Below are 56,263 nucleotides of genomic sequence, written 5' to 3' on the forward strand. Positions count from 1 at the left end.
ATGCAGGCTTTAAACATCATTCCAGTACCCAATAATGAACAAGGATATGGAGAGGCGATATGGACAAGAACTTTGTCAAACTTAAAACAGTTGATCAAAGCAGACCAGTTTAAAACTTGGTTGGATGATGCAAAATTTTTGACTCTTAGTGAAGACACGCTAATAATCTCTGTTAAGACCAACTTTGTCAGAGAATGGTTGATTAACAATTATTTTTTAATGATTAAACAAGAAATTGCCAAGATAGATGGGAAAATAAAGAAATTTTCAGTTAAGGTAGACCAAGATATTGAAAAAAAGTGTGAGGTATCTCAATCATATGATAAGGCTGACATTCACCACAATGTATTTTCCAGATTAAATCCTAAATTTACGTTTAAAAATTATGTTGTAGGGGCCAGCAATCATCTTGCATATGAAATCAGTAAAGACATTTCATCCCAAAATATTCCTTATAGTCATAACAGTATATTTTATATCCACTCACATGTTGGGATGGGGAAAACTCACTTGTTGCAATCAATAGCTGAGGAAATGACCAGAAATTCTCCATCTCATAAAGTTGGTTATCTGAGTGCTGAAAAATTCATGCATAATTTTGTTAATGCAGTAAAAAATAACACCCTATTTGAATTAAGAAACAAAATTAATGAGATAGACACTTTCTTAATAGATGACATACAGTTTATATGCGGCAAAGAAAGCACTCAAAAAGAATTTACTTTAACCTTAAATTCAATCATTGAATTTGGAAAAACTATTGTTATTGCTTCAAGTTTGCCTGCTCATATGCTTGACTTAGCTGATGAAAGAACTAAGTCGTTGCTCATTTCCAGTAATACAGTGCACATTAATTCGCCCGATCATCAGTTGCGTCTTGAAATTTTAGAGCACTACAATGCTAACAACACTATAAAATTTAATTCCCAAATTTTAAATTTAATAGCTGAGAAAATTACAACGAATGTAAGGGAGCTAGAAGCTGCTTTGAATAACTTAACAACATATTTATCAATTTCTGGCAAAGAAGCTTCGGTAGAAAACATATGCTTATACATACATAATTATATGAAAAGCTCTTTCAAAAAAATAACCACAGAAAATATAATCAAGAGCGTAGCGAAATTTTACAGGGTTTCTAACGCTGATATACTCTCTAAGAAGAGAACTCAGAAGCTGGTCTTAGCAAGAGAGATTATTGCGTATCTTGCTAAAGAAATTACTTCAGATAGTTTGAAACTTATCGGTGAAAAAATTGGGAATAGAAATCACGCCACTGTTTTGTATTATCTAAACAAATTGCAGCCGTTAATTAATAATGATTCAAATTTAGCCGGGCATATCAATACAATAAAAAGTTCTATTAGTGTATGAAAAATCAATAATCTATAGTACAATACCATCGTATAAAAATTACAAGTAAAACAAATGACCAGCCATAGTAAAGTTAGAGAGTTTTTTCTATCAATAGGTTTGTTGCTGTTAAGTACGGGGTTTTTAGCTGCTGGGTTTGGCTTGATGAACACGGTTTTATCGCTGAAGTTAAAGTTGGCTGGAGGTTCATCGATGTTAATAGGTTTTGTGGCAGCTGTTAACTTTGCCGGTATATTTGTAGGTTCTTTGAGAGCCTCAGCTTTTATCAAGATTGTTGGGTACGTCAATTCATTTTCTGTTTTTGCAGCTATCATGGCTGTTACAACTATGTTACCTGGTGTTCATGAGAATATTTACACACTGTTTAGTTGTAGATTCATACAAGGTTTTTGTCTTGCCGGATTGTATATTATCATAGAAAGTTGGATACTATGTTCTATGTCAGAAGTTTTTAGAGGTAGGGCTTTAGCTATGTATATGATTGTTTCTTATGCTGGATATTCTTTGGGGCAAGCATTTCTATCAGAAGAAATAATCAATTCAATTGTTCCATTCTGTATATCATCCATGTTGGTGATTAGCACGATTATTCCATTGACTGCATTCCCGGTGAAGCCTCCGGTTTTTAGTCAGCATGCTACTATCAAGATTAAAACGGTATATATGGCATCCCCAGCAGGGTTTATTGGCTGTGTAATCTCAGGCATGATGATATCATCGATATACTCGATGTTTCCGATTTATGTAGAAGAAGTAGTGCATAATGCTGAGCAAGTTGCGATTATCGTTGCCGTAGCTCTTTTGGTTGGTGGTGTGTTGGCGCAATATTCTTTGGGAGCACTTTCGGATAAAATAGACAGACGAAAAATGCAAGTAGGTCTTAGTTTTATATTCGGTTGCTTACTGGCCTTATTTATATTGCTTGAGTATAAGAGTCTAATAGATTTTTATGTGTTGGTAGGTATTGGAGCAATTATTGGGATTTTTTCCCTAACGACCTTTCCAATAAGTATGAACCTTGTATGTGACAGCTTAGAGAAATCCGAGATTATCAGAGGTGTGGAATGTTTAGCAATCGCTTATGCATTCGGTTCCATTATGGGGCCGATATATGTGTCATATTTTATGAAAATTTTAGGATCATACGGGTTCATGGCATCATATATGCTACTATCATTGCTTACCTCTATCATTACAATATTGCTACGTGATCATAAGAAGTTGAAAATATAATCTTCCCAATCCTCTTAATTATCAAGTGCGTACTGCTCAAATTTTATTGCGTTTTTTGACGTGCAACAATGGTAACACTTCCTGTAGTATAATTGCAATTGCACTGCAGACGATAAAGCTATCAGCAATATTAAATGTTGGATAATGCCAACCAAAAGCATGTATGTCTATGAAGTCAAAAACTGCTCCAAACAACGCCCTATCAATCATGTTACCAAGTGCTCCCCCAATGATTAATCCCTGAATTACAGGATTATATGCCTTTAGCAACCATAATACAAAGACAATGATAACAATCGCTATAATTATAAAAATATTTGGGCTCCAATTATAGCCACTAAAAAGTCCAAAGCTCACACCTTTGTTCCATACAATGATGAAATTCAGAAAACTTGTTACTTCCAAAGCCCCATTGCTGACAATCATCTGGAGCACAGACTGCTTTGAATATTGATCAATGAAACAAGCAATAAAACAAGTCAGTCCAACGATCGTGTAATTTTTTAAATGTGTGCGCATTCTTTTAAAATATTGACGATTAATTCTTTTGCGTGAGTCTTATTTAAATGCTGAATGTTAGATAAAATGCGTTGAATTTTATTCGTGTTAATGAAGAATGAATTCAAAATCGGCTGATGATTTTTTATTTTGAGTTCCAATGTCTCTGCATAGAACTTGTGCAACAAGTTAATGAATGCTCTAAGCCCATAATTTGTATCTAAATCAAATTGTGCCATATGGTTGAAAATTTCCTCATGACTAGCGAAGCTGTCGTGATTGTTATCTATTAAATTAATGGCCAGGTTAAGATCGCCATCACAGGTGAAGTATAATGTTTTGAGTTGTAGATTAGATTTCTCAGGAAATAAGCTAAGCAATATTGCGCAAAATTCTTCCTGTGTCTTTTTGCGTAATTTGAGTTTTATACACCTAGATATCAATGTAAGTGGCAGACTAGACATTCTCGAGGTGTTCAATAGTATCGTCGTTTCCCCAGTCGGTTCTTCCAAAATTTTTAAAAAAGCATTGCTCGCAGCGATATTCATCATATCAATGTCGTTAATTAATATCACTTTTCGTTTTGCCCTAAGCGCTGTGAAACTTAGCCAACGCTTGATACTTCTGACTTCTTCAACGGTTATAATACTGGAAGATGTGTTTGCAATGCCACCCAGGATAAAGATATCTTCGGAAGATTTTAAGTCTATGTGATGAGAGCCGTGATTTTTAGCGTTTTCGTTATTCAGTATTATACTGGCCAACTGATTTGATAAAAAAGTCTTACCAGAACCACTTTCTCCATATATCAAGAGTGCATGCAGAAGAGTGTTATTGGCTAAGTTTTTTTTTATCAAGTCCATTATTTCGTCATGTTTATATCCAAAATTAATCACGATATATCACCAATGGTCGGGGCAGAGAGATTTGAACTCCCGACCCCCTGGTCCCAAACCAGGTGCGCTACCAGACTGCGCTATGCCCCGAAAAAATCAAAAGAGACCAATTGTACCTTAAAATCTAAAAATTGCCAACAGGTATTTCCAATTTTAATGCAGCTTTTTTTAGCTTCTCATACTTGTTAAATAAATTTGACATTAACTCTTCTTCAATACCACTTGCTCTTGACTTCATATCTTGAACATACCTCAATGTGGTTTTCGCTCTCAGTACCAAAGTATTTAGGTTATCACTCAAATCTGAAGCTAACTTAATAGCCGATCCTTCGGCTGCCTTAAGTTTTCCCAAAGCAACCGAATGGATGTACTGGGCTGCTTTTTCTATTAAATCCAATTTGCTTTGGAAATTAGCACGAGTTTTTTTCTCTACTTCTTCCATCATAGACTTAATTCTAACATCAGAAGTAACAACCAAATCTGTTGCAAGGCCAACTTTTTCCATCAACGCTATTATCCACTTATGAACATCGAATTGATACCACTTATGCCCATTTCTATAATCACTAGCAAATGCATGGTGGAAATTATGCCAATTTTCTCCTAATAACATAAAAAACAACCACCAGATATCTCTCGCTGTGCCATAATAATACTTTTTCGTCCCCATGTTGATGTGTACAACAGAGTTTACGCAAAAAGTAGCCTGTTGCTGTATGGCTCTACCCACTCCCATAAATATAAATGCACTAATTGCATATTGGATGTTCCCACCAATTAAATAACCTAAGGCCAGTGGTACAATTGTGTTCATAAACACTGCTATTTTCCAGTAATGCTTAAATTGCCATAATACAATTTTATTTTTGCCCAACTTAACCAGAGCGAGCCTGTCTATTTTTTTATGAGCTGTATCGGAAAGAATCATCCATCCCATGTGAGACCACAAAAAACCTATAATCTTATTCTTATATTTCAGCGCGGTATGTGGGTCTTTTTCTTCATCGGTATATTTATGATGCAACATGTGATCAGAGGCCCAAGCCAAAATTGGTCCCTGCAACGTACCAGCTGTTAGAAATGCAAAAATAACTTCCACCCAAGGCTTTGTTTTAAAAGCTCCGTGTGACCACAATCTGTGCAGTCCTACGCCTACGGAAATGTTTATCACATAGTATGTTGCAATTATTGATATAATTTCAAATTTCCCAATTCCGTACTTGTTGGTATAAAAGATTGCGATCAACGCTATAATGATGGGGTAGATAACAGTGACGAATAAAGCAGGATAATTTATTGTAAATTTTGTTTTTGTTTCCATTGCTATGCTCACAATACGTTTTTACAGCGCGATTATAACATAAGATGTTGGATTAACAAGCAAATAAAATTATCCACATAAGCGTTGTTAAGTAAGTATAGCTAACAAGGTTGTTTTATGAAATAAAATCGGTATCGATGCAAAAATCATATCGAATGCCTTGGAGTATCGTTTCGTCCTTCTATTGAACCTTGTTAAGTAATGTCGTATAAGGGGATTGACTCAACCAGACATGTTTCAGATTTCGATACAATGTGCTTATCTGCCAATTTATAGTAGCCATATCCTTTTCATAACCATCGCTACATAAAATCTTGGCCTTGTAGCCTTTGCGTTGCAATCTCTGAGCCATTCTAACAAAAACAAATTTGTCACGGCTTTTACTTACTGCAATATCAATAGCTTGATTCCTGTTTCGGTCCACAGCAAGCCATATATAGGCGCGTTTTGTTTTTTTTGATAATAAGTAAATAACTCATCTGCTTCCAATATCTCTATCTCTTTAGCATTATCTGGTATTTCTGTGGTACGAAGCTTTTCTTTTATCGCTTTAGTAAATGATCTAATCCAATGAATTAGCAGTGGGGCACAGACATTTTCTATGCGGGATATGGGAGTGTTTTAAAAGGGATAGGAAAGAAGAAAAGAATGTGATATAAGGAGAGGGAAGGAAAAAAAAGAAAGGGAAAAATGGAGAAAATAGAATGTAAATATTGCAAAGGGAAAGGGGTATCAAAAAATGGATATGCAAGGAAAAAGCAGAGATACAAATGTAAGAGTTGTAATAAAAACTTTACAGAAGGAGATGGTAGGAAGAATTGGAAATATGGTAATAAAGAGAGGAGCATGGTGATAAAGATGTATCTAAATAACTGCGGAATTAGGAGGATAGCTCACATATTAAATATCCCGTTAAGTACAGTATTTTATTGGATCAAACAAGCAGGGAAAGTAGTAGATGAGATGGTGACGAATCAAAAGATAGAGGGAGATAAGAGGCGTATAGAGATATTAGAGATGGATGAGCTATATACATACGTCAAAAAAAAGAGAATAAAACAAGAATATGGACTGCTGTCGATAGGGACAGATTCAAAACTGTTGCGTTTAAAGTAGGTTCAGGTGATAAAGAAAATTACGTAGATTTAGCTCGTGAGCTAGGAGAAAAATACCAAATTCGTTATATGTGTACAGATGGGTATGAGGTCTATTGTCATTATAAAATTGCTCAAATACATCTGCAGACAAAGTCTGAAACTTGTTTGGTTGAGAGCTTCAATTCCTCCTTAAGGGATATGCTTGCTAGATTAAATCGCAAGACTAAACGCTTTAGCAAGTGTTCTGAAATGCTAAGATTATCCCTTGTTTTATTTTTTAACAAAGCTTTAGCTCTTTCTATCTATTTATGAACACTCCCCGGGATATAGCTCTTATTCCCATTCCTTCGGTATAAAGTTTCACAACTTTGATCTTTTTCTCTAATGGATATTTTTCCCTACCATCCCCAATACGAAATGTTCTTCTGCATTCCTTGCATAAATATCTCTGCTTATTTTTGACTATTCCGTCTTTAGCTATCTTCTCACTTCCGCAACTTTTGCACAAAATCATATAAATCTCTATATTCATGAATAACTCACATCATTATAGAGCGTTTTATTGCAAATATCTATATTTAATTAACAATACCTTGTACCCTGTTTGTATCTGGGCAATATACAAACATTTGGTTCTGACGAAAAATTGTGATTTTAAAGGGTGCAAAGTATTCTAGTTTGATTTGAATAAATGCTAGTCTGTGTATTAAAAATGCCCCTGCATAATGATATTCTTTGTAATTTTGGTGTCAGAGCAAAATGGCGATTCTCATTTATCCAGATAAACTAAGGTTTTCATTTTCACTCTTTCTACAAATTCCTAAAAATTTCTATCAGGGACCTTTTAAATAAAATAAATTTTTCTTTATAAATTGGCGATACCTGCTAAAACACTATTTATAAATTTTGCAGTACTAAATGAGTAAGTTAAAAAAAAGAACAGTAAAGAAAAGTGGTGTCGTGAAAAAAGTTCTGCTGGGTATATCAATAATCTTTACTTCTGCGGTTATCACAGCCTTTTTGGGTATATTTTTATTCATCACTTTCATCCAAGACATACCAGACTATAAGGAACTGGCACAATACAAACCAGCTGGCATAACAAGATTATACGACAGTAACGGCAGAATTTTGGACGAGTATGCTAACGAAAAAAGAGTGTATACAAAATATAAAGATATTCCCGAAATTGTGATCAATGCATTCATAGCAGCTGAAGATAAAAATTTTTTTCAGCATCGGGGTATTGACATAATGAGCGTTGCAAGGGCTTCAGCGCAAAATGTCATAAATTTAGCAAGAAACAAGCGGCTTATAGGTGGGTCCACCATCACTCAACAAGTGGTCAAAGGTTTTTTCTTTAATAGCGAGCGCAGTTTAATACGTAAGTTTAAAGAAGCAATATTGGCTTATAGGATTGAAAAAGAATTCAGTAAAGAAGAAATTCTGGAAATCTATCTAAATCAGATATATTTAGGCAATCATTCATACGGAGTCTATGTTGCAGCGCAAAATTATTTTGGCAAAGAACTAAAGCATATCAGTATAGAAGAGGCGGCTTTACTTGCATCTCTTCCCAAAGCACCATCAACTCTTAACCCTTATAAAAATTATAACAGGGCATTAGAGCGTAGAAATTGGGCAATTCACAGGATGGAAGAGGAAGACTTCATATCTGCTGAAGAGGCTGTAAACGCAGTAAAAACGCCTATAAAACTAAGCTATTCTTCTATCAGAAACAATAAGTATGAAGACTACTATACTGATGCAGTTAAAAATGAGTTGGTCAACTTATTTGATGCTAATGATATATATTATCAGGCATATTTGGTGAATACTAATATAGACCTAAAGCTTCAGGAAGCTGCACAAGAGGTGCTAAAAACAGGATTGAGAAATTTCGATAAGAAAAAAGGATGGCGCGGTGCGGTTGCTAAAGTTGATTTGCAGAAGGAAAGCGCTAATGAAGCCCTAAAAAGAATAAATGGCGCAATCTATCACGACAATTATTCTCTGGGTGTGGTAACAAAAATCAATGGAACGGTTCTTGAAATTACATTGGATGATGGCAAGGCCATTCAGTTGGGTAAAGATGCATATGCCTGGGTGACTAACTCAAGCGCTCAATTAGAGCGGCAGGTCAAAAAACTTTTTAAGATAGGTGATGTTCTATTAATTGATGGAGCCTTAACTCAAAAGTATAAAATAGAACAAATACCGGAAGTGAATGGAGCCATTGCCATAATCGAAAATAAATCTGGTAAGGTCCTATCCTTGATTGGCGGTTATGATTTCAGACAAAGCAATTTTAATAGGGCGACTCAAGCATATAGACAACCAGGTTCAGCGTTTAAAACATTCGTATATATGGCTGCGTTTGAGCAAGGTATTTCCCCAAATACCTTGGTGCTTGATGAACCATTGCAGGTAGATTTAGGGTATGGGCTGCCAACCTGGAACCCTAAAAATCACGGAGACAAATACCTTGGTTTGATTACTTTAAGAACGTCTTTTGAAAAATCTCGAAACCTTTCCACATTACGTTTGGTGCTTGGTATTGGATTGGATAAGGTGGCCGATATTGCAGAGAGATATCTGATTTATAATTCGGATATCAAGCCGACATATTCGATGGCCTTAGGTGCATTTGAAACAACTTTGCTAAAAATCACAACTGCTTACGCAAGTATAGCCAATAACGGCATTTTGAAACAGCCAAAATTAATTGATAGCGTATACAATAAAGATGGGGATTTGCTATACTCTCCCAATGACCTGTTTTGTGATGATTGTGACAGCGCAGATTCGCGTCCAGAAATTGGATTTTTGGGTAGAATGGTCATTGATTCTGCATCCAACTACCAAATTTTATCTTTATTAGAAGGTGTTGTTTTGAGGGGGTCAGCGCAAAGAGCGCAAGTATTAAATAGGGTGGTGGCAGGAAAAACTGGCACAACAAATAACAGTTTTGATACGTGGTTTATCGGTATGACTCCCGATATTACGGTTGGTGTGTTTGTTGGGTATGATATCCCCAAAGACATGGGGAAGCATGCTCAAGGATCCAACGTTGCTCTTCCCATCTTTGTTGACTTCTTCCAAAAAGCTAAGTTCATTCCAGATCGTCAATTTGATATACCAGATTCAATTGAAAAAAGGTATATCGACCAAGATACTGGACAAACAATTGAAGGGAATAATTTTGTTCAAGGGCGTAAATACATAAATGAGAGTTTCAAAAAAGATGCCGTTTCTTTTGAAGACAATGAGCTCGGGCGCAATATTGACCAAAACGATGGATTATCTGAGCTCTCTAAAGAATCAGACTCTATATTTGATTTTATGCAAAATTCTTCTGAAGAAGAGAGCGGGGAAGAAGTAGAAAAAGAGCCATTGTAGCGCAAAAAACATTAAGTTTATTGAAAATTTACATTATTCATCTTGTATTTTATTTAAAATTATGGTTCAATCCAGCTTGCTATAAGGCCTTCAAGATTTAACTATGGAGGGATGGCCGAGCGGTCAAAGGCAGCAGACTGTAAATCTGCCCGCGTATGCGTTCGCAGGTTCGAATCCTGCTCCCTCCACCATATTGCTATTTAGCAAATCTCTTGCGTTACTGCCGTAGTGAGCGTACTTACATAGGCCAAATCATGGCAACTCTATATTATGATAGACGACAGATAATTTCGAAAAGAGCTAGGAATACGAGCGATGAGCATAGGGAGTGTTTGTACTCAAGCGTTATGCGATACTGCGAAGTATATACTCCGATAACTTGAAAAATTGGCGTCGTCATACTTCGGACTTCGCATTTCGTTACGTACATATGTACGCGCCTCATGCTCATCGCTTGTATTCCTAGCTCTTTTCCAAGTTCTCTTTCGTCTATAAATTTCATCAACTCTTGATTTACGAGAGGTACACGTTTCTTTTAGATTAACGTGCGGATATTTTTATTGAATTTTTTTAAGTATTAAGCCACAATGGCCTTTTAAATTGTGCTGATGCAAAAATTTTTGAGATTGAATCAAAGTCAAAACAGGTGGCTTTATTACCTATTGTTCCTTACCCTGGGGATCCTATTAACTCTTTCTTTTTATCCTGTCTCTATTTTTCCATTTTGGCTGATTTTAGGTGTCTTTTCTCTATTGATACGGAATTGCCAAAATAATAAAGATTTGTTTTTGTTTGGAGCATTCTTTGGATATGGTTATTTTTTGATCCACCTATATTGGATACCGTTTTCAATATATAAAGTTCCGCTTGGCTTGAGTTGGTTAGTTCCAATTTTATCTGCAATCATTCCCATACCTTTCGCTTTGCTTACAGGGTTTTTTACCATCCTCACAAAAATAGGGCGAAGAAACGGGGTGATTTTTTCTTTTAACTTTGCTTTTTTATGGGTAATATTTGAGTATCTAAGAAGCAACATATTTTTCCCATTTTCTATAGGTTTGTTAGGCTATTCTTCCACATCTTTGCCTTTTTTTGCTCAAACACTTTCGTTATTTGGTGCGTATGGGGCTGGGTTGCTTATTACACTGTTCTCAACGAGTATTTTTTCTGGGAACAGAAAATACATTGCTTTTAATGTTGTAGCTTTTTTGATCATATGTGCTTGGGGTATGATGCGTATTTCTACCCATGAGGTGACGGATGGTGATGACGATATACATATACGGCTTGTTCAGCCTAATGCTCAGCAGCACCATTTCGGTGACCAGAAAAAACAGGAGGCAGCGCTCAATGATCTGTCTAGGCTAACCCTGTCCCCAAATTTTGACAAACAACATTATATCTTTTGGCCTGAGGCTGCGTTTCCATATCCTATACATAAAAATTGGTTGGATATGATGCAACATTTTGTCCCTCCAAATCAGAACGCAGCTTTAATCTTTGGTGCTGACCGCGTTGAATATAACGATCTTAATGAGCGTTTAGATTTTAACTCCCTCGTGGCTGTCGCCAAAAATAGCATGGCGCTTGACTATTATGATAAAAGGGTGTTAGTTCCATTTGGAGAATACGTACCTTATAGGAATACTATCTATTTTATAGAAAAGATTGCGCATTCCGCTGGTATTGGTGACATAGTTAAAGGAAAGAAAAACAACGTGGTTGACCTTGGCAATGGTGTTAAAATTCTGCCGCTTATTTGTTCGGAATCCATCGCTGATAAAAACCGTTTGAAAATTTTGAATTACAAAGAATACAGATTTATTCTTAATGCTACCAATGATTTTTGGTTTGGCAAAAGCCTAGGACCATACCAGCATTTCAACATAAGTGTGGTCCGTGCCATAGAGTATGGCTTGCCTATGATTAGGGTTGCTAATACAGGTGTTTCAGGAGTGGTGGACGTATTTGGAAATGTAATCAAAATTAGTAAGCTTGATGTCGAGTACATAATTGATGTAATCCTTCCACCTAAATTAAAAGCAGCAACTTTGTTTTATCAAATTGACGACTTCATTATGCCTGCCATAGTCGTCTTTTATATCATATTTATTTTATATTTATATGTTTCTAGAAGGAGAACATGAAGAATGAATTGTCCATTTACATACATTGGCCTTTTTGTAAAACAAAATGTCCTTATTGTGATTTTAACAGCCATGAAAACGACTCAATAGACCATGACATATGGCAAGAAGCTTACCTTAGAGAGATAGACTTGTATGGAGAAATGATCGCCAACAAAAAGGTTAAAACAATCTTTTTTGGAGGAGGCACTCCGTCTTTAATGAGGCCGCATACGGTGGATGCGATACTTACTAAAATCGCGTCAAAAACTGATGTTTCAGATGAGGTTGAGATCACGCTTGAGGCTAACCCCAACTCCATAGAAAGGGAAAGTTTTTACTCTTTTAAACAAGCCGGTATTAATCGTGTATCCATAGGTGTGCAAAGCTTTAAAGATGAGAATTTAAAGTTTTTGGGCAGATCACATTCATACCAAGATGCTGTAAAAGCAATAGATATTGCCTGCAGTGTTTTTAGCAACTATTCTTTTGATTTAATTTATGCTTTGCCAAACCAAACCGTCAATGAATGGGAAAAAGAGTTAAGTTTTGCCCTACAATATATTGCCCATCATATTTCCTGTTACCAACTTACAATTGAGAAAGGTACCCAATTTTTTACTGAACATAGGAGAAAGGCATTTTGTCTGCCAAATGAGGAGATTAGTGCCAGTATGTATGAGCTAACCCATAATATTTTAAAAACAAGAGCTATTCATCAATATGAGGTTTCTAACTACGCAAAAGATGGGTTTGAGTGCAAACATAATATGGTATATTGGAAGCTGGGCGATTACATAGGGATTGGCCCTGGGGCTCATGGTAGGTATGAAACGAATGACGTTGTTTATTCATGCATTAACTGTTACAGCCCATCTAAATGGAGAGAAAGCTTAAAAAATGGCAAGCTCCCAATTCAATCAAAAAAAATGGTAACTAATGAGGAGCAGCGAGTAGAAAAACTTGTGATGGGGTTGAGGCTGAACGAGGGAATTAACATCAATACCATTCAAAACAAGCCAGTTGCCGAAAAACTTGTGAATGAGGGGTTTTTAACTTGCAATAAAGATATGCTGGCAACGACTTTAAAAGGGCGGCTTGTTTTAAATGCTATACTAAGTGATATCTTAGGTCCAATCGCATAGCCCCTTTTGTTCCATGCGGCCTTCTTAAGCATCTGTGTAATAGTAGTTGACTTATCAGCTTTTTATATTATATTTGCGGGATAAGAATTGTCATAATTTATTATAGTGTCAAAAAGATTAAATAGGAAATTTGGTATTAGTCGCAGGATAGGAGCGGCTTTGTGGGGCACAAGTAAAGACCCTTATCATAAAAGAAATTATCCTCCTGGGATGCATGGTGCTTCCGGATACAAAAAAACTACAGAGTTCGGTACTCAGCTTTTGGCTAAGCAGAAGCTTAAAAAATACTATGGTGACATAACTGAAAAGCAGTTTAGATCAATATATAAAGAAGCCAATAGAAGGAAAGGAGATACTGGAGAGAATCTTATTGCTTTGTTAGAATCTAGATTAGATGCTTTTATATACCGTTCTAAATTTGTGACCACTATGTTTGCGGCAAGGCAGTTTGTTACACACAAACATGTGAAAGTCAATGGGAAAACGGTTAACATTCCAAGTTATAGATTGAAGCCAGAAGATGTAGTAGAAGTTAGAGATAAGTCTAAAAAACTTTTGGTGGTTTTGGATGCTGCTCAAAGAAGTGAAAGAGAAGTACCAGACTATATAAAATTGGATGCTTCCAATTCGAAAGCAACATACTTAAAAGTTCCAAGTCTCGCTGAGGTTCCTTATCCAGTTACTATGGAGCCAAATTTGATAGTCGAGTTTTATTCAAGGTAAGTATAAAAGTATATGGCACAGCATAAATCAGCTATAAAAGCACACAAACAGTCTCTAAAAAGAGCTTTGAGAAACAGAGCGACAAAGACAAAAATTAAAACGTATTCAAAAAAAGTAGAGGAAGTGGTTAAGTCTAAAGACTTGACTCAAGCAATTGCTGCTTTGAGACAGGCCGAGTCTATAATAATGAAGGCGGTCACGAAGAATGTTTTAAAACTAAACACAGCGTCTAGAAAAGTAAGTAAGCTAGCCCATAAGGTTAAGTCTATTGAAGAATCAGTCGCTACAGCGTAAGTTAGCGTGTGGCTGAAAGAGCATGTAAGAGAAGTATCTACCCCTGCTTTTAAGAAACAAGGGTCTGTTCTTTACAGGGTTATAGCAGATTGGACCTTGATAGCAGGAGAGCAACTAAAAACTAGGGCTTTCCCTCTAAGTGTGAAGTTTGGCAAGGATAAGTCGGGGGGCGGAACCCTATTTTTGGAAGCAATAAATCCCTCTTGTGGTCTTGAACTGGAGATGATGATCCCAACTATACTTAGCAAAATTGATATCTATTTCGGTTACAAGGTGATTACCAAAATAAAGGTGGTTTTATGTGATAAAGCCGACTTTCCGTTGGATGATGCTATAAAGCCTACATATAAAAAAAGAACTTTAAAACAAAACGATGATCTAGCTAAAATCATCAATCAAAATCGAGATATTGAGATAAGAGCGTCTCTCATGAACATAGCAGAACATATTGAATCCTAAAGTCATAGTGAAGCAAGTTTGCAATTGGACATCATTATCCTTCGTTTATACAGGTTTTGCGACGCCTCATTCATCGCGCGCTCCCTCGCAGCCTGGGCATTCATTCCGCCACGTTTTTAATTTTTTAAGTTGAAGCATCATAAATGGCAAAATGTGAGGTCCGAAATATAACAACGCCGGTTTTGAAGTGATTGGGGTATGAAGTTGAAACACCATATGATGAGAATAATCCCTAGAAAAAACCAAGTAATAGGCATTACTGGAAGCATTTGTACGGGAAAAAGTTTTGCTCTAAAATATTTAGCTAAATTGGGGTTTCGTACAGTTTCTATGGATGCTTTAGTGCATCAGGCTATGCGAGATAACATTGATATAAAGCAGGAATTGTTAAAAAATTTCAGTAATGTTTTTAAAAATGGCGAAGTGTGTCGGTTGAGTTTGGGGAAAGAGGTGTTCAGCAACAAGACTGCAATGAAAAAACTTGAAGATATAATACATCCATACACACATAACAAACTTAGAGAACTGGCTCAAACTGTTAAAAAAAGTGGCGGCAGGTCTTTGGTGGTTGAAGTACCATTGTTATTTGAAAAAAACAGAGCGCAATACTTTGATTGGATAATATGCCTTTATTCTTCGACAAAAACCATGCTAAAGAGAGCGTCATTAAGAAAACGCATGACAAAAGAAATGTTTTTTGAAATACTTGCAAAGCAGATGCCTGCGGATGAAAAAATTCGTCAATCTGATTACACAATCTGCAGCGAAAACGGACTTTATATGTTATATTCACTAAAAAAAATAATAAACTATGGCAGATTTAAGAGAGATTGTTCTGGATACAGAGACTACCGGCCTGGACTACAGACAAGGCGACAGAATTATAGAGATAGGCTGTATAGAACTAATAAATAAAATAAAGACAGATAACTTCTTTCATACTTATATTAATCCCCAAAGAAGAGTCAATAATGCGGCATTCAATGTACATGGCATTTCCAATGAATTTTTAAAGGATAAGCCATTATTCTCAGATGTCGCGAAAGATTTTGCTGCATTCATAAAAGATTCCACACTTGTTATTCATAACGCCAAGTTTGACATAGGTTTTATTAACCATGAGTTTTCTTTAGTGGGAATGCCAAAAATTTCAATAAGCGGAGTGGTGGATACGTTGTTAATTGCAAGAAAAAAGTATCCTGGGGCTTCGGCTAATCTCGACGCTTTGTGTAAAAAATTCAATATTAGTTTAGATAAAAGGGATAAACACGGTGCTTTAATTGACTCTGAGTTGCTTGCAATGGTGTATGTTGAGTTAGTGAGCGGGACGCAGGCGAAGTTTAATTTTCAAAACCAGAATGTAAGTAGAAAAAACAGGCAAAACTTGAATTTTCCAAACAGAAGTTTTATCTCTTCCGAAACAGAGAAGGCAGCGCATCAAGAGTTAATCAAAAACATAAAAACCCCATTATGGGGAAGATATTGAACTGCTGCATATAGGTTCTGTCAGAGTGTTAGCCAAAGATAGATATAAAATTGCCCTGCTCACTTAGGAAATTATTGTTATCCTCAAAATGTAGCCAGAGCTTAATCGTAAGATCGACAACTTCTTCAGATTTTGAAACTACCTTTGTTTTTCTGGTCATTCTTGCAATTCTGTGCCTTGTGTTTGAGTTATTGGACTCAATTGAGAGTGTATGTTGTTTGCCAACAACATGTTGATGGCGAGGTATAACCTCTGAATAAACAGACCAATCGTCTGTGTAATAAGTGCAATTATCTCTACTTATGATTTTCCACAATTTTCTAAAGGTTGTAACGTTACGCTTACCAACCACCCAGGCAACAACTCTCTTGAGCTCCCTACTATAGGCTTTCCATATCCATAATTTGTTTTTTTTGAATCTACAAAATGCCACATCTCATCTATTTCAACTTCTCTCAATTCTTCCGGCACTGTTGGTCTTGGTATCTTTTTAGCAGGGAGTGTTCATAAATAGATAGAAAGAGCTAAAGCTTTGTTAAAAAATAAAACAAGGGATAATCTTAGCATCTCAGAACACTTGCTAAAGCGTTTAGTCTTGCGATTTAATCTAGCAAGCATATCCCTTAAGGAGGAATTGAAGCTCTCAACCAAACAAGTTTCAGACTTTGTCTGCAGATGTATTTGAGCAATTTTATAATGACAATAGACCTCATACCCATCTGTACACATATAACGAATTTGGTATTTTTCTCCTAGCTCACGAGCTAAATCTACGTAATTTTCTTTATCACCTGAACCTACTTTAAACGCAACAGTTTTGAATCTGTCCCTATCGACAGCAGTCCATATTCTTGTTTTATTCTCTTTTTTTTGACGTATGTATATAGCTCATCCATCTCTAATATCTCTATACGCCTCTTATCTCCCTCTATCTTTTGATTCGTCACCATCTCATCTACTACTTTCCCTGCTTGTTTGATCCAATAAAATACTGTACTTAACGGGATATTTAATATGTGAGCTATCCTCCTAATTCCGCAGTTATTTAGATACATCTTTATCACCATGCTCCTCTCTTTATTACCATATTTCCAATTCTTCCTACCATCTCCTTCTGTAAAGTTTTTATTACAACTCTTACATTTGTATCTCTGCTTTTTCCTTGCATATCCATTTTTTGATACCCCTTTCCCTTTGCAATATTTACATTCTATTTTCTCCATTTTTCCCTTTCTTTTTTTTCCTTCCCTCTCCTTATATCACATTCTTTTCTTCTTTCCTATCCCTTTTAAAACACTCCCTTTTAGCATACAGTATTATCCACTTATATACGCTAGTATGAGCTACTTTAAATAATTTCCCTAGCCATCTAAAGCTACTTTTCCCCATGCTGTACAATAACACTGCCAGAGCCTTCATCTCTGGCGAACAGCCTCTTAATTTAGTGTTTGGGAGTGTTGCAAGATGGAATAAAGAAAGGTATAGTGGAGTGGATTACAGAATAAAGAAGAGAAAAATGTCATCAGCGCATCAAATAATAATGGTATGTTTGGATCAATTGGTTGGTAGTGAGCATCAATATCGCAAATTTAAGGAGCTGTTTAATTTTGGGGCAGCAGAGCAAGAGCTGAAGGGAATTGAATCTCCTGCTAATTATAAGGGATATGGTGTTTTACGTTTATTTAAATGCTTGTTGTTACAGTTTATGGAAGATTTGTCAGATCGTGAACTAGAAAGATATTTGAGTGACAGTGTTGCAGCCAAGTGGTTTTGTGATTTTGATTTAACCGAAGCCACACCTGATTATAGCGTTTTTAGTAGAATCCGCTCAAAGATAGGAACAAATTTGTTATCAAAAATCTTTACCATTTTTAGATAGTGTCGTCATGAGATTTGTGGTATAATATGAAAGAAAAGATAAATCAGGAGTAAAAATGGATTTAGGGCTACATAGGCATGATATAACAGATAATATGTGGGATTTGATAAAGGATCATTTGCCAGGAAGGGAAGGTACGTGGGGAGGTTTGGCACATAATAACAGAAGATTCATTAACGCAGTATTTTGGATATTAAGAACAGGTTCTCCCTGGAGAGATTTGCCTTCAGAATATGGAGGATGGAAAAATACACATAAAAGATTTTACAGAGTGTTAGCCAAAGATAGATATAAAATTGCCCTGCTCACTTAGGAAATTATTGTTATCCTCAAAATGTACCCAGAGCTTAATCGTAAGATCGACAACTTCTTCAGATTTTGAAACTACCTTTGTTTTTCTGGTCATTCTTGCAATTCTGTGCCTTGTGTTTGAGTTATTGGACTCAATTGAGAGTGTATGTTGTTTGCCAACAACATGTTGATGGCGAGGTATAACCTCTGAATAAACAGACCAATCGTCTGTGTAATAACTGCAATTATCTCTACTTATGATTTTCCACAATTTTCTAAAGGTTGTAACGTTACGCTTACCAACCACCCAGGCAACAACTCTCTTGAGCTCCCTACTATAGGCTTTCCATATCCATAATTTGTTTTTTTTGAATCTACAAAATGCCACATCTCATCTATTTCAACTTCTCTCAATTCTTCCGGCACTGTTGGTCTTGGTATCTTTTTAGCATACAGTATTATCCACTTATATACGCTAGTATGAGCTACTTTAAATAATTTCCCTAGCCATCTAAAGCTACTTTTTCCCATGCTGTACAATAACACTGCCAGAGCCTTCATCTCTGGCGAACAGCCTCTTAATTTAGTGTTTGTAAAATTACATCCACACTCTTTGCATTTATACCTTTGCATACCCCTAATATTACCATTCTTAACGTATTTACTGCTACTGCATTTTTTACACTCTGTATTCATATTTCTATTTTCTTTGTTGCTCGCTATATTCATTTTAGCATCTTATCTATCTTATGGCAACACTCCCAAAGATTTTGCAGATGGAGAGACAAAAGGATATGGGAGGCTTTATTGGAGATATTTGTGAAAGAACCTGATATGGAATGGTTAATGATAGACGCAAGTCATAGTAAAGTGCATCCACATGCTTCAGGTGCAAAAGGCGGCAATCAAGATATGAGTCGTACAAAAGGGGGCTCAATACAAAGATTCACCTTGCCGTGGATTCACATGGTATGCCACTCAAAGTTATTGTCACAAAAGGCTCAGAAGCTGATTGCAAGCAGGCTGTTAATCTTATTGAAGAGATGAAAGCTGAGTACTTACTAGCCGACAGAGGGTACGATGTTAATTACATAATTGACCATGCCCAAGAATTGGGCATGAGAGTTGTTATTCCTCCTAAAAAGAACAGAATCACCCAGAGAAAATACAATAAAGATTTATATAAAATAAGGCATATTGTAGAAAACACCTTTCTTCATCTTAAAAGATGGAGGGGAATTGCAACCAGATATGCTAAAAATTCAGCTTCTTTCCTTGCCGCAATTCAGATTAGATGTTTATCTCTTTGGCTTAAAATCTCATGACGACATTATCTAGTTTGTTTTGTTCCATACGTACTTTGTCCTTTTCCAGAACATCCAATGCACATAGTTAACACGATTATAAGTAATGGGAGTGTTGCAAGATGGAATAAAGAAAGGTATAGTGGAGTGGATTACAGAATAAAGAAGAGAAAAATGTCATCAGCGCATCAAATAATAATGGTATGTTTGGATCAATTGGTTGGTAGTGAGCATCAATATCGCAAATTTAAGGAGCTGTTTAATTTTGGGGCAGTAGAGCAAGAGCTGAAGGGAATTGAATCTCCTGCTAATTATAAGGGATATGGTGTTTTACGTTTATTTAAATGCTTGTTGTTACAGTTTATGGAAGATTTGTCAGATCGTGAACTAGAAAGATATTTGAGTGACAGTGTTGCAGCCAAGTGGTTTTGTGATTTTGATTTAACCGAAGCCACACCTGATTATAGCGTTTTTAGTAGAATCCGCTCAAAGATAGGAACAAATTTGTTATCAAAAATCTTTGCCATTTTTAGAGATCAACTAAAATCTCAAGGATATATGAGCGAGGTATTTACTTTTGTTGATGCAAGTCACTTGATCTCCAAAGCTAATTTATGGGAAGAGCGGGATGAAGCCAGAAAACAAAAATATGAAAAACTTAACAACGAAGTCTTGCCTAAAGTCGCACATGATAAACAAGCCAAAATAGGGTGCAAGGGTGGTAGTAAATTTTGGTATGGCTATAAGAAAAACATGTAAGCGTAGATATTCAATCCGGAATGATCAACAAGGTTGCTATAACGCCTGCTAATGTTACCGATGCAAAGGGAGTTGCGCATGTTTTACCAAATAGTGGAGCAGTTTATGCTGACAAAGGGTATTGTGTTGCACCAGCAAAGAATGCAGCTAAAAGCAGAGGTATTCATTTTTGCGCCATCAAGAAAAACAATATGAAGCAAAAGAATTTTGACCTTGATCGATACTATACTTCCATAAGGGCTCCGTTTGAGAGGGTGTTTTCTCAAGATAATAAACGATTGCGATACATAGGAATTGCCAAAAATCAGTTTGCTGAATTTATGAATGCTATCTGCTTTAATTTAAAACGTTTAACGGTTCTTACTGCCTAAGCTCATAAAATCACGCTTCGCAGAATCAATAAAAAGCTAAAAATTACCATATCCCACCTCAAAGAAATCTTTTGAATTCTTGGGGAAACCAGTTTTTTGTTAATTTTTTTAGACCATGGTCCAAACTTCCTTAAATCAAACCATCACATTTATCCTTATTTTATCTTTCAACGCTCCCTGTTTGTAAAATTACATCCACACTCTTTGCATTTATACCTTTGCATACCCCTAATATTACCATTCTTAACGTATTTACTGCTACTGCATTTTTTACACTCTGTATTCATATTTCTATTTTCTTTGTTGCTCGCTATATTCATTTTAGCATCTTATCTATCTTATGGCAACACTCCCATATTTTAATTGCAGCCAATCCCGGAGTGGGTTTATGAATAAAGAGAAAATTTAATTCTGTACTTTTGTACGCGCCTCATGCTTATCACTCACACTGCCGCTTTTTTGAATTCTGAAATGCTTAATTTATTAGGGGCATACTTATCAAGAATAATCAATAACCTTCTATGGTTTGTTTCTGCGATTCTTACTCAATCTATCAATTAACGCTTCTACAGAGCTTACAGTTAGATTTTCGTAATAATCATTGTTGACCTGCACAACTGGAGCTGCAACACATGCTCCTAAGCATTCCACCTCAACCAATGTGAATTGTCTGTCTTGCGTTGTTTCTCCCAAATCGATATTTAATTTCTGTTTACAGGCCTTTGTTATGTCCTTGGCCCCTCTCAACATACACGGAGTTGTTCTGCATACCTGAATAAGATTTTTGCCAACAGGTTGCTTGTTGAACATGGTATAAAAAGTTGCAACTTCATATACTTGCATTGCGGGCATATCAAGAAGTTCAGCTATATAGTCCATAGCAGCAATTGGAATCCAATTATCGTGTTGCTCTTGCGCTATAAATAAAAGTGGCATTACAGCACTTTTTTGCTTACCAATGGGGTATTTCTTGATCCATTCTTGAGCCTTTGCAAGGTTTTGCTCGTTAAATTTGAATGAACGTGGTTGTTCAAATTTAATTTCCTTTAACATTGAGACCATAATTCAACTTACCTATCTATTTCACCAAAAACGATGTCCATACTCCCTATATTCGCAACTATATCAGCAAGCATATGGCCTTTGCTCATAAACTCAAGAGCTTGTAGGTGTGCAAAACCTGGTGCTCTTATATGACATCTATAAGGCTTATTGCTCCCATCTGCCACTAAATATACCCCAAATTCTCCCTTAGGTGCCTCAACTGCTGTATAGGTTTCTCCTGGAGGGACATTGTATCCTTCAGTGAATAGCTTGAAGTGGTTGATCATAGCCTCCATTGAGCTTTTCATATCTCTTCGATTAGGAGGGGCAATTTTTTTGTCAGAAGTATGAACATCTCCTTTAGGCATTGACTGCATGCACTGTTTTATTATTTTGATGGATTCTTTCATTTCCGCCATCCTTACAAGGTATCGATCATAACAATCGCCATTCTTGCCAATTGGAATTTGGAAATCCAGCTTTTCATAGGCCTCATAAGGTTGGGACTTCCTTAAATCCCACGGGATTCCGGAAGCTCTCAACATTGGGCCAGAAAACCCCCAATCTAAAGCCTGTTTTTTTGTAACCTTACCAATATCCACCAGACGTTGTTTAAATATTCTATTTTCATCTAATAATGTCTCAATGTCTTCGACTTTTTTGGGGAATGTTTCAAAAAAAGAGCTTATGTCTTCTAATAGCTTGTTATCTATATCCTGAGCAACTCCCCCAGGCCTTATATAAGCTGCGTGTAATCTGGCTCCAGACGCTCTTTCGTAAAATTCCATCATTACTTCTCTTTCTTCAAACATCCATAACAATGGAGTCATAGCTCCTACATCAAGTGCATATGTTGTGATATTTAAAAGGTGGTTCAATATTCTGGTAATTTCGCTGAACAGCACCCTAAGATACTGCGCTCTAATTGGAATTTGGCATTGCAATAATTTTTCTACCGCCAGACTAAAGCAGTGCTCTTGGCACATAGGTGATACATAATCTAGTCTATCAAAATAAGGCAAAGCCTGAAGATAAGTTTTGTGTTCAATTAACTTTTCTGTTCCTCTATGTAACAACCCAATATGCGGATCAGCACGTTCTATCACCTCTCCGTCCATTTCAAGTATCAACCTTAAAACACCATGGGCTGCTGGATGTTGTGGTCCAAAATTTATCGAAAAGTTTTTTATGTCTTTTTTATCACCTGAGCTTGCCATTAGCAAAATCTGTTCCATGCGTTGATATCTTGCACATGGTATCACAGAGAGCGCACGAAATAAAGAGGTATGCTTAAAATTTAAAAAGTGACTTATAAACTTTAATTTTACAGTTGGCTGAAATAAATTCCGTCAAAAATACAGATTGATGTTTTTGGTCTTTTGAAGAGGGTAAAGTGTAATGTTTACAACCAATGAAATAAAAATATTTGCTTCGTATATGCAATTAATATACGCTGCGTTAAGTCTTGCATTGCAGTGAATTGCCTTGTTGTCACTATATAGCTAAGCTACTCTAATAATAATTATTGCTAAATATTTTTATTTTATATAGAATTTGCCTGATAAAACTAGAACTAAAATTTTTATGAGTCTGAAGTCTATAAAGTTTGGTGGCACTTCAATGGGAAGTGCTAAGTCGATATTAGCATGTGCCAACATTGCAAAGAATCGAATGCTTAAATCTTCAGTGATTGTCACAGTTTCTGCCGTTGGAGGTGTTACGGATAAGTTGCTGGACATCATCAAATTGGCAAGAAAATCAAAACCAAGACTTGTAAAGTCTATGATCTTGGAAATTTCAAGCGTGCACAAAAAAATTCTTCAGGAAATGATAGATAACGAAGAAAAGAGTTTACACATCTGGAATGAAGATTTTAAGCCTATTATAGAAAAGCTTGAAGCAATCAGCTATGGGACTAGTTTAGTTGGGGACTTAACCGATAAAACGGTGGCAAGAATCTGTGCATTTGGGGAAAAACTATCCTCTCTATTAATGGTTTATGCGTTGGATATGATAGGAGTGCCTGCACACAGAATAGAATCAGAGCGCATCGTAAGAACGGATAACAATTATTTAAAAGCAAAAGTAAATTTTCAAGCCACAAACGTTGCGTCAAAAAAAGTGATAAGACCATTGCTTGGTAAAAAAATTGTACCAGTGGTTACAGGGTTTATCGGTAAAGACACACATGGTGATATAACGCTGCTTGGCAGAGGAGGAAGCGATTACACATCCTCCATCATGGCGATGGTTTTCAACGCCGATTCCATTGAGATATGGACAGACGTTAATGGCATAATGACCGCTGACCCAAGGATAGTCAAGGATGCATTCTCCTGGGAAAGCCTGGATATGAATGTGATGTCTGAAATGGCATATAGCGGAGCTAAAGTTGTCCATCCTGACACAATCGCCCTTGCAGTTGAAAGAGACATACCAGTTTATGTCTATAACACTTTCGATCTTTCTTTCAATGGGACTAAAATTACGAAAATCTCTTCTTGTGCGAAAGGTATTGTTGCAAATCCTGGTAATACGCTGATAACCCTAAAGAACACAAACATTATTAACGGTGTTGGCTTCGTAAAAAAGGTGACCTCGATAGTAGCAGAGCATAATATACCAATAGATGTATGTGCAACGTCTGAGATATCTTTTACTTTCTCTATTAAGTCGGAAGATTACTCACAAAAGCTGTATAAAAGCCTTGAGAACTTTGCTTTAGTAAAGGTGCAGAAAAATATGACGAAGCTCTGTTTTATAGGTAATAATGTCAATCATGATACGATGCTTCTTTCTGGTATATTCTCATTATGTAAGGAGCACGACGTTCTTGTTCATACAATAAGCGTGAGTGCAGCCGGGAACAATATTACTTTAATGATAGATGAAGATAAAACCCAGGTTATTTTAGGAGCCCTGCATAAAAAATTTTTAAAAGAGGAAGAATGCAAAAAATAGACTATTTTGAGAAGAATTCTGATTTATTAGCGCAAATCATTAAAGACGTTGGGAGTCCAGTTTTTGTTACTGATAAGTCTGCCCTAGAGCAGAGAGTTTCATCAATTAAAGCTGCTTTTGGTGATAATTGTTTGCTGTATTATGCAATCAAAGCAAATTTCAATCCGTCCATAGTAAATGTTTTAAAAAGTGCAGGGATTGATGGTATAGAGACAATCTCCCCATATGAGATTGAATTGGCAAAAAAGTTAGGGTTTGCAAACGCCCAAATATTGTTTACAGGCAACAACGCAGATTGGCAAGAATTGGACATAGCTAAAGCGTCTGGGGCCACGGTTAATATAGGTTCGATGTCAGAGCTGAATTATTATGCTGGTAAATATCATGGAAGTAATATTTCAATTCGTGTTAACCCGGGGTTTGGCGATGGAGAATTTAAGCAAGTGGTAACTGGCGGTGTGAGTTCTAAATTTGGCATTTTACATACACAAATAGAGGAGGCTCTAAGCATAATACGTACTGGTGGTATAAACCTTGTGGGACTCCATTGTCATTTGGGTTCTGGCATTTATAGCACAGATAATTTTGCGCCTATGGTGGAGTATATGTTCAACTTAGCAAATGGAATCGAAAGCGTACAGTTTATTGATATCGGTGGTGGTTTTGGGGTTAGGTATAGGCAGTCGGACGAAGCAATAGACCTAGCACAATTTGCGGACGTTGTCAGTCAGTGCTATGCCAAATATCCCAAACTAAGAAATAATGGCGTGAAGATTATACTAGAACCTGGAAAGTATCTGGTTGCTGAATCAGCTTTTTTACTTACAAAAATAACAAATCTTAGAGAGCAACATGGTGTAAAAATTGTTGGTGTTGATACGGGGTTTAATCACATAATAAGACCAGCCTTATATGGTGCATATCATCATATGATTAACATATCCAAGCCGTATGAAGATAAGGAACTGGTCAAGGTTGTGGGCAACATTTGCGAATCGACAGACGTGTTGAATGAAGAGGTAGAAATATCCAGGCCCCAAGAAGGTGATGTTATAGCGATATTGACCGCAGGGGCGTATTGCGCATCTATGAGTAGTTTATATAATTTGCGTCCATATGCAGCTGAGGTTTTATTGGAAAAGCATGGATTTACGCTCATTCGAAGGAGATTAAGTTTTCAAGAGATGTTTGGCTCCCTGGGTTTTGTTCCATGAAATTTTTAAGAGTGTTGATATACCTCTCGTAAATCAAGAGTTGATGAAATTTATAGACGACAGAGAACTTAAAAAATTCAGAGTGTTAGCCAAAGATAGATATAAAATTGCCCTGCTCACTTAGGAAATTATTGTTATCCTCAAAATGTAGCCAGAGCTTAATCGTAAGATCGACAACTTCTTCAGATTTTGAAACTACCTTTGTTTTTCTGGTCATTCTTGCAATTCTGTGCCTTGTGTTTGAGTTATTGGACTCAATTGAGAGTGTATGTTGTTTGCCAACAACATGTTGATGGCGAGGTATAACCTCTGAATAAACAGACCAATCGTCTGTGTAATAAGTGCAATTATCTCTACTTATGATTTTCCACAATTTTCTAAAGGTGGCACCGTCAAGTTAATGGAGGTAAGGGCGTGACAGAGCATCTTTTTGAAAATTATGCAGCAGCTATGGATTGAGCGGCGTGATCCCAAATAGATTTAGCTTCGAAAAACATTTCTTTTTGCTTGCTAGAACTGTTAATATACCTGCCCACATCTACTGAAAATATGTTCCTTATTTTTCCCATCAAAGAAAGAGTTTGCTGTACCCCAGAAGGAGATTTGAATTTTATTAGGCATTTCTCTTTCCTGCGTGTTGGTTGGTGTGCATTTTCAACCCTATTATTTAATCCTTTATGGCGCCTATGCTCTGTTTTAGGGCACATTTCTTTTATAGGTTTGGTATAGCTTTTTAATTTATCTGTCACGATTACTCTGGGTACTGGATTTGATTGTAATAATCTTGATAAAAACCTTATCGCAGACTTTTTATTACGTCTGGTCTGTAGGAAGACATCTATCTCATATCCATCTTCATCTACAGCTCTCCACAAAATAAAATATTTACCGTTAATTTTAATGCTCATCTCATCCAAATGCCATTTATCCTTTGCTTTCCTCTACTTCTTCTTGATTATATCTAAAAACCTTTTTCCAAATTTAATACACCATGCTCTTATCGTTTCATGGCTTACTTCTATACCCCTGTATAACAACTCTTCTGCTACGTCTCTATAACTCAAATTAAATCTGTGGTACAACCAAACTGCATGTCCTATTATCACCATTGGATATCTGTATCTGCTCGCTCTTTCTTCCATTGTTTTTCTATTATTTTTTATTTTGCTCCAATTTACTATTTTTTCCCTCTTCTCTCAATACCTTTTGCACCTCAACTTTTTTAACTTGACGGTGCCAACATTAACTACTACGATGTGGTCAGAGCTCTATCTAGTTCCGACGTCTATTATGGAGGCTATAGACAGGCGTTTAGTGCAAGCAACCCATCCAGCCCTTTTAACCTTTACGGGAGCACATCTTATCGAACTGTGGGTTTAAAGGGCACCGTCAAGTTAAAAAAGTTGAGGTGCAAAAGGTATTGAGAGAAGAGGGAAAAAATAGTAAATTGGAGCAAAATAAAAAATAATAGAAAAACAATGGAAGAAAGAGCGAGCAGATACAGATATCCAATGGTGATAATAGGACATGCAGTTTGGTTGTACCACAGATTTAATTTGAGTTATAGAGACGTAGCAGAAGAGTTGTTATAAAGGGGTATAGAAGTAAGCCATGAAACGATAAGAGCATGGTGTATTAAATTTGGAAAAAGGTTTTTAGATATAATCAAGAAGAAGTAGAGGAAAGCAAAGGATAAATGGCATTTGGATGAGATGAGCATTAAAATTAACGGTAAATATTTTATTTTGTGGAGAGCTGTAGATGAAGATGGATATGAGATAGATGTCTTCCTACAGACCAGACGTAATAAAAAGTCTGCGATAAGGTTTTTATCAAGATTATTACAATCAAATCCAGTACCCAGAGTAATCGTGACAGATAAATTAAAAAGCTATACCAAACCTATAAAAGAAATGTGCCCTAAAACAGAGCATAGGCGCCATAAAGGATTAAATAATAGGGTTGAAAATGCACACCAACCAACACGCAGGAAAGAGAAATGCCTAATAAAATTCAAATCTCCTTCTGGGGTACAGCAAACTCTTTCTTTGATGGGAAAAATAAGGAACATATTTTCAGTAGATGTGGGCAGGTATATTAACAGTTCTAGCAAGCAAAAAGAAATGTTTTTTGAAGCTAAATCTATTTGGGATCACGCCGCTCAATCCATAGCTGCTGCATAATTTTCAAAAAGATGCTCTGTCACGCCCTTACCTCCATTAACTTGACGGTGCCCAGGAACTCATTAAGTAGTGTATTTGACGCAGAATTCTTTTGCCTGATAAAGTCCCTTAATTTCGATTAACTTTTTATCATACTCTCTTATTTTTACATTAGCTTCAAGCAGTATTTCCTTTGAAATTTGTATGCTCTCGCGCCAATACTCGTTTTGGTTACTCACCAAATTGCCAGGAAAGTTCGCATCAAAAATAACTTCCTTGATACCAACTTGGATGATGCTTTTTGCACACCTGGAGCAAGGTATCCATGTTGTGTAAAGGGAACAATTCTTTATAGCAGTGCCAACCCTAGCGCAATACAGCAATGCATTCTCCTCAGCGTGGTTGGAGGCCAAATACTTATAATTCTTATCTGCGTATCTATCAGGCTTATCTGTGACTCCTCGTGGTAAACCATTATAACCAGTAGACCTAATTTCTTTGTCTTCATCGACAATAACAGCTCCGACTCTGGTGCTTGGGTCCTTACTTTTCATAGATATCAAATAGGCCATGGTCATAAAATATTCATCCCAAGAATAATGCGTAGCCATAATTAATTCATAAGTTTATTTATCTTTTTTCAAGGTAACAGCTTGGCCGGAAATAATCACTCTATTTTTCAAATTTTCACATCTAATAACTCCCCCTCGATGCGATGCCTGGTACGCAATCATTTTATCTTTCCCCAGTTTTTTAGACCAATACGGTGTTAATCTGCAATGCCCGGAACCACAAACTGGGTCTTCATTTATTGCAACTGAAGGGGCAAAGTACCTAGAGATGAAGTCATATTCTTCATCTTTTGAGGTTATTAACAACGCTCTATAAGGTAAAGAGGCAATCAAATCCAACTTTGGTATGAAGTTTCTTACTTCACTACTGTGTTTAAGCTCCACAAACAAAACATTTTCGGAGAGCCCAACATAAACAACATTGTAGCCTTTAAGTATTGTAGAAATTGTATGATTTAATTCTTGAGGTTCAACAGCCATGCTGGAAGCATTGACGCTTATCCATCCATCTTCTTGAGAAATTTTCAATTCTCTTTGCATGTTGAAAAAAGATATCTCTGCACTTTGTTCTGCCAAATTATTTTCGTATAACACATGGGCAGAGGCAAGCGTGGCATGGATGCAAAAAGGAGCCTCGGAATTTGGGGTAAACCAACGGATATAATAATTGTTCTCAAACAACTTTTTCACAAACGCTGTTTCTGAGAAATTTATTTCCGTTGCAATTTCTTGCATCTTTTCAACTGCTGGGAACTCTTCCACAATGCAGACCCCTGCAGGATTTCCAGAATCAACTTCTCTTGAAAACGCATTTACAAGTTTTAACAGCATACTTTCATATTTGTGTTAAGGATTATTTTTATAATATTTTGAAGGTTAAATGTAAAAGAGCAAAAATTTTTTATGCATAGCTAATGATAAACTTTTTATAAAACCAACATTAAAAAGCCAACTCCCTGAAAATACACAGAGAGCGCAAGCATGATATCATTTCTATACACTCTTATCAACGACAGTTTAATGAGGTAACTCAAGTTTATAACCAACCGACCTGATTGTCTTTATAATTTCTACGGAATCATTTTTATCTGCTCTGACCAAAGCTTTACGTAGCCTTGTTATATGGACGTCTATAGTTCTTTCCTCAACATATGTTTCCATTCCCCATATTTTACTCATTAACATATCGCGCGAAACGACTTTTTCTGAATTTTCTAGCAAAATTTGCAAAATTTGAAATTCGATTGGCGCCAACTTAATCTCCACATTATTTTTGGAGGTTTTATGACGTGCTGTATCCATTTCTATGCCTTTATAAGCTAACAATCCCTCTTTGGTAAGAGGTGCTGCTCGTCTTAATAAAGCCCTGACTCTGGCAATCAACTCTTGAGAAGAAAATGGCTTTGACAAATAATCGTCCGCCCCACTGTCCAAACCTATAACTTTTTCAAAGTCTGATCCTCTAGCTGATATCATAATAACTGGAAGAGCGTTAACTCTCTTGGATTTTCTGATTTCCTTACAAATATCGATACCAGATTTTCCTGGCAACAACCAGTCTAACAATACTAAATCTGGGTTGTTTTTTTCTATAGTTTCAACCGCACACAAACCATCACCCAATACCGCTACATCATAGTCATTATCTATTAGACTGGACTTAATTTGTTGAGCTACCCCCTCTTCGTCCTCTATAACAATGATTTTTGTTTTTAGCTTCTTACTCATTTTTTTCCCTGAACCAATGGTGCCAGATGTCTGATTTGAACAGACGACCTACCGCTTACAAGGCGGTTGCTCTACCACTGAGCTAATCCGGCTATGTCTCCTACTTAAGCACATCACATGTGTAGCATGTTTTTAGGTTTTTGGGAATAAATATTTATTCAAATTGCAATAATTTTAAAATCCTACTCCTTCCAGGGGCACCGTCAAGTTAATGGAGGTAAGGGCGTGACAGAGCATCTTTTTGAAAATTATGCAGCAGCTATGGATTGAGCGGCGTGATCCCAAATAGATTTAGCTTCAAAAAACATTTCTTTTTGCTTGCTAGAACTGTTAATATACCTGCCCACATCTACTGAAAATATGTTCCTTATTTTTCCCATCAAAGAAAGAGTTTGCTGTACCCCAGAAGGAGATTTGAATTTTATTAGGCATTTCTCTTTCCTGCGTGTTGGTTGGTGTGCATTTTCAACCCTATTATTTAATCCTTTATGGCGCCTATGCTCTGTTTTAGGGCACATTTCTTTTATAGGTTTGGTATAGCTTTTTAATTTATCTGTCACGATTACTCTGGGTACTGGATTTGATTGTAATAATCTTGATAAAAACCTTATCGCAGACTTTTTATTACGTCTGGTCTGTAGGAAGACATCTATCTCATATCCATCTTCATCTACAGCTCTCCACAAAATAAAATATTTACCGTTAATTTTAATGCTCATCTCATCCAAATGCCATTTATCCTTTGCTTTCCTCTACTTCTTCTTGATTATATCTAAAAACCTTTTTCCAAATTTAATACACCATGCTCTTATCGTTTCATGGCTTACTTCTATACCCCTTTATAACAACTCTTCTGCTACGTCTCTATAACTCAAATTAAATCTGTGGTACAACCAAACTGCATGTCCTATTATCACCATTGGATATCTGTATCTGCTCGCTCTTTCTTCCATTGTTTTTCTATTATTTTTTATTTTGCTCCAATTTACTATTTTTTCCCTCTTCTCTCAATACCTTTTGCACCTCAACTTTTTTAACTTGACGGTGCCCGCTATATTCATTTTAGCATCTTATCTATCTTATGGCAACACTCCCAAAATTAGATGATAAAAGTCAATGATTTTGAAGCTGAGTATGGTTTTAGAAATCAAATAGCTTGAAAAGATTATTGAAAAAGGAAATAATGATGCCGGCGATGGAGCAAAATTATTGGTGTTGTTTATGTCTTTATGTATTGTGGATGGGTATAACTTTGTTTTTAGAGCGTTTCATTCATTACCACCGTTAAGTACTTCAAACAACATTCCGGTCGGTGCGGTGTATGGCTTTGTAAACATGCTTGCAAAATTAATAGAAAATAACGATTGCCAGATGTTGGCAATCGCGCTTGATAGCGGCAGGAAAACGTTCAGAAATGACTTGTATAAGGAATACAAGGCGCATAGGGAAGAACCAGCTGAGGAGTTGAAAATCCAGTTTCCAATCATCAGAGAGGCAATCGAGGCTTTTGGGGTTAAAGCAATAGAGGCTCCTGGGTTTGAGGCTGATGACATTATTGCCACTTATACCAGGGTTGCTTTGAATAACAAAATGAAGGTGCGGATTATAAGTTCGGATAAAGATTTGGTTCAACTGCTGCAAGACGGAGTTGAGATCTATGATCCACTAAAGAAGAAGTTGATAGACTATGCTGCTGTTGAGGAGAAGTATGGCATTCGCCCTAACCAAATGGTGGATTATTTAGCATTAATTGGGGATTCTTCAGACAACATTCCAGGGGTGAAGAACGTGGGGCCCAAAACTGCAGCCAAGTTGTTGGCTGAATTTGGCGACTTAGAAAACATATATAATAACATAGAGAAAGTTGAGCCAATAAGGGTGAGGGCTCTGCTTGAAGACTCAAAGGAAAATGCGATACTGTCAAAAAAACTTGTTATTTTGGATGATAATGTGGAGCTTCCATTCACGCTTGAGCAGTTGAATTTTGACAAACCTAAGCAAGATGTGCTTGGAGCTTTTTTAAACAAGTATGAATTCAAGTCTCTGTCCACGCAAAGGTCACTGTTTACAAATGCAGATGTTCAGCCGCAAAAGGCAGGTACTGATGTGGTTGTGAAGGGTGTAACTTTGGACGACATAGAAAATTTAAAACCGCAAATAGAGGAATATGGCAATTTTTATTTCCATATTAGGTCTGACAGTTTTTCATTTTACCTTCAAGGAATACTCTATGAGATACATTTATCACCGTTAAAGGAAGATGTTGGTATAGACAAGGTTTTAACAGCGTTTTTAAGTGTTCTGGAAGATGCATCCATCAAGAAGATTTGTTTTGATGTGAAGGGCGTGATGCATGATTGTATAAAGCTGAAAATAAATTTGCAGGTGTTTGATGATTTGTCTTTGTTGTTTTACACATTGAATACGGGTAAGAAAAGACCAAGCCTAGAAGGTTTGCTGGAGTTATATGCTCTTGGTTACAATAAGCACGATGCCTTTTCTGTTTTCAACATATATAACATTTTGCGTGCGCAACTTTTAGATATGCGTCAATTTGAAGTATATGAAATGATAGAAAAGCCACTTTTGTCATTATTGGTGAAAATTGAAGCAAAAGGTGTAAAAGTAGATACAAAAATCCTTGAAAATTTGGAGGAGGAGTTCTCTGAGAAGTTAAAAGTGCTGCAAAATGAGATATACCAAAGTACAGAAGTGGAGTTTAACATCGCTTCCCCAAAGCAAATTGGAGAGGTTTTGTTTGATAAACTAAAACTGGAGGGAGGAAGAAAATCAAAGAAAACTGATGCATACATCACAGATGCCGAAACATTGGATAAAATAGCTGTAGAGACTGGTAATATAGTTTTGCAAAAGATACTTAAATGGCGGCAATATTCAAAGCTTATCAACACATATACAAAAGCTTTAAGACAGGCTGTGGACCATCAAGATGGTAGGGTTCACACCACTTTTTCTATGGTGACGACGTCAACTGGAAGGCTGTCTTCTCATGATCCAAACTTGCAAAACATTCCGATTAAGACAGATGATGGAAATAAAATCAGGAAGGCATTTGTTGCGGAGGAGGGCAACTTAATTGTTTCGGCTGATTATTCACAGATAGAACTCAGAATACTTGCGCATATTGCAGATATTAAAGCTTTGCAAGAGGCTTTTAATCATGATAAAGATGTACACAGCATAACTGCAAGTCAGGTTTTCGGCATCCCGCTTGAGAATGTCGATCAGGATCATAGAAGAAAGGCAAAAGCTATCAACTTTGGTATTATATATGGTCAAAGTTCGTACGGGTTGGCAAATAGCTTGAATATTGATAGGAAGGAAGCCTCCTCCTATATTGAGTCTTATTTTAAACAATATCCAGGAATTAAGGAGTATATGGATAGAACTGTAGCATTTGCAAGAAAGCATGGGTATGTGAAGACTTTGATGGGGAGGAAATGTTATGTTGAGAACATCAACAGCAATAACTACAATCTGAAAAATTTTGCTGAAAGGGCCGCAATTAATGCTCCAATCCAGGGTACTGCGTCAGAGATAATCAAAAAAGCTATGGTATCTTTAAACTCTGATCTGCAAAAATTTTTGATTTTACAGATTCATGATGAACTGTTGTTTGAGGTCCCAGAACAATTAGTTGAAAAAAGTTGCGTGGAGATTGAGAAAGCAATGAAAGATGTGGTTAACTTATCTGTGCCAATCAAGCTTGATGTTTCTTATGGGAGGTCTTGGTATGACACGAAACCATAGTTCTGTTTTTTACGTAGATTCATTGCAAACGCCAATTAGAGATATGTTTGCTGTTGCCAACAAGGAGAGTTTATATCTTTTGGATTTTGTTGATAGGCTGGGATTGAAGCATAGAATGGAAATGATATGTGCTGATGTGCAGGTTGTTTCTGGTGGTAATCCTGTTACGGCTTACATTAGAAAAGAAATGAAAGATTATTTTCAAGGCCACCTAAGGAAATTTCAAGCTCCTTTATATATGCACGGTACTGAATTCCAAAAGATGGTGTGGTCAGAACTTATGAAAGTTCCTTATGGTGATACAAGAAGCTATCTTGAACAAGCAAGAGCAATTTCAAAGCCAACTTCATTTAGAGCTGTTGCAAACGCAAATGCAGCGAATAATATCTGTATTATCATTCCGTGTCATCGCATTATTAACAGTAATGGTGAGCTTGGTGGATATGGCGGTGGTGTTGTTCGGAAACAATGGCTTCTTGACCATGAAAAAGCTGCTTCAGAACCACATACATGCATACTTCCCGTAAAATAAGAGTTGGAAAATTTATAGACGACAGATAACTTTTTGAAGCTAGCGGAGTATAATAGCCGCATGACGGGTTTAGGTTGACAAAGGTATTAGCATACTATAAAAAAGCCGTTATTAAGTTTGTGCTATGCAAAAAACGGAGTCAAGTATGTTAGTCTTTAACAGGCATTTGTTGCAAAAGCTTGGTACAGCGCTTATGCTTGGCATGGGCAGTGGTATTGTCTATGCGTTTTTAGTTAGCACTACGTGTGCTTATCTGAAAGAGTCTGGTTTGTCTTTGGCAGTGATCGGATTTTTTTCTGTAAGTACAATGCCATTCTCACTGAAATATTTTTGGTCCCCATTTGTCGACCACTATAAATTGAAAATATTCCCCGACAACTTTGGGCAAAGAAAAAGTTGTATAATCCTCATGCAAATGTTTTTATTTGTTGCGATATTTGGATTTGGATTTATTGATCTGGTAGAGCATCAAGCTTGGGCATTATTACTGTTGGTTATAATTGGATTTTTGGGAGCAACTTCCGATATTGCATTAGAAGCTTATAGAATTGAATTGTTTTCCAAAGAGGAATCCGGGATTGGTAATGGATTTGTGATATATGGTTTTAGAATTGGTTTCATAGTCTCTGGTATATTTGGATTGTGGTTGTCGACCATATTGCCATGGAGAAATGTTTTCATGATATTGGCTTTGTTTATTTTACCCTGCACAACTGTGATTGCTTTGTCACCTGATAAAAAAGTATTAAGGGATAAACCTAAAAGAACAACGTACGGGAAATGGTTGAAATCCTATTTCTTAGAGCCGATTGTAAGTTTGATACAAATGCCAAAGTTTATTTGGATTATGGTGGTCATAGCATTCTTTAAGGTTGGTGATGCTTACTTAGATACCATGTCATTACCATTTTTGATGGAGATAGGGTTTTCAAAAAGTGAAATTGCAGGAGTGGCAAAAACTTGTTCAACAGTGGGAGCGGTGTTTGGTACTTTTATTGGTAGCGTATTAATATCTAAGTTCCATTTTAAAGTAATGTTATTAGCTGCCGAGATTCTTGCGGCTATCACAAATCTTCAGTTTTTAATTCTTCTCAAAGTGCAAAAGAACTTGTTGATACTGGGAGCTATCAATTTTGTTGAGAGTTTTTGTTATGGGATTAGTAATATTGCATTAATTACGTATATGAGTTCATTTTGTAGTAAAAAATTTACAGCGACACATTTTGCAATCTTGCTTTCTATCTCGGCTCTTAGTAAGGCGTTATTGTCTCCAACTTCTGGGGTTGTAGCACAAAACTTTGGGTGGCAGAATTTTTTTGTTATCTCCTCATTATTCTCTATTCCATCGCTTTTATGCATTTATCTGATATATTGGCGGAATAATAAAACGAATTTACCATATAAATGAATAACGTAGTGCTTATTATGGCTGCTGGCAACTCAGTAAGATTTGCTGCAGATTTACCCAAACAATATAACAAAGTCAATGGAAAAACCTTATTAAGATGGGCTATAGAGGCATTTTTACAAAACAAGTTGATAGATAAAATTGTTGTGGTGATTAACGAAGAACACCTGCATTTTTATGAAAATTCTACAGAAGATATTGGTAACATGTTGGAATACACATTGGGTGGTGATACCAGAAAAAAATCTGTGGCTTCGGGGCTGCAGTATTTGCAAAAATTTAACCCCGTGAATGTTTTGATTCATGATGCTGCAAGGCCGCTTGTCTCACAGAAATTAATCAACAGGGTGGTAGAAGGGCTTGATATTTGTGAGGCTGTTGACGTTGGTTTGCAAGCAGTGGATACCATAAAATATGAAAAGCCTGATGGAATTGAGGTTCTTGAGAGAGAGAAAGTTTATGCTACTCAAACCCCCCAAGGGTTTAAGTTTGAAACAATTTCAACATTACATCAAAACATTCAAGGGGATTATACAGATGACATCAGTATATGCTTGGAAAATCAGATCAATATAAAAAGAATTGAAGGAGAAAGAAGTAACATAAAAATCACCAACTGGAGCGATTTTGAGTATTTTAAGTTTATTAAGAAAGAAAACAAAGTTTATAGAACAGGCTTGGGGACAGATGTGCATCGATTTTCTGAATTTTTGGAATCCGACGTGATGATAAAGATTTGTGGCATAGAGGTTGCGCATAATCAGTTGATAATCGCCCATTCTGACGGTGACGTTGGGTTTCATGCCATTACAGAAGCTCTTTTAGGGGCAATGGCGTTGGGAAATATTGGGCAAATATTCCCAGACAATGACGGTAGATATAAAAATATGGACTCAGCTCATTTTTTAATCTACGCTCGGAATGAGTTGCGCAAGCTATGTTGTGAAATAGTGAATATAGACCTAACAATAATATGTGAAAAACCAAGGATTATGCCTCATAGCCAAAGAATGCGTAAAAATATAGCTGATGTTTTGGAAATTGAAATATATCAGGTAAGTGTCAAAGCGACTACAACTGAAAAAATGGGGTTTTTAGGGAATCAAAACGGAATAGCTGCTCAAGCAATATGTACAGTAATTTCATAGGAGGCGTGGATGGCAAAAAAGAAATTTAATTTTAACAATTTAGTCAACACTAAAGCGGAGCGTTTCACACTTCCGTTCGCCTGGTATTCCATCATATCAACATGGTTTTTTGTTGGTAAGTTGCCATTTGCTCCCGGTACTTTTGGTTCTATCGCTGCGTATCCACTGTATTATTATATACTGATGCATTCTTACTCAAGTACTGATGCAAAGCTACATATACTGTTGGCGATAATAACTCTTTTTATCATTGTTTTTTTTGCGATTGACAAGTTTCAGAGAGAAACTGGCACTTATGACCATAGCTACGTTGTGATTGATGAAGTAATTGGGCAACTACTTACACTATACATATCGTTTGACTGGGCATTTAGTATTGCTTATGCTCTGCAATTGAAAGTTCCATCTTATGCTCTTAGTTTTGTGATCGCATTTCTTCCTTTTAGATATTTTGACATAAGCAAGCCACTGCTTATTGGTTATGTTAATAAAAATTATAAAGGGGCATTTGGGGTGATATTTGATGATATTTTGGCGGCAGTTTGCGCTTCAGGAGTCTTATATGTAGCAAGCTTTATCTTTTCATATTTATCTAGGCTCTGATAACTTTAAAAATTTTAATTATCTTCATTTCTTAACATAATCTTAACATTTCTTGTGTATAATAAAGGCTTGGAGAGATTAATTACAGTTAAGGAAGAAGAAAACACCAAACAAACGGTATCGCTTATAAACCGCTTCACAGCGGTTTATAAGTTGGTATATATACCTCTGGTAAATCAAGGGTTGCAAATTTATAGACGACAGAGAACTTGGAAAAGAGCGAGGAATACGAGTGATGAGCATGAGGAGCGTACAAAAGTACGTGACGAAATGCGAAGTCCGAAGTATTTTGACGCCAATTTTTCAAGTTATCGGAGTATATTTCATCTGTACGTTTTGCCAACTTTCAGTTTGACTTGAGGTGCATATATTTTTACCACTTGAAATTTGCGCAAAAATGTTAATAATGAGTGGGGTATAGCAATGATGCGGGTCTTTAGTTTGAATAAAATTTTACTTCATTTTCTTTTGTTTTTTTTGAGTTTTAATCTTAGTGGGTGTGTTGTTTTGGGAGTTGGGACTGCGGCTACAACTGGGGCAATTGTGGCTGACGAAAGAAGTGTTGGCAATATATTGGATGACAAAGTTATTACAACCAAAGTGCAGTATGAGTTATCTAAAAGTAGCAAAAATAATTCACTAAGAGGTGTATCTGCCAATACTTATGAAGGAAGGGTTCTTTTAACTGGTTTTGTGACCGATATCGAATATAAAGATCAAGCTGAGAAATCAGCTTGGTTGATAAGTGGTGTTAAAGAAGTTATTAACGAAGTTAATATAAGTAGTAAAAATAAATCAAACACTGCTCAAGACCTCTGGATGACCACAAAAATAAAAACTAAGTTCCTGGTTACAAAAGAAATACATTCTGTTAATTACAAAGTTGTAGTCTATGACAGCGTGGCATATCTTTTGGGTATTGCAAGTACCCAGGAAGAACTAGATATTGCTTTACATACAGCAAGCGAAGTAGATGGGGTTTCTAAAGTAAAAAACTACATTTTGGTTAAAAACGATATCAGAAGAGCCGATTAGTCAAATTTTTATACCTTTTTAAAACTATGCGGTTATATTCACATGCATGAGATAGGAGATTTGCTTTAGGTATTTTTATTATTGCCCCACTCTAGCATCAATGACAAAATCCATGTGTTGGGATTGGTCCCAGTTTTTTTGAGTGTTGGAATACTGATTTATTTTAACACGGCACCGTCAAGTTAAAAAAGTTGAGGTGCAAAAGGTATTGAGAGAAGAGGGAAAAAATAGTAAATTGGAGCAAAATAAAAAATAATAGAAAAACAAGGCACCGTCAAGTTAAAAAAGTTGAGGTGCAAAAGGTATTGAGAGAAGAGGGAAAAAATAGTAAATTGGAGCAAAATAAAAAATAATAGAAAAACAATGGAAGAAAGAGCGAGCAGATACAGATATCCAATGGTGATAATAGGACATGCAGTTTGGTTGTACCACAGATTTAATTTGAGTTATAGAGACGTAGCAGAAGAGTTGTTATACAGGGGTATAGAAGTAAGCCATGAAACGATAAGAGCATGGTGTATTAAATTTGGAAAAAGGTTTTTAGATATAATCAAGAAGAAGTAGAGGAAAGCAAAGGATAAATGGCATTTGGATGAGATGAGCATTAAAATTAACGGTAAATATTTTATTTTGTGGAGAGCTGTAGATGAAGATGGATATGAGATAGATGTCTTCCTACAGACCAGACGTAATAAAAAGTCTGCGATAAGGTTTTTATCAAGATTATTACAATCAAATCCAGTACCCAGAGTAATCGTGACAGATAAATTAAAAAGCTATACCAAACCTATAAAAGAAATGTGCCCTAAAACAGAGCATAGGCGCCATAAAGGATTAAATAATAGGGTTGAAAATGCACACCAACCAACACGCAGGAAAGAGAAATGCCTAATAAAATTCAAATCTCCTTCTGGGGTACAGCAAACTCTTTCTTTGATGGGAAAAATAAGGAACATATTTTCAGTAGATGTGGGCAGGTATATTAACAGTTCTAGCAAGCAAAAAGAAATGTTTTTTGAAGCTAAATCTATTTGGGATCACGCCGCTCAATCCATAGCTGCTGCATAATTTTCAAAAAGATGCTCTGTCACGCCCTTACCTCCATTAACTTGACGGTGCCAGCTAGGAATATGAGTTAGGGTACATAAAGATACGCAACTATATGGGATAGCACAACATAAGTTCTGCATTATCCAAGTATATTTTGCCCCCAGCACTAGGATTTGTATTGAAGTAATAAATAAATCTGCTACCATTGGGGGGTATAAATTTTTTGTGAGTATGATAGAATCAGAGTCAGAACCCATGTTAGATGAGTGTCCCAAGCTTATAGGGGTGGATATTTCGGTGGGATCTTCAATGTGGGCATCACTAGACTTTGATGTTCACGAGCACTGCCATAAAGTGGTGGGAGCTGCTGTGTCTTATGTCTTAAATGATCATAATCAAAAATCTTTTATTGAAGTTTCGTTGTTGTTAGCAAACGATGAACATTTACATGATCTAAATAAGCAGTATAGGAACAAAGACGAAACAACCAATGTTTTATCGTTCCCGTTTACCGATGCTTCTACTGATGAGTTAGCCCATATGGCTGAATCTGGCAAACAACTTTTTTTGGGTGACGTTGCAATTAGCTACGAAAGGGTCGCGCAAGAAAGTTTACAGCAGGAAAAACCGTTTATTGAATATTTCACTTATATTTTGCTGCATGGGGTTTTGCACTTATTAGGCTACGATCATGTTAAGGAAGATGAGGCTAAGCTTATGGAAAAAACAGAAACAAAGATTATGAAGTCTTTGGGGTTCAATAATCACATAGTAGGAATAACTGAAAATTTATGGTTTTAAAAAGCTTATAACAGCTTTTGTATATACTGATTTCTAAATATTGAGTTGAATTATTTTTTCCCAATTAAATTCCACATCTCTGCGCCCAAAATGCCCATATGCTGCTGTGTCCTGATATCTAATATTCTTAAGGTCCAAAGTATCTATGATTCCCTTTGGAGTTAAGGAGAAGTTGTCTCTGATGAGCTTTACTAAATCATTGTCTTTATACTTACTGGTGCCGAAAGTATTAACGTAAATCGAAAGTGGTTCAGAGATGCCAATCGCATATGACAACTGCAACTCACACTTTTTCGCCAAGCCTGCAGCAACGATGTTTTTTGCAACATACCGTGCCATATAACTTGCCGACCTATCAACTTTACTTGGGTCCTTTCCAGAAAAAGCACCTCCTCCATGACGCGCGTACCCGCCATAACTATCAACAATAATTTTCCTTCCAGTCAAGCCACAATCAGCATGCGGCCCACCTAAAACAAAACTGCCGCTTGGGTTGATTATATAACATGTTTCTTCATCAATGTATCGCTGAGGTATTACTTCTTTAATTATCTCGTTGATCACTCTGTGGTGTATCTCCCTTTGAGAAACATGTTTATTATGTTGAGTTGAGATGACTATCTTATCTACTCTGGAGACATTCCCTTCATCGTCGTATTCTACTGTGACTTGGCTTTTTGCATCTGGGCTCAGCCAATCTATTTCCAAAGATTTACGTTTCTTTGCCAATTCAACCAACAAGCTGTTTGCAAAATATATTGCAGCTGGCATGTATGTTTCTGTTTCATCACAGGCATAACCAAACATTATTCCTTGATCTCCAGCCCCCTTACATTCTTCTGGACTGCCAAAAACACTGTTATATATTTCATCAGATTGTTTGGAAATTAAATTGATTACACTAACGTTGCTTGCGTTTAAGCCCATTGAGTCGCTATTGTATCCTATACCCTCAATAACGTCCTTCACTATTTTTTCTAAATCAACCCATGCTTTTGTCCGGACCTCTCCAGCAACGATGACCAACGAATTTTTCACCATTGTCTCGCAGGCAACAGCAGAGTTTTTATCTTGCTCTAATATTTTATCCAATACTGCATCAGAAATTTGATCTGCAATTTTGTCCGGATGCCCCTCTGATACCGATTCTGAAGTGAATAAATACATTTGCCCCCCTACTGTAATTCAAATACTTGTTATAAAATCTTTTATTTTCTTCAGAGCAATTTCTTCAATTTGCCTAATTCTTTCGCTGGAAACGCCATACTTTTTACTCAAAACATCAAGAGTTATAGGGGTTTCTGACAATTTTCTCTGCTTAATTATATCTTGCTCCCTTTCATCCAGCATTTTTATCGCATCTTTTAGGATATTGGTTCGCATTTTCTTTTCCTCATTATCTGCGAACATCTCCTCCTGATTTTGTGCGTTATCTGAAATTGTATCTATCACTTCATGCTCGTGTTCATCGCCCAATGTCTCATTCAAAGATGTTACATAGTAGCTATTTTCCAAAATGCTATCCTCTGCCTTGGTTTGCGCCTCTGTTTCTTGTCTATAATCTAATTGGCCAATTTTCCTTTTGATGGCAGCTGTATTAGAAAATAACTTCTTTTGTAAAATGCCAGAACTTATTTTTAACATAGACCAAGACTTTATTATATAATCTTGGATACATGCTTTTATCCACCATATAGCATATGTTGAAAGCCTATTTCCCTTTTCTGGTTTGAACTTTTTTACCGCTTTCATCAGCCCTATGTTCCCTTCGGATATGATGTCCATAATTGGGAGACCATAACTGCGAAATTTAAGCGATATTTTAACCACAAGTCTCAGATGTGACATCACCAATTGGTGCGCTGCCTCAATATCTGACTTTTCCAACCACCGCTTTACAAGCGTGGACTCTTCTTCCTGGGAAAGCATAGGAAACTGCTTTATCTGCTGCATATACGCTGCTAAGCCAGGCTCAATAAAAGCTGAAGTAAGAGAGGTATTATAAGTCATGATCTTACAAATTGGTTTAGAACTAATGTAGGTTGAATAATAAAGATTTTCAAGTGTTATCTAAATTAAACTGCGATAGTAATGCAAATGTTTTTCCATATAAAGTTTTGTATTATTATCTAAAAATGCTGACAAGGCAAAAAACACCTGTTCATGGTATTCTTTTAGCCATTTTTTCTCATCATCTGATAATAAGCTTTCGTCGATCAGATTGAAAGCTATTGGAGCTAAGGTTAGATTTTCGAATTTTAAAAAGTTGTCTTGACTTTTTACCACAACAACCAGATTTTCTATGCGTATGCCGTATTTACCCGGGATGTAATACCCCGGCTCTATGGATACTACCATTCCCGCATTTAAAGCGCAATTGTTAAGCTTACTGATTGCCTGTGGCCCTTCGTGCACGGATAAATAGTGGCCAACACCATGACCTGTGCCATGTGGGTAATCCAGGCCATAATGCCATAAAAATTGACGTGCTATTGCGTCAATTTGCGCCCCAGTTGTATTGATGGGAAATTTTAAGTTGGAAAGATTGATAAACCCCTTCAAAACTAAGGTATAATATAATTTAGCTTCTTTATCTGGTTTGCCAAAATAAAAGGTTCTTGTCACGTCGGTGGTGCCGCAGCAGTATTGGCTACCGCAGTCCAGGAGGAAAAAGTTGTTGGGAGTGATGACGCTGTTTGAGCCATTATATGGGTCATAGTGTATAATCGCGCTGTTTTCAGCAAAAGAAGAGATGGTGTTGAAACTTTTGGTTCTAAATAAAGAATGTTTTTGTTTTAATGACAATAATTTTTGGTCAACATCAATTTCCGTGATTTTATTGTCGACATTGATGCTCTCTTCAAGCCAGTTATACAGAGTTGTGAGAGCAACTCCATCCTGAATCATTGCATATTGAAAGCCTGCTATTTCCACTTGATTTTTTTGTGCTTTTGGCAGAAGGCATGGGTCTTGTTTAAAATTCATGTTTTCTTCTTTATAATTTTGAACAAACCACATGGAAGTTTTAGAAGGATCGCATTCCATGGTTTTATTCTGTTGATTGATTTGGATAATCCTCTCCTTTATTTGGTTGATCGGTGATAACTTAATTTTTTTGTAACTGCATTTTAACGCGGTCAAACTTGAAAAAATTTCAACTTCCCCATCTTTACTGACCAAACAATAACACATAATTAAAGGCGAATAGGGTATATCTGTCCCTCTTATGTTCAACAGCCAGCATATGCTCTCAGGCGAAGTAATCAATAGATAATCAGTCTGTAGATTGGAAACTACATGGTTTACTTTTGATATTTCATTTTGAGATGTGTATTTAGCATCTAACACCAGTGCTGCTTTTGTTGGGAACTCTACAGGTCTGTCCCAAAGCTTGTCTATCAAATTTAAAGAGATGGGTAGTAAAGTTATGTTGTCTTTATGTTGATGAAAGTATTTACTAAAAAATTCTAAGTATTTTTTAGTAAACATAGAAGGATCATAGCCTATTGAAAATTTGTTTATAATCTCTTTAAATATACCTTCATATATACCCTCAACATTCTGCATGTCGTAAATTTCAAAGTCGGCATTACTAAGCTGTTTGTTTGCTTGAACTATATACCTCCCATCTGTAAAAAAATAATTATGTAGTTGGGTTATTAACGCCAAACCGTTTGATCCGGTAAACCCCGTAAGCCATTTTAGCCTTTGTAAATTTTCTGGAACATATTCGTTCTGAAACTCATCAAAACTTGGAACTATATATGCATCTAGATTGTATTTTTTGAATTCTTTTTTGAGTGAAGAAATCTTGTCATTCATTTTTTTCAAACTTCCTGATTGCTGTTTAAATGCTAGACTCTTGCTTATATCGATTGTACCAATATTTATGCAAAATATCCCTACCATTAAATTACATAAAATTTTAAATAAAGCCATAAAAACAAATTTTAAATTTTTTCTGCAAAAAGCATTTTATTCATTGCATCCAAATACTGACTTTATCAATAATTGGCATATAGATTTGATTGCTGAATATTTGCAAGCGCTGGAAACCCGCCAGATAAAAAGATTGATAATCAATATTCCACCCAGACACTTAAAATCATTTTGCATAAGTGTTGCATGGCCCGCATGGTTGCTTGCCATGGACCCATCGCGAAAAATTATGGTTGCAAGCCATAGCATGCCTTTGGCCAAGAAATTTTCGCAAGATACAAGAGCAATAATGACAACCAGTTGGTATAAAGAAATTTTTGGCATTCAATTATCAACACGACAAAATACCAAAGAGAAATTTTGCAGTATACAACATGGATGCAGAATTGCGTGCTCAGTTGGCAGTAACATCACAGGGGAAGGTGGTGATTATTTAATTGTTGATGACCCTTTAACGCCTTTGCAAGCATTGAGTGAAAAAAAAGGGAGTGTTGCCATAAGATAGATGAGATGCTAAAATGAATATAGCGAGCAACAAAGAAAATAGAAATATGAATACAGAGTGTAAAAAATGCAGTAGCAGTAAATACGTTAAGAATGGTAATATTAGGGGTATGCAAAGGTATAAATGCAAAGAGTGTGGATGTAATTTTACAAGCACTAAATTAAGAGGCTGTTCGCCAGAGATGAAGGCTCTGGCAGTGTTATTGTACAGCATGGGAAAAAGTAGCTTTAGATGGCTAGGGAAATTATTTAAAGTAGCTCATACTAGCGTATATAAGTGGATAATACTGTATGCTAAAAAGATACCAAGACCAACAGTGCCGGAAGAATTGAGAGAAGTTGAAATAGATGAGATGTGGCATTTTGTAGATTCAAAAAAACAAATTATGGATATGGAAAGCCTATAGTAGGGAGCTCAAGAGAGTTGTTGCCTGGGTGGTTGGTAAGCGTAACGTTACAACCTTTAGAAAATTGTGGAAAATCATAAGTAGAGATAATTGCACTTATTACACAGACGATTGGTCTGTTTATTCAGAGGTTATACCTCGCCATCAACATGTTGTTGGCAAACAACATACACTCTCAATTGAGTCCAATAACTCAAACACAAGGCACAGAATTGCAAGAATGACCAGAAAAACAAAGGTAGTTTCAAAATCTGAAGAAGTTGTCGATCTTACGATTAAGCTCTGGGTACATTTTGAGGATAACAATAATTTCCTAAGTGAGCAGGGCAATTTTATATCTATCTTTGGCTAACACTCTGGAAATTTATATACTCCGCTAACTTAAAAAATTTGCGTCGTCATATTTGCCAGAGGTATGAATACCGATTTTGTTTGGTTCATGAGCTTTTTTCTGGTTTGCTCTGTATGCGAATGAAATCCTCATATTTCAAATCTCTAAGATCATTTAAATTCCCCATTTTTACAATTACTAAATTTAATTCAGTTTCTAGATAATTGGTTTTGAATGTGATGTCTAACTCAGAATTGGGTGCAATTTCTTTGCTGATATTAGTGGATAAGTTGATTATTTTATTGCCAGCTGTGGTGTAACCAAGCACTTTTATTGTTTGTAAGAACCTAGCTTTGTCAGTATTGTTTATGATCTTTACTGGAATAAGATATTGCACTCTGCCTTCTTTATTTATGGTGTTTGGTTCTCCTATCTTTGAGAACTGCCCCACACTTAAATTCAACCCATCTGTATTATGGTAATCGAATGGCTTATAAATGGTCTCAATTATTGGATGTTGCCTGATTAAAAATTCCCGCTCCACATATAAAAATCCGGCTAATAACCCTACTGCCATCATAATGCTAACTAACATGGTAAAGTAATAGGGCTTTTCTTCAGGCTGGTTAGACTTCCTGCATAAGTCTATATCTGTTGGCAACTGCCCTAAAGAATCGGTATTCAGCTCCTCATGCACCTTCAGTTCCTTTTTCCCTACTTCTTCAACAGCCTCCACTTCTGAAGGAAATTTAGTAGTAAAGTCAGATTGCTTAGGAGTTTGCAGCCTATTGAAACCTGCGTTATTTATAATATCTTTTAGGGTTGCTGGTTGAATGATTGATTCGTTATTGTCCGGTGAGGGGGGGATATAAAGCCACTCATACTCACAAACAGAGCAACTCACCATCCTTCCATTTGCACCAATATCAGACTCATTAACATTAAATTTTGTGTTGCAGTTTTTGCACTCTATAATCATTTATAGTTTTAGTTTCTTTGTTAAAATTTCATTGATAGTTTGGGGGTTTGCTTTCCCTTGACTAATCTTCATAACTTGCCCCACAAAAAAACCAAATAACTTTTCCTTCCCGCCCTTCAATTCAGCGACTTTTTCTGGATTAGATTGCAAAACTTGCTCTACATATTTTGCTATCTCATCCGTATTTGATATCTGAGCCAACCCATTTTTTTCCACTATGTGTTTTGGATCCTCATTGCTTTCAAACATTATGTCCAAAACATCTTTGCCTATCGTCCCTGAGATGTGGCCAGATTCTATTAATTGTAATAATGATAGAAAATATTCTTCTTTAATGGGGAGCTCATGAAAAGCCAGACCATTTTTATTAAGCCTTGCAAAAAGCTCTACACATATCCAGTTTGCCACAAGTTTAGGATTGACTGTGCTGGCTATATTCTCAAAAAATTCTGCAACATCTTTGTCTGCAGTTACTACATCTGCATCATATGGAGTGATGCCAAAATCTTTTATATACCTTTCTTTTTTCTGTTCTGGAAGCTCCGGCAGCTGTTTTCTTACTTCTTCTATAAATTCAGCGGTAATCTTTAGTGGTAGTAAGTCTGGATCTGGAAAATACCTATAATCACGAGACTCTTCTTTCTTACGCATTGATTTTGTCTGGTCCAAAGCTGCATCATACAATCTGGTTTCCTGGATGACTTCTTGTCCATCTTCCAGCAATGCAACTTGCCTATGCGCCTCTATGTTAATTGCCTTTGTGATGTTTTTAAAAGAATTAATGTTCTTAACTTCAACTCTGGTTCCTAAGACTGTTGCTCCCTTCTTTCTCATGGAAACGTTGGCATCACATCTCATGGAGCCTTTCTCCAGGTCTCCATCGCACACATTAATATATCTTAATATATCTCTTAGTTTTTTCATAAATTGCTCAACTTCGTTTGGGTCTCTGAAGTCTGGGTCCGTAACAATTTCAATTAGTGGTATACCAACCCTGTTTAAATCTATGAATGTTTCCGTTGGGCTCTGATCATGGATGCTTTTCCCAGCATCTTGCTCGATATGTATGCGGTTTATGGTAATAGTTTTCTTTTCCCCAGAGGCGTCCACAATATCAAGAGAACCGTTTGTCACTATAGGAAGGAAAAATTGAGATATTTGATATCCTTGTGGTGAGTCTGGATAAAAATAATTTTTCCTATCAAACACGGAGAACTTATTTATTTCTCCATTGATTGCAAGACCAGCTCTTACAGCTAGTTCCACACATTTTTTATTTGCAACAGGCAGCATGCCAGGCATTGCTGCATCAACATAAGACACCTGTGTGTTATTCTCTTCCCCAAAATGCGTAGAAGAACAGGAAAATAGCTTGCTTTTTGACTTTAATTGCGCGTGAATTTCTAAACCAATTACCAGTTCCCAATCATGTTTCGATCCTTTAATAAACATATATACTGTTACACTTGCTCTTTGTTAAGAACAATTACCATTATTTCTTTTCTTCATCAATCTCTTTATTGGCAATGGGATGTTTATCAAGCAGTAATTTTCGCGCTCTTTTGTCCGAGACGTGTGTGTATATTTGGGTTGAAGATATGTCTGAATGGCCTAACAACTCTTGTACTACCCTCAAGTTTGCTCCGTTTTGCAGCATGTGGGTTGCGAATGAGTGTCTAATTTTGTGGGGAGAGACATCGCTATGTTCAACCCCTGCGATTTTGGCCAACTCTTTTAAAATTTGCCCAAACCTCTGGCGAGTTATATGTGTGATTCTGCCATCTTTTGCATATGAAGGAAATAACCAATTTGCTTTAGCCCCATCTTTCAAAAACAACTTTTTTGTTTCCAGATATTTTTTTAAAGCAATTGTAGAAAATTCATTTAATATAACAGCTCTTTCTTTGTTTCCTTTTCCTTTGATGATTAAAAAGTTGGTGTTTGAATCGACAGAGAAATTTTCCAGCGACTTCATTTCTAAAGTAACTAACTCTGATATTCTCATCCCAGTTGAATATAAAATTTCAAGCATAGCATTAGTACGTATCCCCTCCTTGCTGTTGTCTTGTGTAGAGACTTCTATTAGCTTTTGCAGAGTGTTTTCTGATAGCGGCCTGGGAATGGATTGAAGTTTTTTAGGCATAATAAGATTTAATGCCGGGTTATGTTCCATAAATCCTTCAGAAATCAAAAACGCAAAAAATTGCCGGTATGTGGATATTTTTCTTCCCACAGTTTTGGCCCCCAACCCTTTTTTACTTAGTTCGCTTATAAAATTTGTCAATACAGAATTAGTAACCTCATTTAGCTCTTTGTTTTGCACCTCCAAATGATTATATAAATCTTCAATATCTTTTTTATATGAAACCATAGTGTTTTGAGTTGCACCTCTTTCTGCAACCAACATCTCTATGAAATATTCCAAATAGTTTTTCTTATAATTATTCCTGCGCATTAATCACTCTTAGCCATAAATATTTCTAATTAGTCGAACGAAGTTTAAAAGCTATTCCAAAAATATATTGCAAAATAAGTGCATAAATTGTATCAGAACCCTCTATTACCTTTCTGAATAAATATTGCATGTTAATGATAAATATGCAAACTAGCATACGGTAAAATATATATAACCAATTAGTATACGATGAAATTACTTATAGTTGAATCCCCAGCAAAAGCAAAAACTTTAGAAAAATATTTAGGCAAAGATTTCAAGGTTATTTCTTCGTATGGGCATGTAAGGACCTTGCCATCAGAGATAGGAGCTGTTGATACCGACAACAACTTTAAAATGAAATACCAGATATTGGATAGAGCGAAAGATAAGGTGAAAATACTATCGGAGAATTTTAAAAAAGCAGATGCTATATTTCTTGCAACTGATCCGGATCGTGAAGGAGAGGCAATATCATGGCATGTTTTAGAGGTGATGAAGGACAGTAAATCACTAAAACAAGGGGTGCCTGTAAATAGAATAGTGTTTCATGAGATCACTAAGAATGCAGTTCTAAAAGCAATTTCCAATCCTCGTGGGTTGGATGAACATTTGATTGAAGCTCAGAAAGCCAGACAGGCATTAGACTACTTAGTTGGTTTTACTTTATCCCCAGTTTTATGGAGGAAAATGCCTGGCAGCAGGTCTGCAGGCAGGGTGCAATCTGTTGCTTTAAAGCTGCTTTGTGAAAGGGAAAATGAAATCGATAAGTTTATAGAAAAGGAGTACTGGTCTATAAACAGCATATTTTTCAATACCAAGAAAGAAACTATAGATTCTCAATTAATAGTATATCAAGGAGAGAAGCTGGAAAAATTCAGCATTATTAACGAAAAGAAAGCTCAGGAAGTTGTAAGAAATGTTAGGGATTTGGATTATAGCGTCTCGTCGATTAAGAAAAAGGAAATAAGGAAAAATCCGACTGCTCCCTTTATCACATCAACTTTAATACAAGAAGCGTCCAGAAAACTTAATTTTTCTGCAAAAAAAACCATGCAAATTGCGCAGAAATTATATGAAGGCATTCAAATTAAAGGAGAATTAACCGGGCTGATTACGTATATAAGAACAGACAGTGTTACGGTTTCCCAAGAAGCGTTAAAGGAGATAATAAAATATATAAAACAGGTTTATGGTGCAGATTATTTACCTAGCGCCCCAATTGTTTATAAATCTAAGGTAAAAAATGCGCAAGAAGCGCATGAAGCTATAAGACCGACAGGTTTTGAACACGCTCCTGATAAACTAAAAAGTTTTTTAGAGGATGATCAGTTTAAGTTGTATGAATTGATATGGAAAAGGACCGTGGCAAGCCAAATGGCAAGTGCAAGATTAGAGTCTGTCTCGGTCGAAATTTCATCTGTTGATGCTAAAAATATTTTTAAAGCAACTGGGTCAACGTTAATTTTTGATGGGTTCTATAAGGTTTATAGAGAAGGCGCAGATAGTAATGAAGAAAATGAAGATGAAAATAAGATACCAAAGCTAAGCGAAGGAGAAATGCTGAAAATACAAAAAATTACGCCAAATCAACACTTTACGCAACCCCCACCAAGATACACTGAGGCAAGCCTTGTAAAGAGAATGGAAGAGTTAGGCATAGGGAGGCCTTCGACATATCCAATAATCTTATCTATTTTAGTAGATAGAGAATATGCAAAGATCGTCCAAAAAAGATTTTTCCCTGAAGCGAGGGGACGACTGGTTGATGCTTTTCTCAACAAGTTTTTCCATGCGTACATAGATTATGACTTTACCGCTAATTTGGAAGATAGCCTAGATGAAATAGCCAGTGGAGAAAAAGACTGGAAATCAGTATTGTCAAATTTTTGGGTGCTATTTAAAGCAACTTCTGACCAGGTGATGGAAATTAAAAATGCTGATGTGGCTAATGAAGTGGAAGCTCTGTTGCTCAATTATATATTTAAAAGTGATGGTTCCAAAGATTTAGCCACCCTGCGTCAGTGTCCCAAATGTAAGGATGGTCAATTGGGTCTAAAGACAGGTAAATTTGGAGCATTTATAGGTTGCTCAAATTACCCAGAATGTAATAATAAAAGAGCGTTGTTTGGGGACGAAACCTCTGATGTTCCAGAGAATAACGACAAGGTTATTGGGGTTGACAGCGCAACCCAAAAAGAAATCTTATTGAAGAAAGGTCCATATGGGTTTTATGTTGAAAAAGAAGAGGGGGGTAAAGCAAAAAGGGCGTCATTGCCAAGCAGTATATCCCCTGAGAATGTGAGCCTGGATTTGGCAATCAGCTTACTGGGATTACCAAAAGTACTTGGGCAGCATCCAATTATTGAACAAGATATTTTTGTAAAAATAGGTAGGTATGGACCCTATTTGGAATGTAATAAACAATTTTTTGCACTAAAATATATAGATAGGGTTAACATCAGTTTGGAAGATGCAATAAGATTTATCGATGAGTATAAACCCAAAGCACCAAGAGCATCTAAAGCTTCTGCGGCGCCCAAGTCGAAAAAGACATCACCCGTTAAAGCAAAAAAAAGGAAAACTAACAACTAATGGCAATAATTTTACCATATAAAGATAAAGTTCCAAAAATTGCAAAAGATGCGTTTATTGCTGCTAATGCAGTGATCATAGGAGACGTGGAGATTGGAAGTAAAACAAGTGTTTGGTATAATTGTGTGATTAGGGGAGATGTTAATTTCATTAGAATTGGGAATGAAACAAACATCCAAGACGGGACTATCATACATGTTGGCACAAATGATGGCCCTACTATCATCGGCAATGGCGTCACAATAGGCCATAAAGCGTTGGTACATGCATGCACACTTTGCGACAACTCATTTGTTGGGATGAGTGCAACTGTTATGGATTATGCTTTGGTTAGTGAGTATGCTATGCTGGCAGCAGGTGCTTTATTAGCGCCTAAAAAAATAATCAAAAAGCACGAGCTATGGGCAGGAGTGCCAGCAAGATTGATGAGAGAAATGACAGAAGAAGAGATTGCCTATATAATGATTTCCAAAAATAGGTATGTTAATTTGTCTCAGGAGTACGCTTTCATAAAATAAACGTTGGCAAGGCTTTTTGTGCCGACAGAAAATATCTTGAAGGGGTCTACTTGTCTTCTTGGTCTTCTTTTTCTTGGTCGATACCTTTTCTGAAATATCTGATGCCTTTGCCAAGCTCACTCATCACTTTTGGCAACTTGCCTGCTCCAAAAAGGACGAATACTATGAGCAAGATCAATAACAATTCTCCGAATCTGCCTGACATTTGAAAAATAAACTTGATAAAATAACTTCTATGGTGGATATTAGTACATCTGAAAATTATATACAAGCAAGTTTGTAAACAATTATGTTCTTCCAAGATATCATTTTTAACCTTCAAACATATTGGAATGACCAAGGATGCGTAATACTGCAGCCTTTGGACACAGAGATTGGAGCAGGAACATCAAATCCTGCAACTATGTTGAAATCATTGGATGATAAAAAGTGGAATGTAGCATATGTACAGCCATGTAGAAGACCGGCAGATGGGAGGTATGGGCAGAATCCAAACCGCATGCAACATTATTACCAGTTCCAAGTACTTATGAAGCCATCTCCGGATGACATACAGTCCAAATGCATTGAGAGCCTTAAGCTTCTTGGGATAGATAAAAATTTGCATGACCTGAGGTTTGTCCATAGTGATTGGGAGAACCCAACATTAGGAGCATGGGGGCTAGGTTGGGAAGTGTGGTGTAATGGTATGGAGATAGTTCAGTTTACCTATATGCAACAGGTTGGGGGCATTCCATGCAAAATCATCCCAGGAGAAATTACGTATGGGATTGAAAGGTTGGCAGTGTACATACAAAATAAAGATAGTGTGTGGGATTTGATCTGGAATTCTAGTGGTATCAGCTATGGAGAGATTTTTTTAAATCAGGAACAAGAATTTTGCCAGTATAATTTTCATAGTGCAAACACAGAAATCTTAATGAAGCATTTTGAAGACTACGAGGGAATTGCCAATCAATTAATAGATGAGGGATTGGTGTATCCTGCCTATGATTATTGCGTAAAATCCTCTCATTTATTCAACGTACTGGAGGCGCGCGGAGTATTAAGCGTGACAGAGAGGGCTGCTTATATAGCCAGAGTCAGAAATTTAGCGAAAAATTGTTGTTTGAAATTTTCGGAGTCCTCTAAGTATTGATTGGGTATGGTAGCACAGCGTCAACAGTTTATACTACTTGTCATAGGACTAATCCCGCTGTTTGTAGCGTATATAGCGGAATATTTTTATAATCTTGCGCCCTGTAAGCTTTGTTTGTACCAAAGGGTCCCTTATATTGCCATTTCTTTCTTAACTGTGTTGAGTTTTATGTTGCCGTTGGGGAAATTTTTTTTCACTATGTGCGAGTTGTTGTTATTAGTTGGGTTTTGCATGTCTATCTTTCATTTTGGAGTTGAAAAAAATTTTTTCCAATTTAGTACGGCATGTGCAAATAATTTACAAACAGCTCAAAATTTTGAGGCTTTTAAAGCCATGTTAGTGCAACAAGATTATGTGCTGTGCGATCAAGTTAGCTTTAAGATTGTTGGGGTTCCTATAAGTCTTATAAACGCTATCTACTCTATCTTTTTTTTCTTGCTTATTATAAAATTGGGTAAAAATATCAGGCAAGAAGATGCGCAAAAATAAAAAAACTTTTATCGACGAGGTCATCAGGGTTAATCATGCTGGTGAATTTGGTGCCAAGCGGATATATGAAGGGCAAATCAGATTTTTGAAAGATACAAAACATTTGGAACTTGTGAAGCACATGTATAAGCAAGAGCTTGAACACCTTGATTATTTCAACAGGGAGGTGGTGAATAGAGACGTTAGGCCGACAGCGTTGGCACCTATATGGAATGGTTTAGGGTTTGCGCTTGGTGCGGTTACTGCAATTATTGGAAATAAGGCTGCAATGGCTTGCACTGTTGCCGTTGAAGAGGTTATTGAAGAGCATTATCAAGAGCAAATTGATAAGCTAGCGTGCTACCCGGAAGAAAAGGAGCTGTGCAGCGTAATAAAGAAGTTTCAACAAGAAGAGGTTGAGCATAAAAATATTGGCATTGAAAATGATGCTTTAGATGCACCTGCGTTTGCGATTTTGACGCGTTGTATAAAAAAAGCAAGCAAGTGCGCAATTTGGTTAAGCAAAAGATTTTAAGTTTTACCTTGTCCTTTGCATACCCCGCTAACTCTTAATTGACTGCATATATCTATGTCTTTTAAAAGTTAGCATCGTCATCTTTGCGCTCTCGCATAACGTCTGAGTACTTTTGTAGGTTCTGTCGCATCTGTTGAAACACATAAGAATTTTTGATATTCTGAAAGAAATAGTTGCTGGTAATAATGTTTAAAGTAGACCCAAAATTAATGAAGTATTTTAAGAACCATGAATATGGCGCAGAAATCATTATGGTATCGCTGTATATGAAAGGAAGATATTCTTTAAGTTACAGAGAGATAGAAGAGATAGGCGGGTTGAGAGGACTCAACATAGATCACGCCACTCTACAAAGATGGGTAGTAAAGTTTATGCCAATACTTGAAGGAAGATTCAGAAAAAGAAAAAAGCCAGTCAACGGCAGCTGGAGAATGGACGAGACATATATCAAGGTTAAAGGTAAATGGGTCTATTTGTATAGAGCAGTTGATAAATACGGGGATACCATAGATTTTATGCTAAGAGCAAAAAGAGATAAAAGGGCAGCTAAAGCGTTTTTCAGGAAAGCAATTAAATCTAGTGGCCAGCCTATAAAGGTTAATATAGATAAAAGTGGCTCTAATACTTCTGCTTTGAATTCGATCAATAAGCCATTATCTAAAGAAGACCAAATAGAAATTAGGCATAACAAATATCTAAACAATAGGATAGAAGGCGATCACAGATTTGTAAAGAAACGAACTAGACCGATGCTTGGTTTCAAATCCTTTAGAAGTGCCGCCAGGACTATTGCAGGAATAGAGCTCTTGCACATGATTAAAAAAGGACAACTTGCTGACAATGACAATTATAATTCTGACTTTGATAAATTTCTTTCACTAACTGCTTAATGGAAAAATATACAAATAATTTGAAAGTTTTTGCATCATATTACAGATGCGACAGAGCCCCATATTCTGAAGGCAAATCTCTCCAGGGAGAACCTGTTCTTAATATCCAAAATACTGCGTTAATGAATCTTCTGTTATTATGTGCCAAACCTCCCCACGTACCCTCCCTTCCTGGCAAATGATCCTTTATCAAATCCCACATATTATCTGTTATATCATGCCTATGTAGCCCTAAATCCATTTTTACTCCTGATTTATCTTTTCTTTCATATTATACTACAAATCTCATGACGACACTATCTAGGAAATTATTGTTATCCTCAAAATGTACCCAGAGCTTAATCGTAAGATCGACAATCGAGTAGAGAGATCCATTGCTGAATCTCCCTCTCACACCACCGTACAAGCGATGTCGCATACGGCGGTTTCAGATTTGTGTTTAACAAAAGATGTATACATGGAAAATAGGTTGTTCCTCTCAAAATACTTTAAATTGAGAGCCTGGTGAGCAGCATGAGATAGAGATTTTCTCCACCAACCTTTTCTGGCTCTGTCGCATCTGTAATATGATGCAAAAACTTTCAAATTATTTGTATATTTTTCCATTAAGCAGTTAGTGAAAGAAATTTATCAAAGTCAGAATTATAATTGTCATTGTCAGCAAGTTGTCCTTTTTTAATCATGTGCAAGAGCTCTATTCCTGCAATAGTCCTGGCGGCACTTCTAAAGGATTTGAAACCAAGCATCGGTCTAGTTCGTTTCTTTACAAATCTGTGATCGCCTTCTATCCTATTGTTTAGATATTTGTTATGCCTAATTTCTATTTGGTCTTCTTTAGATA

Annotated in this window: 61 protein-coding genes, 3 tRNA genes and 8 pseudogenes (1 of these 72 cut by a window edge); 39 read left to right on the top strand and 33 right to left on the bottom strand. The window is 36.4% G+C overall.

Annotation, left to right across the window (positions count from 1 at the left end; all coding sequences use genetic code 11):
* Together dnaA and Bandiella_RS00010 are read left to right on the top strand one after the other, a co-directional pair.
* Positions 1–1,374, top strand: a complete 1,374-nt coding sequence (gene dnaA / locus Bandiella_RS00005; RefSeq protein WP_323732900.1) for a chromosomal replication initiator protein DnaA — start codon at positions 1–3, stop codon at positions 1,372–1,374.
* Between the two features lie 54 nt (positions 1,375–1,428).
* Positions 1,429–2,607 (top strand): MFS transporter, encoded by a 1,179-nt coding sequence (locus Bandiella_RS00010; RefSeq protein ID WP_323732901.1) that lies wholly within the window; start codon positions 1,429–1,431, stop codon positions 2,605–2,607.
* Positions 2,608–2,643: 36 nt separating this feature from the next.
* Here Bandiella_RS00010 and lspA read toward each other — a convergent pair whose 3' ends face one another.
* The 4 genes from lspA to Bandiella_RS00030 all read right to left on the bottom strand — a co-directional run bounded on the left by lspA (position 2,644) and on the right by Bandiella_RS00030 (position 5,322).
* Positions 2,644–3,126 (bottom strand): signal peptidase II, encoded by a 483-nt coding sequence (gene lspA, locus Bandiella_RS00015; protein ID WP_323732902.1) that lies wholly within the window; start codon positions 3,124–3,126, stop codon positions 2,644–2,646.
* Positions 3,111–4,001, bottom strand: coding sequence for an AAA family ATPase (locus Bandiella_RS00020; protein ID WP_323732903.1), 891 nt, complete (start codon positions 3,999–4,001; stop codon positions 3,111–3,113). The genes lspA and Bandiella_RS00020 overlap by 16 nt, the downstream gene beginning before the upstream one ends.
* 13 nt (positions 4,002–4,014) lie before the next feature.
* Positions 4,015–4,091: transfer RNA gene (locus Bandiella_RS00025), tRNA-Pro, on the bottom strand.
* A 34-nt stretch (positions 4,092–4,125) separates the two neighbouring features.
* On the bottom strand, positions 4,126–5,322 hold the full coding sequence (locus tag Bandiella_RS00030) for an acyl-CoA desaturase (protein ID WP_323732904.1): 1,197 nt from the start codon (positions 5,320–5,322) through the stop codon (positions 4,126–4,128).
* Positions 5,323–6,012: 690 nt separating this feature from the next.
* Here Bandiella_RS00030 and Bandiella_RS00035 point away from each other — a divergent pair.
* Both Bandiella_RS00035 and Bandiella_RS07380 read left to right on the top strand, forming a co-directional pair.
* A complete protein-coding gene (locus tag Bandiella_RS00035; protein WP_323732659.1) occupies positions 6,013–6,438 on the top strand; it encodes an IS1/IS1595 family N-terminal zinc-binding domain-containing protein in 426 nt (141 codons plus the stop codon).
* The gene (locus Bandiella_RS07380; protein WP_407651266.1) at positions 6,387–6,731 is read left to right on the top strand and encodes an IS1 family transposase; all 345 of its coding nucleotides are present in this window, start codon (positions 6,387–6,389) and stop codon (positions 6,729–6,731) included. Before Bandiella_RS00035 ends, Bandiella_RS07380 begins: the two co-directional genes overlap by 52 nt.
* On the opposite strand, the gene Bandiella_RS00040 is transcribed toward Bandiella_RS07380, so the two are convergent.
* Positions 6,718–6,951, bottom strand: a complete 234-nt coding sequence (locus tag Bandiella_RS00040) for a transposase-like zinc-binding domain-containing protein (protein ID WP_323732905.1) — start codon at positions 6,949–6,951, stop codon at positions 6,718–6,720. The genes Bandiella_RS07380 and Bandiella_RS00040 overlap by 14 nt on opposite strands.
* Before the next feature lie 386 nt (positions 6,952–7,337).
* On the opposite strand from Bandiella_RS00040, the gene Bandiella_RS00045 reads away from it, so the two are divergent.
* The 9 genes from Bandiella_RS00045 to dnaQ all read left to right on the top strand — a co-directional run bounded on the left by Bandiella_RS00045 (position 7,338) and on the right by dnaQ (position 16,051).
* Positions 7,338–9,818 carry a penicillin-binding protein 1A gene (locus Bandiella_RS00045; RefSeq protein WP_323732906.1) on the top strand — a complete coding sequence of 827 codons (2,481 nt, stop codon included), beginning with the start codon at positions 7,338–7,340 and terminating at the stop codon, positions 9,816–9,818.
* 105 nt (positions 9,819–9,923) lie between these two features.
* Positions 9,924–10,009 (top strand) — tRNA-Tyr (locus tag Bandiella_RS00050).
* Between the two features lie 417 nt (positions 10,010–10,426).
* A complete protein-coding gene (gene lnt, locus Bandiella_RS00055) occupies positions 10,427–11,965 on the top strand; it encodes an apolipoprotein N-acyltransferase (RefSeq protein WP_323732907.1) in 1,539 nt (512 codons plus the stop codon).
* On the top strand, positions 11,962–13,089 hold the full coding sequence (gene hemW / locus Bandiella_RS00060) for a radical SAM family heme chaperone HemW (RefSeq protein ID WP_323732908.1): 1,128 nt from the start codon (positions 11,962–11,964) through the stop codon (positions 13,087–13,089). The genes lnt and hemW overlap by 4 nt, the downstream gene beginning before the upstream one ends.
* Positions 13,090–13,194: 105 nt before the next feature.
* Positions 13,195–13,812, top strand: coding sequence for a 30S ribosomal protein S4 (gene rpsD, locus Bandiella_RS00065; RefSeq protein ID WP_323732909.1), 618 nt, complete (start codon positions 13,195–13,197; stop codon positions 13,810–13,812).
* Positions 13,813–13,824: 12 nt separating this feature from the next.
* Complete coding sequence (gene rpsT / locus Bandiella_RS00070; protein WP_323732910.1) at positions 13,825–14,106, top strand: 30S ribosomal protein S20; 282 nt, start codon at positions 13,825–13,827, stop codon at positions 14,104–14,106.
* 6 nt (positions 14,107–14,112) lie between these two features.
* Complete coding sequence (locus Bandiella_RS00075; RefSeq protein WP_323732911.1) at positions 14,113–14,565, top strand: DUF721 domain-containing protein; 453 nt, start codon at positions 14,113–14,115, stop codon at positions 14,563–14,565.
* Positions 14,566–14,784: 219 nt separating this feature from the next.
* Complete coding sequence (gene coaE, locus Bandiella_RS00080) at positions 14,785–15,480, top strand: dephospho-CoA kinase (RefSeq protein WP_323732912.1); 696 nt, start codon at positions 14,785–14,787, stop codon at positions 15,478–15,480.
* A complete protein-coding gene (dnaQ, locus tag Bandiella_RS00085) occupies positions 15,377–16,051 on the top strand; it encodes a DNA polymerase III subunit epsilon (protein ID WP_323732913.1) in 675 nt (224 codons plus the stop codon). The genes coaE and dnaQ overlap by 104 nt, the downstream gene beginning before the upstream one ends.
* Positions 16,052–16,079: 28 nt before the next feature.
* Here the strand turns inward: dnaQ and Bandiella_RS00090 are convergent, their stop codons facing one another.
* The 4 genes from Bandiella_RS00090 to Bandiella_RS00100 all read right to left on the bottom strand — a co-directional run bounded on the left by Bandiella_RS00090 (position 16,080) and on the right by Bandiella_RS00100 (position 17,470).
* A complete protein-coding gene (locus Bandiella_RS00090; RefSeq protein ID WP_323732914.1) occupies positions 16,080–16,484 on the bottom strand; it encodes an IS1 family transposase in 405 nt (134 codons plus the stop codon).
* A 71-nt stretch (positions 16,485–16,555) separates the two neighbouring features.
* Positions 16,556–16,936 carry an IS1 family transposase gene (locus Bandiella_RS07385; protein WP_407651267.1) on the bottom strand — a complete coding sequence of 127 codons (381 nt, stop codon included), beginning with the start codon at positions 16,934–16,936 and terminating at the stop codon, positions 16,556–16,558.
* A complete protein-coding gene (locus tag Bandiella_RS00095; protein WP_323732659.1) occupies positions 16,849–17,274 on the bottom strand; it encodes an IS1/IS1595 family N-terminal zinc-binding domain-containing protein in 426 nt (141 codons plus the stop codon). Before Bandiella_RS00095 ends, Bandiella_RS07385 begins: the two co-directional genes overlap by 88 nt.
* Before the next feature lie 31 nt (positions 17,275–17,305).
* Complete coding sequence (locus Bandiella_RS00100; RefSeq protein WP_323732915.1) at positions 17,306–17,470, bottom strand: hypothetical protein; 165 nt, start codon at positions 17,468–17,470, stop codon at positions 17,306–17,308.
* Positions 17,471–17,495: 25 nt separating this feature from the next.
* Between Bandiella_RS00100 and Bandiella_RS00105 the strand changes: the two genes are divergently transcribed.
* Both Bandiella_RS00105 and Bandiella_RS00110 read left to right on the top strand, forming a co-directional pair.
* Positions 17,496–17,930 (top strand): transposase, encoded by a 435-nt coding sequence (locus tag Bandiella_RS00105; RefSeq protein ID WP_323732916.1) that lies wholly within the window; start codon positions 17,496–17,498, stop codon positions 17,928–17,930.
* 55 nt (positions 17,931–17,985) lie between these two features.
* Positions 17,986–18,201, top strand: a pseudogene (locus Bandiella_RS00110) (transposase); the annotation flags it as partial.
* Positions 18,202–18,204: 3 nt separating this feature from the next.
* Here the strand turns inward: Bandiella_RS00110 and Bandiella_RS00115 are convergent.
* A complete protein-coding gene (locus Bandiella_RS00115; protein ID WP_323733367.1) occupies positions 18,205–18,573 on the bottom strand; it encodes an IS1 family transposase in 369 nt (122 codons plus the stop codon).
* Positions 18,477–18,950, bottom strand: a complete 474-nt coding sequence (locus tag Bandiella_RS00120; protein WP_323732830.1) for an IS1/IS1595 family N-terminal zinc-binding domain-containing protein — start codon at positions 18,948–18,950, stop codon at positions 18,477–18,479. Before Bandiella_RS00120 ends, Bandiella_RS00115 begins: the two co-directional genes overlap by 97 nt.
* A gap of 21 nt (positions 18,951–18,971) precedes the next feature.
* On the opposite strand from Bandiella_RS00120, the pseudogene Bandiella_RS00125 reads away from it, so the two are divergent.
* From Bandiella_RS00125 to Bandiella_RS00135, 3 genes and pseudogenes are all read left to right on the top strand, one after another.
* Positions 18,972–19,546: pseudogene (locus Bandiella_RS00125) on the top strand (IS5 family transposase); the annotation flags it as partial.
* Positions 19,547–19,603: 57 nt separating this feature from the next.
* Entirely contained in the window at positions 19,604–20,284 is a 681-nt protein-coding gene (locus Bandiella_RS00130; protein WP_323732647.1) for a transposase, read from the top strand.
* 20 nt (positions 20,285–20,304) lie between these two features.
* Complete coding sequence (locus Bandiella_RS00135; protein WP_323732514.1) at positions 20,305–20,655, top strand: transposase; 351 nt, start codon at positions 20,305–20,307, stop codon at positions 20,653–20,655.
* Positions 20,656–20,822: 167 nt separating this feature from the next.
* On the opposite strand, the gene Bandiella_RS00140 is transcribed toward Bandiella_RS00135, so the two are convergent.
* The 3 genes from Bandiella_RS00140 to Bandiella_RS00150 form a co-directional block, all read right to left on the bottom strand.
* Entirely contained in the window at positions 20,823–20,975 is a 153-nt protein-coding gene (locus Bandiella_RS00140) for a transposase-like zinc-binding domain-containing protein (protein ID WP_407651239.1), read from the bottom strand.
* 199 nt (positions 20,976–21,174) lie between these two features.
* Positions 21,175–21,708, bottom strand: a complete 534-nt coding sequence (nuoE, locus tag Bandiella_RS00145; protein WP_323732917.1) for an NADH-quinone oxidoreductase subunit NuoE — start codon at positions 21,706–21,708, stop codon at positions 21,175–21,177.
* Positions 21,709–21,725: 17 nt separating this feature from the next.
* On the bottom strand, positions 21,726–22,916 hold the full coding sequence (locus tag Bandiella_RS00150) for an NADH-quinone oxidoreductase subunit D (protein WP_323733420.1): 1,191 nt from the start codon (positions 22,914–22,916) through the stop codon (positions 21,726–21,728).
* Positions 22,917–23,283: 367 nt separating this feature from the next.
* Here Bandiella_RS00150 and Bandiella_RS00155 point away from each other — a divergent pair, with 367 nt between their 5' ends.
* Both Bandiella_RS00155 and lysA read left to right on the top strand, forming a co-directional pair.
* Positions 23,284–24,660, top strand: a complete 1,377-nt coding sequence (locus Bandiella_RS00155) for an aspartate kinase (protein ID WP_323732918.1) — start codon at positions 23,284–23,286, stop codon at positions 24,658–24,660.
* Entirely contained in the window at positions 24,648–25,874 is a 1,227-nt protein-coding gene (gene lysA / locus Bandiella_RS00160; RefSeq protein WP_323732919.1) for a diaminopimelate decarboxylase, read from the top strand. The genes Bandiella_RS00155 and lysA overlap by 13 nt, the downstream gene beginning before the upstream one ends.
* 85 nt (positions 25,875–25,959) lie before the next feature.
* On the opposite strand, the pseudogene Bandiella_RS00165 reads toward lysA, so the two are convergent.
* From Bandiella_RS00165 to Bandiella_RS00175, 3 genes and pseudogenes are all read right to left on the bottom strand, one after another.
* A pseudogene (locus Bandiella_RS00165) lies at positions 25,960–26,250 on the bottom strand (IS1 family transposase); the annotation flags it as partial.
* Positions 26,251–26,311: 61 nt separating this feature from the next.
* Positions 26,312–26,797: pseudogene (locus Bandiella_RS00170) on the bottom strand (IS6 family transposase); the annotation flags it as partial.
* A gap of 18 nt (positions 26,798–26,815) precedes the next feature.
* Complete coding sequence (locus tag Bandiella_RS00175; RefSeq protein WP_323732757.1) at positions 26,816–27,016, bottom strand: hypothetical protein; 201 nt, start codon at positions 27,014–27,016, stop codon at positions 26,816–26,818.
* A gap of 555 nt (positions 27,017–27,571) precedes the next feature.
* Between Bandiella_RS00175 and Bandiella_RS00180 the strand changes: the two are divergent.
* Positions 27,572–28,057: pseudogene (locus Bandiella_RS00180) on the top strand (IS6 family transposase); the annotation flags it as partial.
* Positions 28,058–28,119: 62 nt separating this feature from the next.
* Here Bandiella_RS00180 and Bandiella_RS00185 read toward each other — a convergent pair.
* The 5 genes and pseudogenes from Bandiella_RS00185 to Bandiella_RS00205 form a co-directional block, all read right to left on the bottom strand.
* On the bottom strand, positions 28,120–28,647 hold the full coding sequence (locus tag Bandiella_RS00185; protein ID WP_323732920.1) for a deoxycytidylate deaminase: 528 nt from the start codon (positions 28,645–28,647) through the stop codon (positions 28,120–28,122).
* 15 nt (positions 28,648–28,662) lie between these two features.
* Positions 28,663–29,439 (bottom strand): PhzF family phenazine biosynthesis protein, encoded by a 777-nt coding sequence (locus Bandiella_RS00190; RefSeq protein WP_323732921.1) that lies wholly within the window; start codon positions 29,437–29,439, stop codon positions 28,663–28,665.
* A 186-nt stretch (positions 29,440–29,625) separates the two neighbouring features.
* On the bottom strand, positions 29,626–30,336 hold the full coding sequence (locus tag Bandiella_RS00195; protein WP_323732922.1) for a response regulator: 711 nt from the start codon (positions 30,334–30,336) through the stop codon (positions 29,626–29,628).
* 17 nt (positions 30,337–30,353) lie between these two features.
* Positions 30,354–30,428, bottom strand: a tRNA-Thr gene (locus tag Bandiella_RS00200).
* Between the two features lie 156 nt (positions 30,429–30,584).
* Positions 30,585–31,070: pseudogene (locus Bandiella_RS00205) on the bottom strand (IS6 family transposase); the annotation flags it as partial.
* 487 nt (positions 31,071–31,557) lie between these two features.
* Here Bandiella_RS00205 and polA point away from each other — a divergent pair.
* The 9 genes and pseudogenes from polA (at position 31,558) to ybeY (ending at position 40,684) form a co-directional block, all read left to right on the top strand.
* The gene (polA, locus tag Bandiella_RS00210) at positions 31,558–34,107 is read left to right on the top strand and encodes a DNA polymerase I (RefSeq protein WP_323732923.1); all 2,550 of its coding nucleotides are present in this window, start codon (positions 31,558–31,560) and stop codon (positions 34,105–34,107) included.
* Positions 34,108–34,150: 43 nt separating this feature from the next.
* Positions 34,151–34,639 carry a methylated-DNA--[protein]-cysteine S-methyltransferase gene (locus tag Bandiella_RS00215; RefSeq protein WP_323733421.1) on the top strand — a complete coding sequence of 163 codons (489 nt, stop codon included), beginning with the start codon at positions 34,151–34,153 and terminating at the stop codon, positions 34,637–34,639.
* A 169-nt stretch (positions 34,640–34,808) separates the two neighbouring features.
* Positions 34,809–36,047, top strand: a complete 1,239-nt coding sequence (locus Bandiella_RS00220; protein ID WP_323732924.1) for an MFS transporter — start codon at positions 34,809–34,811, stop codon at positions 36,045–36,047.
* Positions 36,044–37,195: a 2-C-methyl-D-erythritol 2,4-cyclodiphosphate synthase gene (ispF, locus tag Bandiella_RS00225; protein ID WP_323732925.1), complete on the top strand. Its 1,152-nt coding sequence runs from the start codon at positions 36,044–36,046 to the stop codon at positions 37,193–37,195. The genes Bandiella_RS00220 and ispF overlap by 4 nt, the downstream gene beginning before the upstream one ends.
* A gap of 9 nt (positions 37,196–37,204) precedes the next feature.
* Positions 37,205–37,798 (top strand): phosphatidylglycerophosphatase A family protein, encoded by a 594-nt coding sequence (locus tag Bandiella_RS00230; RefSeq protein ID WP_323732926.1) that lies wholly within the window; start codon positions 37,205–37,207, stop codon positions 37,796–37,798.
* Positions 37,799–38,239: 441 nt separating this feature from the next.
* Entirely contained in the window at positions 38,240–38,833 is a 594-nt protein-coding gene (locus tag Bandiella_RS00235) for a BON domain-containing protein (RefSeq protein ID WP_323732927.1), read from the top strand.
* A 363-nt stretch (positions 38,834–39,196) separates the two neighbouring features.
* Positions 39,197–39,397, top strand: a complete 201-nt coding sequence (locus tag Bandiella_RS00240; protein ID WP_323732757.1) for a hypothetical protein — start codon at positions 39,197–39,199, stop codon at positions 39,395–39,397.
* A gap of 18 nt (positions 39,398–39,415) precedes the next feature.
* Positions 39,416–39,901: pseudogene (locus tag Bandiella_RS00245) on the top strand (IS6 family transposase); the annotation flags it as partial.
* A 213-nt stretch (positions 39,902–40,114) separates the two neighbouring features.
* Positions 40,115–40,684 (top strand): rRNA maturation RNase YbeY, encoded by a 570-nt coding sequence (gene ybeY, locus Bandiella_RS00250; RefSeq protein ID WP_323733422.1) that lies wholly within the window; start codon positions 40,115–40,117, stop codon positions 40,682–40,684.
* 33 nt (positions 40,685–40,717) lie between these two features.
* Here ybeY and metK read toward each other — a convergent pair whose 3' ends face one another.
* Genes metK through Bandiella_RS00265 form a run of 3 tightly spaced genes read right to left on the bottom strand, consistent with a single transcriptional unit; the run spans position 40,718 to position 44,623 of the window.
* Positions 40,718–41,851 (bottom strand): methionine adenosyltransferase, encoded by a 1,134-nt coding sequence (gene metK, locus Bandiella_RS00255; protein WP_323732928.1) that lies wholly within the window; start codon positions 41,849–41,851, stop codon positions 40,718–40,720.
* Between the two features lie 18 nt (positions 41,852–41,869).
* A complete protein-coding gene (locus tag Bandiella_RS00260; protein ID WP_323732929.1) occupies positions 41,870–42,694 on the bottom strand; it encodes an RNA polymerase factor sigma-32 in 825 nt (274 codons plus the stop codon).
* Between the two features lie 60 nt (positions 42,695–42,754).
* Positions 42,755–44,623: an aminopeptidase P family protein gene (locus Bandiella_RS00265; RefSeq protein ID WP_323732930.1), complete on the bottom strand. Its 1,869-nt coding sequence runs from the start codon at positions 44,621–44,623 to the stop codon at positions 42,755–42,757.
* Positions 44,624–44,666: 43 nt separating this feature from the next.
* Between Bandiella_RS00265 and Bandiella_RS00270 the strand changes: the two genes are divergently transcribed.
* The 3 genes from Bandiella_RS00270 to Bandiella_RS00280 are packed head-to-tail and all read left to right on the top strand — an operon-like array spanning position 44,667 to position 45,886.
* Positions 44,667–45,128, top strand: a complete 462-nt coding sequence (locus tag Bandiella_RS00270; RefSeq protein WP_323732931.1) for a hypothetical protein — start codon at positions 44,667–44,669, stop codon at positions 45,126–45,128.
* Between the two features lie 13 nt (positions 45,129–45,141).
* Positions 45,142–45,534: a transposase-like zinc-binding domain-containing protein gene (locus tag Bandiella_RS00275; protein WP_323732932.1), complete on the top strand. Its 393-nt coding sequence runs from the start codon at positions 45,142–45,144 to the stop codon at positions 45,532–45,534.
* Positions 45,518–45,886: an IS1 family transposase gene (locus tag Bandiella_RS00280; RefSeq protein WP_323733371.1), complete on the top strand. Its 369-nt coding sequence runs from the start codon at positions 45,518–45,520 to the stop codon at positions 45,884–45,886. Before Bandiella_RS00275 ends, Bandiella_RS00280 begins: the two co-directional genes overlap by 17 nt.
* Positions 45,887–45,971: 85 nt before the next feature.
* Here Bandiella_RS00280 and Bandiella_RS00285 read toward each other — a convergent pair whose 3' ends face one another.
* From Bandiella_RS00285 to Bandiella_RS00295, 3 genes are read right to left on the bottom strand one after another with little or no spacing between them, the layout of a single operon-like run.
* Positions 45,972–46,844, bottom strand: coding sequence for a zinc-ribbon domain-containing protein (locus tag Bandiella_RS00285; RefSeq protein WP_323732933.1), 873 nt, complete (start codon positions 46,842–46,844; stop codon positions 45,972–45,974).
* Complete coding sequence (gene gatB, locus Bandiella_RS00290) at positions 46,845–48,296, bottom strand: Asp-tRNA(Asn)/Glu-tRNA(Gln) amidotransferase subunit GatB (protein ID WP_323732934.1); 1,452 nt, start codon at positions 48,294–48,296, stop codon at positions 46,845–46,847.
* Between the two features lie 40 nt (positions 48,297–48,336).
* Positions 48,337–49,299, bottom strand: coding sequence for a site-specific tyrosine recombinase XerD (locus tag Bandiella_RS00295; protein ID WP_323732935.1), 963 nt, complete (start codon positions 49,297–49,299; stop codon positions 48,337–48,339).
* A gap of 189 nt (positions 49,300–49,488) precedes the next feature.
* On the opposite strand from Bandiella_RS00295, the gene topA reads away from it, so the two are divergent.
* Both topA and Bandiella_RS00305 read left to right on the top strand, forming a co-directional pair.
* Entirely contained in the window at positions 49,489–51,873 is a 2,385-nt protein-coding gene (topA, locus tag Bandiella_RS00300) for a type I DNA topoisomerase (protein WP_323732936.1), read from the top strand.
* Positions 51,873–52,391: a gamma carbonic anhydrase family protein gene (locus Bandiella_RS00305; RefSeq protein WP_323732937.1), complete on the top strand. Its 519-nt coding sequence runs from the start codon at positions 51,873–51,875 to the stop codon at positions 52,389–52,391. Before topA ends, Bandiella_RS00305 begins: the two co-directional genes overlap by 1 nt.
* 46 nt (positions 52,392–52,437) lie before the next feature.
* On the opposite strand, the gene tatA is transcribed toward Bandiella_RS00305, so the two are convergent.
* Positions 52,438–52,596, bottom strand: coding sequence for a twin-arginine translocase TatA/TatE family subunit (tatA, locus tag Bandiella_RS00310; protein WP_323733423.1), 159 nt, complete (start codon positions 52,594–52,596; stop codon positions 52,438–52,440).
* Positions 52,597–52,680: 84 nt separating this feature from the next.
* On the opposite strand from tatA, the gene Bandiella_RS00315 reads away from it, so the two are divergent.
* The 4 genes from Bandiella_RS00315 to Bandiella_RS00330 all read left to right on the top strand — a co-directional run bounded on the left by Bandiella_RS00315 (position 52,681) and on the right by Bandiella_RS00330 (position 55,422).
* Complete coding sequence (locus tag Bandiella_RS00315; protein WP_323732938.1) at positions 52,681–53,529, top strand: glycine--tRNA ligase subunit alpha; 849 nt, start codon at positions 52,681–52,683, stop codon at positions 53,527–53,529.
* A gap of 6 nt (positions 53,530–53,535) precedes the next feature.
* Positions 53,536–54,018, top strand: coding sequence for a disulfide bond formation protein B (locus tag Bandiella_RS00320; RefSeq protein WP_323732939.1), 483 nt, complete (start codon positions 53,536–53,538; stop codon positions 54,016–54,018).
* Entirely contained in the window at positions 54,005–54,532 is a 528-nt protein-coding gene (locus Bandiella_RS00325) for a demethoxyubiquinone hydroxylase family protein (RefSeq protein WP_323732940.1), read from the top strand. Before Bandiella_RS00320 ends, Bandiella_RS00325 begins: the two co-directional genes overlap by 14 nt.
* A gap of 185 nt (positions 54,533–54,717) precedes the next feature.
* Complete coding sequence (locus tag Bandiella_RS00330) at positions 54,718–55,422, top strand: IS6 family transposase (protein WP_323732571.1); 705 nt, start codon at positions 54,718–54,720, stop codon at positions 55,420–55,422.
* 58 nt (positions 55,423–55,480) lie between these two features.
* On the opposite strand, the pseudogene Bandiella_RS00335 reads toward Bandiella_RS00330, so the two are convergent.
* The 4 genes and pseudogenes from Bandiella_RS00335 to Bandiella_RS00350 all read right to left on the bottom strand — a co-directional run.
* Positions 55,481–55,663 (bottom strand): annotated as a pseudogene (locus tag Bandiella_RS00335) (transposase); the annotation flags it as partial.
* Positions 55,664–55,693: 30 nt separating this feature from the next.
* Positions 55,694–55,840 carry a hypothetical protein gene (locus Bandiella_RS00340; RefSeq protein WP_323732941.1) on the bottom strand — a complete coding sequence of 49 codons (147 nt, stop codon included), beginning with the start codon at positions 55,838–55,840 and terminating at the stop codon, positions 55,694–55,696.
* On the bottom strand, positions 55,813–56,028 hold the full coding sequence (locus Bandiella_RS00345) for a hypothetical protein (protein WP_323732942.1): 216 nt from the start codon (positions 56,026–56,028) through the stop codon (positions 55,813–55,815). Before Bandiella_RS00345 ends, Bandiella_RS00340 begins: the two co-directional genes overlap by 28 nt.
* Positions 56,028–56,263, bottom strand: partial view of an IS6 family transposase gene (locus Bandiella_RS00350; RefSeq protein WP_323732571.1) — the final stretch only. It continues 469 nt past the right edge of the window; 236 of the gene's 705 nt are visible here — the last part of the coding sequence; its start codon lies beyond the right edge, outside the window; its stop codon occupies positions 56,028–56,030. The genes Bandiella_RS00345 and Bandiella_RS00350 overlap by 1 nt, the downstream gene beginning before the upstream one ends.

This window comes from Candidatus Bandiella woodruffii (genome assembly GCF_034359465.1).
In the GTDB taxonomy this organism is placed as follows: domain Bacteria; phylum Pseudomonadota; class Alphaproteobacteria; order Rickettsiales; family Midichloriaceae; genus NDG2.

What these genes read in the sequence shown, in the direction of transcription:
- Bandiella_RS00285 (WP_323732933.1), bottom strand. Translation starts at nt 46,844, where the DNA reads ATGATTATAGAGTGCAAAAACTGCAACACAAAATTTAATGTTAATGAG.
- gatB (WP_323732934.1), bottom strand. Translation starts at nt 48,296, where the DNA reads ATGTTTATTAAAGGATCGAAACATGATTGGGAACTGGTAATTGGTTTA.
- Bandiella_RS00340 (WP_323732941.1), bottom strand. Translation starts at nt 55,840, where the DNA reads ATGCGACATCGCTTGTACGGTGGTGTGAGAGGGAGATTCAGCAATGGA.
- lnt (WP_323732907.1), top strand. Translation starts at nt 10,427, where the DNA reads ATGCAAAAATTTTTGAGATTGAATCAAAGTCAAAACAGGTGGCTTTAT.
- polA (WP_323732923.1), top strand. Translation starts at nt 31,558, where the DNA reads ATGTCTTTATGTATTGTGGATGGGTATAACTTTGTTTTTAGAGCGTTT.
- Bandiella_RS00195 (WP_323732922.1), bottom strand. Translation starts at nt 30,336, where the DNA reads ATGAGTAAGAAGCTAAAAACAAAAATCATTGTTATAGAGGACGAAGAG.
- Bandiella_RS00305 (WP_323732937.1), top strand. Translation starts at nt 51,873, where the DNA reads ATGGCAATAATTTTACCATATAAAGATAAAGTTCCAAAAATTGCAAAA.
- Bandiella_RS00265 (WP_323732930.1), bottom strand. Translation starts at nt 44,623, where the DNA reads ATGGCTTTATTTAAAATTTTATGTAATTTAATGGTAGGGATATTTTGC.
- Bandiella_RS00330 (WP_323732571.1), top strand. Translation starts at nt 54,718, where the DNA reads ATGTTTAAAGTAGACCCAAAATTAATGAAGTATTTTAAGAACCATGAA.
- tatA (WP_323733423.1), bottom strand. Translation starts at nt 52,596, where the DNA reads ATGTCAGGCAGATTCGGAGAATTGTTATTGATCTTGCTCATAGTATTC.
- Bandiella_RS00240 (WP_323732757.1), top strand. Translation starts at nt 39,197, where the DNA reads ATGGAAGAAAGAGCGAGCAGATACAGATATCCAATGGTGATAATAGGA.
- Bandiella_RS00040 (WP_323732905.1), bottom strand. Translation starts at nt 6,951, where the DNA reads ATGAATATAGAGATTTATATGATTTTGTGCAAAAGTTGCGGAAGTGAG.
- Bandiella_RS00230 (WP_323732926.1), top strand. Translation starts at nt 37,205, where the DNA reads ATGGCAAAAAAGAAATTTAATTTTAACAATTTAGTCAACACTAAAGCG.
- Bandiella_RS00275 (WP_323732932.1), top strand. Translation starts at nt 45,142, where the DNA reads ATGAATATAGCGAGCAACAAAGAAAATAGAAATATGAATACAGAGTGT.
- topA (WP_323732936.1), top strand. Translation starts at nt 49,489, where the DNA reads ATGAAATTACTTATAGTTGAATCCCCAGCAAAAGCAAAAACTTTAGAA.
- Bandiella_RS00135 (WP_323732514.1), top strand. Translation starts at nt 20,305, where the DNA reads ATGATCAACAAGGTTGCTATAACGCCTGCTAATGTTACCGATGCAAAG.
- ybeY (WP_323733422.1), top strand. Translation starts at nt 40,115, where the DNA reads ATGATAGAATCAGAGTCAGAACCCATGTTAGATGAGTGTCCCAAGCTT.
- lysA (WP_323732919.1), top strand. Translation starts at nt 24,648, where the DNA reads ATGCAAAAAATAGACTATTTTGAGAAGAATTCTGATTTATTAGCGCAA.
- Bandiella_RS00295 (WP_323732935.1), bottom strand. Translation starts at nt 49,299, where the DNA reads ATGCGCAGGAATAATTATAAGAAAAACTATTTGGAATATTTCATAGAG.
- hemW (WP_323732908.1), top strand. Translation starts at nt 11,962, where the DNA reads ATGAAGAATGAATTGTCCATTTACATACATTGGCCTTTTTGTAAAACA.
- Bandiella_RS00030 (WP_323732904.1), bottom strand. Translation starts at nt 5,322, where the DNA reads ATGGAAACAAAAACAAAATTTACAATAAATTATCCTGCTTTATTCGTC.
- metK (WP_323732928.1), bottom strand. Translation starts at nt 41,851, where the DNA reads ATGTATTTATTCACTTCAGAATCGGTATCAGAGGGGCATCCGGACAAA.
- coaE (WP_323732912.1), top strand. Translation starts at nt 14,785, where the DNA reads ATGAGAATAATCCCTAGAAAAAACCAAGTAATAGGCATTACTGGAAGC.
- Bandiella_RS00150 (WP_323733420.1), bottom strand. Translation starts at nt 22,916, where the DNA reads ATGGCAAGCTCAGGTGATAAAAAAGACATAAAAAACTTTTCGATAAAT.
- nuoE (WP_323732917.1), bottom strand. Translation starts at nt 21,708, where the DNA reads ATGTTAAAGGAAATTAAATTTGAACAACCACGTTCATTCAAATTTAAC.
- rpsT (WP_323732910.1), top strand. Translation starts at nt 13,825, where the DNA reads ATGGCACAGCATAAATCAGCTATAAAAGCACACAAACAGTCTCTAAAA.
- Bandiella_RS00035 (WP_323732659.1), top strand. Translation starts at nt 6,013, where the DNA reads ATGGAGAAAATAGAATGTAAATATTGCAAAGGGAAAGGGGTATCAAAA.
- Bandiella_RS00140 (WP_407651239.1), bottom strand. Translation starts at nt 20,975, where the DNA reads ATGAATATAGCGAGCAACAAAGAAAATAGAAATATGAATACAGAGTGT.
- Bandiella_RS00325 (WP_323732940.1), top strand. Translation starts at nt 54,005, where the DNA reads ATGCGCAAAAATAAAAAAACTTTTATCGACGAGGTCATCAGGGTTAAT.
- Bandiella_RS00320 (WP_323732939.1), top strand. Translation starts at nt 53,536, where the DNA reads ATGGTAGCACAGCGTCAACAGTTTATACTACTTGTCATAGGACTAATC.
- ispF (WP_323732925.1), top strand. Translation starts at nt 36,044, where the DNA reads ATGAATAACGTAGTGCTTATTATGGCTGCTGGCAACTCAGTAAGATTT.
- Bandiella_RS00315 (WP_323732938.1), top strand. Translation starts at nt 52,681, where the DNA reads ATGTTCTTCCAAGATATCATTTTTAACCTTCAAACATATTGGAATGAC.
- Bandiella_RS00155 (WP_323732918.1), top strand. Translation starts at nt 23,284, where the DNA reads ATGAGTCTGAAGTCTATAAAGTTTGGTGGCACTTCAATGGGAAGTGCT.
- Bandiella_RS00215 (WP_323733421.1), top strand. Translation starts at nt 34,151, where the DNA reads ATGTTTGCTGTTGCCAACAAGGAGAGTTTATATCTTTTGGATTTTGTT.
- dnaQ (WP_323732913.1), top strand. Translation starts at nt 15,377, where the DNA reads ATGGCAGATTTAAGAGAGATTGTTCTGGATACAGAGACTACCGGCCTG.
- Bandiella_RS00345 (WP_323732942.1), bottom strand. Translation starts at nt 56,028, where the DNA reads ATGGAAAAATATACAAATAATTTGAAAGTTTTTGCATCATATTACAGA.
- Bandiella_RS00175 (WP_323732757.1), bottom strand. Translation starts at nt 27,016, where the DNA reads ATGGAAGAAAGAGCGAGCAGATACAGATATCCAATGGTGATAATAGGA.
- Bandiella_RS00190 (WP_323732921.1), bottom strand. Translation starts at nt 29,439, where the DNA reads ATGCTGTTAAAACTTGTAAATGCGTTTTCAAGAGAAGTTGATTCTGGA.
- Bandiella_RS00130 (WP_323732647.1), top strand. Translation starts at nt 19,604, where the DNA reads ATGCACATAGTTAACACGATTATAAGTAATGGGAGTGTTGCAAGATGG.
- Bandiella_RS00185 (WP_323732920.1), bottom strand. Translation starts at nt 28,647, where the DNA reads ATGGCTACGCATTATTCTTGGGATGAATATTTTATGACCATGGCCTAT.
- lspA (WP_323732902.1), bottom strand. Translation starts at nt 3,126, where the DNA reads ATGCGCACACATTTAAAAAATTACACGATCGTTGGACTGACTTGTTTT.
- Bandiella_RS00095 (WP_323732659.1), bottom strand. Translation starts at nt 17,274, where the DNA reads ATGGAGAAAATAGAATGTAAATATTGCAAAGGGAAAGGGGTATCAAAA.
- Bandiella_RS00100 (WP_323732915.1), bottom strand. Translation starts at nt 17,470, where the DNA reads ATGAAGGCTCTGGCAGTGTTATTGTACAGCATGGGGAAAAGTAGCTTT.
- Bandiella_RS00045 (WP_323732906.1), top strand. Translation starts at nt 7,338, where the DNA reads ATGAGTAAGTTAAAAAAAAGAACAGTAAAGAAAAGTGGTGTCGTGAAA.
- Bandiella_RS00260 (WP_323732929.1), bottom strand. Translation starts at nt 42,694, where the DNA reads ATGACTTATAATACCTCTCTTACTTCAGCTTTTATTGAGCCTGGCTTA.
- Bandiella_RS00010 (WP_323732901.1), top strand. Translation starts at nt 1,429, where the DNA reads ATGACCAGCCATAGTAAAGTTAGAGAGTTTTTTCTATCAATAGGTTTG.
- Bandiella_RS00120 (WP_323732830.1), bottom strand. Translation starts at nt 18,950, where the DNA reads ATGAATATAGCGAGCAACAAAGAAAATAGAAATATGAATACAGAGTGT.
- dnaA (WP_323732900.1), top strand. Translation starts at nt 1, where the DNA reads ATGCAGGCTTTAAACATCATTCCAGTACCCAATAATGAACAAGGATAT.